This is a genomic window from uncultured Pseudophaeobacter sp., from assembly GCA_905479575.1.
GTDB lineage: Bacteria > Pseudomonadota > Alphaproteobacteria > Rhodobacterales > Rhodobacteraceae > Pseudophaeobacter.
Map to the genome: position 1 here is coordinate 53510 of CAJQNB010000069.1, position 54438 is coordinate 107947.

The 54438-nt window shown below is 61.4% G+C and carries 59 protein-coding genes (2 of these 59 only partly in view); 30 read left to right on the top strand and 29 right to left on the bottom strand.

Annotated features, from left to right (window positions below):
* Positions 1-236, top strand: the end of a protein-coding gene (locus tag QZ268_RS16905) for a YqgE/AlgH family protein (protein ID WP_295454895.1). It extends 322 nt beyond the left edge of the window; 236 of the gene's 558 nt are visible here — the last part of the coding sequence; its start codon lies beyond the left edge, outside the window; its stop codon occupies positions 234-236.
* 24 nt (positions 237-260) lie between these two features.
* On the opposite strand, the gene QZ268_RS16910 is transcribed toward QZ268_RS16905, so the two are convergent.
* On the bottom strand, positions 261-1259 hold the full coding sequence (locus QZ268_RS16910) for an L-threonylcarbamoyladenylate synthase (RefSeq protein ID WP_295454897.1): 999 nt from the start codon (positions 1257-1259) through the stop codon (positions 261-263).
* Positions 1260-1413: 154 nt separating this feature from the next.
* Here QZ268_RS16910 and QZ268_RS16915 point away from each other — a divergent pair, with 154 nt between their 5' ends.
* The 5 genes from QZ268_RS16915 (at position 1414) to QZ268_RS16935 (ending at position 5665) form a co-directional block, all read left to right on the top strand.
* Positions 1414-3117: an acyl-CoA dehydrogenase gene (locus QZ268_RS16915; RefSeq protein ID WP_295454898.1), complete on the top strand. Its 1704-nt coding sequence runs from the start codon at positions 1414-1416 to the stop codon at positions 3115-3117.
* Positions 3118-3119: 2 nt separating this feature from the next.
* Positions 3120-4166: an MBL fold metallo-hydrolase gene (locus QZ268_RS16920; protein ID WP_295454900.1), complete on the top strand. Its 1047-nt coding sequence runs from the start codon at positions 3120-3122 to the stop codon at positions 4164-4166.
* A gap of 45 nt (positions 4167-4211) precedes the next feature.
* Positions 4212-4661, top strand: a complete 450-nt coding sequence (locus QZ268_RS16925; RefSeq protein WP_295454901.1) for a DUF6173 family protein — start codon at positions 4212-4214, stop codon at positions 4659-4661.
* Between the two features lie 188 nt (positions 4662-4849).
* A complete protein-coding gene (locus QZ268_RS16930) occupies positions 4850-4984 on the top strand; it encodes an aa3-type cytochrome c oxidase subunit IV (RefSeq protein ID WP_295454903.1) in 135 nt (44 codons plus the stop codon).
* Between the two features lie 63 nt (positions 4985-5047).
* On the top strand, positions 5048-5665 hold the full coding sequence (locus QZ268_RS16935; RefSeq protein WP_295454994.1) for a hypothetical protein: 618 nt from the start codon (positions 5048-5050) through the stop codon (positions 5663-5665).
* 86 nt (positions 5666-5751) lie between these two features.
* On the opposite strand, the gene QZ268_RS16940 is transcribed toward QZ268_RS16935, so the two are convergent.
* From QZ268_RS16940 to QZ268_RS16950, 3 genes are read right to left on the bottom strand one after another with little or no spacing between them, the layout of a single operon-like run.
* Entirely contained in the window at positions 5752-6120 is a 369-nt protein-coding gene (locus QZ268_RS16940) for a hypothetical protein (protein WP_295454905.1), read from the bottom strand.
* A gap of 35 nt (positions 6121-6155) precedes the next feature.
* Complete coding sequence (locus QZ268_RS16945) at positions 6156-6485, bottom strand: AzlD domain-containing protein (protein WP_295454907.1); 330 nt, start codon at positions 6483-6485, stop codon at positions 6156-6158.
* Positions 6482-7234, bottom strand: a complete 753-nt coding sequence (locus tag QZ268_RS16950) for an AzlC family ABC transporter permease (protein WP_295454908.1) — start codon at positions 7232-7234, stop codon at positions 6482-6484. Before QZ268_RS16950 ends, QZ268_RS16945 begins: the two co-directional genes overlap by 4 nt.
* 49 nt (positions 7235-7283) lie before the next feature.
* Here QZ268_RS16950 and QZ268_RS16955 point away from each other — a divergent pair, with 49 nt between their 5' ends.
* The 4 genes from QZ268_RS16955 to glp all read left to right on the top strand — a co-directional run bounded on the left by QZ268_RS16955 (position 7284) and on the right by glp (position 10724).
* Positions 7284-8183, top strand: coding sequence for a formate dehydrogenase accessory sulfurtransferase FdhD (locus tag QZ268_RS16955; RefSeq protein WP_295454996.1), 900 nt, complete (start codon positions 7284-7286; stop codon positions 8181-8183).
* 133 nt (positions 8184-8316) lie between these two features.
* Positions 8317-8952, top strand: a complete 636-nt coding sequence (gene mobA / locus QZ268_RS16960; protein ID WP_295454910.1) for a molybdenum cofactor guanylyltransferase MobA — start codon at positions 8317-8319, stop codon at positions 8950-8952.
* Entirely contained in the window at positions 8949-9440 is a 492-nt protein-coding gene (gene mobB, locus QZ268_RS16965) for a molybdopterin-guanine dinucleotide biosynthesis protein B (RefSeq protein ID WP_295454911.1), read from the top strand. Before mobA ends, mobB begins: the two co-directional genes overlap by 4 nt.
* Before the next feature lie 27 nt (positions 9441-9467).
* Complete coding sequence (gene glp / locus QZ268_RS16970) at positions 9468-10724, top strand: gephyrin-like molybdotransferase Glp (protein ID WP_295454912.1); 1257 nt, start codon at positions 9468-9470, stop codon at positions 10722-10724.
* A gap of 244 nt (positions 10725-10968) precedes the next feature.
* Here the strand turns inward: glp and QZ268_RS16975 are convergent, their stop codons facing one another.
* From QZ268_RS16975 to QZ268_RS16985, 3 genes are all read right to left on the bottom strand, one after another.
* Complete coding sequence (locus tag QZ268_RS16975) at positions 10969-11988, bottom strand: hypothetical protein (protein WP_295454914.1); 1020 nt, start codon at positions 11986-11988, stop codon at positions 10969-10971.
* 118 nt (positions 11989-12106) lie between these two features.
* On the bottom strand, positions 12107-12577 hold the full coding sequence (gene greA / locus QZ268_RS16980; RefSeq protein ID WP_295454916.1) for a transcription elongation factor GreA: 471 nt from the start codon (positions 12575-12577) through the stop codon (positions 12107-12109).
* A 273-nt stretch (positions 12578-12850) separates the two neighbouring features.
* Positions 12851-13234: a VOC family protein gene (locus QZ268_RS16985; protein WP_295454918.1), complete on the bottom strand. Its 384-nt coding sequence runs from the start codon at positions 13232-13234 to the stop codon at positions 12851-12853.
* A 108-nt stretch (positions 13235-13342) separates the two neighbouring features.
* On the opposite strand from QZ268_RS16985, the gene soxR reads away from it, so the two are divergent.
* The 4 genes from soxR to QZ268_RS17005 all read left to right on the top strand — a co-directional run bounded on the left by soxR (position 13343) and on the right by QZ268_RS17005 (position 18369).
* Complete coding sequence (gene soxR / locus QZ268_RS16990; RefSeq protein ID WP_295454919.1) at positions 13343-13822, top strand: redox-sensitive transcriptional activator SoxR; 480 nt, start codon at positions 13343-13345, stop codon at positions 13820-13822.
* A gap of 173 nt (positions 13823-13995) precedes the next feature.
* Complete coding sequence (locus QZ268_RS16995; protein WP_295454921.1) at positions 13996-15645, top strand: electron transfer flavoprotein-ubiquinone oxidoreductase; 1650 nt, start codon at positions 13996-13998, stop codon at positions 15643-15645.
* A gap of 170 nt (positions 15646-15815) precedes the next feature.
* On the top strand, positions 15816-17558 hold the full coding sequence (locus QZ268_RS17000; RefSeq protein ID WP_295454923.1) for a tetratricopeptide repeat protein: 1743 nt from the start codon (positions 15816-15818) through the stop codon (positions 17556-17558).
* On the top strand, positions 17548-18369 hold the full coding sequence (locus tag QZ268_RS17005) for a 4-(cytidine 5'-diphospho)-2-C-methyl-D-erythritol kinase (protein ID WP_295454925.1): 822 nt from the start codon (positions 17548-17550) through the stop codon (positions 18367-18369). Before QZ268_RS17000 ends, QZ268_RS17005 begins: the two co-directional genes overlap by 11 nt.
* Positions 18370-18373: 4 nt before the next feature.
* On the opposite strand, the gene QZ268_RS17010 is transcribed toward QZ268_RS17005, so the two are convergent.
* Positions 18374-19120 carry a hypothetical protein gene (locus QZ268_RS17010; protein WP_295454926.1) on the bottom strand — a complete coding sequence of 249 codons (747 nt, stop codon included), beginning with the start codon at positions 19118-19120 and terminating at the stop codon, positions 18374-18376.
* A 99-nt stretch (positions 19121-19219) separates the two neighbouring features.
* The gene (locus QZ268_RS17015; protein ID WP_295454927.1) at positions 19220-20218 is read right to left on the bottom strand and encodes a polyprenyl synthetase family protein; all 999 of its coding nucleotides are present in this window, start codon (positions 20216-20218) and stop codon (positions 19220-19222) included.
* A 57-nt stretch (positions 20219-20275) separates the two neighbouring features.
* Between QZ268_RS17015 and QZ268_RS17020 the strand changes: the two genes are divergently transcribed.
* The 3 genes from QZ268_RS17020 to QZ268_RS17030 all read left to right on the top strand — a co-directional run bounded on the left by QZ268_RS17020 (position 20276) and on the right by QZ268_RS17030 (position 21699).
* A complete protein-coding gene (locus QZ268_RS17020; protein ID WP_295454929.1) occupies positions 20276-20497 on the top strand; it encodes a DUF2007 domain-containing protein in 222 nt (73 codons plus the stop codon).
* Complete coding sequence (locus tag QZ268_RS17025; RefSeq protein WP_295454931.1) at positions 20494-21300, top strand: methyltransferase domain-containing protein; 807 nt, start codon at positions 20494-20496, stop codon at positions 21298-21300. The genes QZ268_RS17020 and QZ268_RS17025 overlap by 4 nt, the downstream gene beginning before the upstream one ends.
* A gap of 219 nt (positions 21301-21519) precedes the next feature.
* Complete coding sequence (locus QZ268_RS17030) at positions 21520-21699, top strand: DUF465 domain-containing protein (protein WP_027241537.1); 180 nt, start codon at positions 21520-21522, stop codon at positions 21697-21699.
* 148 nt (positions 21700-21847) lie between these two features.
* Here the strand turns inward: QZ268_RS17030 and QZ268_RS17035 are convergent, their stop codons facing one another.
* Positions 21848-22702, bottom strand: a complete 855-nt coding sequence (locus QZ268_RS17035) for an EamA family transporter (protein WP_295454933.1) — start codon at positions 22700-22702, stop codon at positions 21848-21850.
* On the bottom strand, positions 22699-23646 hold the full coding sequence (locus QZ268_RS17040; RefSeq protein WP_295454935.1) for a transcriptional regulator GcvA: 948 nt from the start codon (positions 23644-23646) through the stop codon (positions 22699-22701). The genes QZ268_RS17035 and QZ268_RS17040 overlap by 4 nt, the downstream gene beginning before the upstream one ends.
* Positions 23647-23760: 114 nt before the next feature.
* On the opposite strand from QZ268_RS17040, the gene QZ268_RS17045 reads away from it, so the two are divergent.
* Entirely contained in the window at positions 23761-23931 is a 171-nt protein-coding gene (locus tag QZ268_RS17045) for a hypothetical protein (RefSeq protein WP_295454937.1), read from the top strand.
* Positions 23932-24026: 95 nt separating this feature from the next.
* On the opposite strand, the gene phbB is transcribed toward QZ268_RS17045, so the two are convergent.
* From phbB to QZ268_RS17075, 6 genes are all read right to left on the bottom strand, one after another.
* Positions 24027-24749, bottom strand: a complete 723-nt coding sequence (gene phbB / locus QZ268_RS17050) for an acetoacetyl-CoA reductase (RefSeq protein ID WP_295454938.1) — start codon at positions 24747-24749, stop codon at positions 24027-24029.
* Between the two features lie 190 nt (positions 24750-24939).
* On the bottom strand, positions 24940-26115 hold the full coding sequence (locus QZ268_RS17055) for an acetyl-CoA C-acetyltransferase (RefSeq protein WP_295454940.1): 1176 nt from the start codon (positions 26113-26115) through the stop codon (positions 24940-24942).
* 312 nt (positions 26116-26427) lie between these two features.
* Complete coding sequence (locus QZ268_RS17060; RefSeq protein ID WP_295454941.1) at positions 26428-27237, bottom strand: EAL domain-containing protein; 810 nt, start codon at positions 27235-27237, stop codon at positions 26428-26430.
* 240 nt (positions 27238-27477) lie between these two features.
* Positions 27478-28401, bottom strand: coding sequence for a sterol desaturase family protein (locus tag QZ268_RS17065; RefSeq protein ID WP_295454943.1), 924 nt, complete (start codon positions 28399-28401; stop codon positions 27478-27480).
* A 3-nt stretch (positions 28402-28404) separates the two neighbouring features.
* Positions 28405-28830, bottom strand: a complete 426-nt coding sequence (locus tag QZ268_RS17070) for a hypothetical protein (protein ID WP_295454945.1) — start codon at positions 28828-28830, stop codon at positions 28405-28407.
* Positions 28831-29070: 240 nt separating this feature from the next.
* The gene (locus tag QZ268_RS17075) at positions 29071-29643 is read right to left on the bottom strand and encodes a TlpA disulfide reductase family protein (protein ID WP_295454946.1); all 573 of its coding nucleotides are present in this window, start codon (positions 29641-29643) and stop codon (positions 29071-29073) included.
* 20 nt (positions 29644-29663) lie between these two features.
* Here QZ268_RS17075 and argH point away from each other — a divergent pair, with 20 nt between their 5' ends.
* The 5 genes from argH to QZ268_RS17100 all read left to right on the top strand — a co-directional run bounded on the left by argH (position 29664) and on the right by QZ268_RS17100 (position 35709).
* Positions 29664-31058 carry an argininosuccinate lyase gene (gene argH / locus QZ268_RS17080; RefSeq protein WP_295454948.1) on the top strand — a complete coding sequence of 465 codons (1395 nt, stop codon included), beginning with the start codon at positions 29664-29666 and terminating at the stop codon, positions 31056-31058.
* A 105-nt stretch (positions 31059-31163) separates the two neighbouring features.
* Positions 31164-31352: a hypothetical protein gene (locus QZ268_RS17085; protein WP_295454950.1), complete on the top strand. Its 189-nt coding sequence runs from the start codon at positions 31164-31166 to the stop codon at positions 31350-31352.
* Positions 31353-31426: 74 nt separating this feature from the next.
* The gene (locus QZ268_RS17090; protein ID WP_295454952.1) at positions 31427-31588 is read left to right on the top strand and encodes a hypothetical protein; all 162 of its coding nucleotides are present in this window, start codon (positions 31427-31429) and stop codon (positions 31586-31588) included.
* 101 nt (positions 31589-31689) lie between these two features.
* Positions 31690-32955, top strand: a complete 1266-nt coding sequence (lysA, locus tag QZ268_RS17095) for a diaminopimelate decarboxylase (protein ID WP_295454954.1) — start codon at positions 31690-31692, stop codon at positions 32953-32955.
* Positions 32956-33018: 63 nt separating this feature from the next.
* Positions 33019-35709, top strand: coding sequence for a TIGR02302 family protein (locus tag QZ268_RS17100; RefSeq protein WP_295454956.1), 2691 nt, complete (start codon positions 33019-33021; stop codon positions 35707-35709).
* A gap of 504 nt (positions 35710-36213) precedes the next feature.
* Here the strand turns inward: QZ268_RS17100 and QZ268_RS17105 are convergent.
* Positions 36214-37161, bottom strand: a complete 948-nt coding sequence (locus tag QZ268_RS17105; protein ID WP_295454958.1) for a zinc-ribbon domain-containing protein — start codon at positions 37159-37161, stop codon at positions 36214-36216.
* 200 nt (positions 37162-37361) lie between these two features.
* Here QZ268_RS17105 and QZ268_RS17110 point away from each other — a divergent pair, with 200 nt between their 5' ends.
* Genes QZ268_RS17110 through QZ268_RS17130 form a run of 5 tightly spaced genes read left to right on the top strand, consistent with a single transcriptional unit; the run spans position 37362 to position 40498 of the window.
* Positions 37362-38039, top strand: coding sequence for an ATP-binding cassette domain-containing protein (locus tag QZ268_RS17110; RefSeq protein WP_295454960.1), 678 nt, complete (start codon positions 37362-37364; stop codon positions 38037-38039).
* Entirely contained in the window at positions 38036-38935 is a 900-nt protein-coding gene (locus QZ268_RS17115; RefSeq protein WP_295454962.1) for a cell division protein FtsX, read from the top strand. Before QZ268_RS17110 ends, QZ268_RS17115 begins: the two co-directional genes overlap by 4 nt.
* The gene (locus tag QZ268_RS17120) at positions 38932-39672 is read left to right on the top strand and encodes a lysophospholipid acyltransferase family protein (RefSeq protein WP_295454964.1); all 741 of its coding nucleotides are present in this window, start codon (positions 38932-38934) and stop codon (positions 39670-39672) included. Before QZ268_RS17115 ends, QZ268_RS17120 begins: the two co-directional genes overlap by 4 nt.
* A complete protein-coding gene (locus tag QZ268_RS17125) occupies positions 39659-40264 on the top strand; it encodes a pyridoxamine 5'-phosphate oxidase family protein (RefSeq protein ID WP_295454965.1) in 606 nt (201 codons plus the stop codon). Before QZ268_RS17120 ends, QZ268_RS17125 begins: the two co-directional genes overlap by 14 nt.
* A 3-nt stretch (positions 40265-40267) precedes the next feature.
* Positions 40268-40498 carry a hypothetical protein gene (locus QZ268_RS17130; protein WP_295454967.1) on the top strand — a complete coding sequence of 77 codons (231 nt, stop codon included), beginning with the start codon at positions 40268-40270 and terminating at the stop codon, positions 40496-40498.
* Positions 40499-40564: 66 nt separating this feature from the next.
* Here QZ268_RS17130 and QZ268_RS17135 read toward each other — a convergent pair whose 3' ends face one another.
* The 11 genes from QZ268_RS17135 to mdh all read right to left on the bottom strand — a co-directional run bounded on the left by QZ268_RS17135 (position 40565) and on the right by mdh (position 52886).
* Positions 40565-40873, bottom strand: a complete 309-nt coding sequence (locus QZ268_RS17135) for an EthD family reductase (protein ID WP_295454968.1) — start codon at positions 40871-40873, stop codon at positions 40565-40567.
* A 294-nt stretch (positions 40874-41167) separates the two neighbouring features.
* Positions 41168-41512, bottom strand: a complete 345-nt coding sequence (locus tag QZ268_RS17140; protein ID WP_295454970.1) for a hypothetical protein — start codon at positions 41510-41512, stop codon at positions 41168-41170.
* Between the two features lie 57 nt (positions 41513-41569).
* Entirely contained in the window at positions 41570-42964 is a 1395-nt protein-coding gene (gene lpdA / locus QZ268_RS17145; protein WP_295454972.1) for a dihydrolipoyl dehydrogenase, read from the bottom strand.
* 93 nt (positions 42965-43057) lie between these two features.
* Positions 43058-43447 (bottom strand): MAPEG family protein, encoded by a 390-nt coding sequence (locus QZ268_RS17150; RefSeq protein WP_295454974.1) that lies wholly within the window; start codon positions 43445-43447, stop codon positions 43058-43060.
* A gap of 1 nt (position 43448) precedes the next feature.
* Positions 43449-44018, bottom strand: coding sequence for a hypothetical protein (locus QZ268_RS17155; RefSeq protein WP_295454975.1), 570 nt, complete (start codon positions 44016-44018; stop codon positions 43449-43451).
* Positions 44019-44075: 57 nt separating this feature from the next.
* The gene (gene odhB / locus QZ268_RS17160; RefSeq protein WP_295454977.1) at positions 44076-45638 is read right to left on the bottom strand and encodes a 2-oxoglutarate dehydrogenase complex dihydrolipoyllysine-residue succinyltransferase; all 1563 of its coding nucleotides are present in this window, start codon (positions 45636-45638) and stop codon (positions 44076-44078) included.
* A 3-nt stretch (positions 45639-45641) separates the two neighbouring features.
* Entirely contained in the window at positions 45642-48602 is a 2961-nt protein-coding gene (locus QZ268_RS17165) for a 2-oxoglutarate dehydrogenase E1 component (RefSeq protein ID WP_295454978.1), read from the bottom strand.
* Between the two features lie 31 nt (positions 48603-48633).
* Positions 48634-49416, bottom strand: a complete 783-nt coding sequence (locus QZ268_RS17170; protein ID WP_139837431.1) for an alpha/beta fold hydrolase — start codon at positions 49414-49416, stop codon at positions 48634-48636.
* A 126-nt stretch (positions 49417-49542) separates the two neighbouring features.
* Positions 49543-50427: a succinate--CoA ligase subunit alpha gene (gene sucD / locus QZ268_RS17175; protein ID WP_085819108.1), complete on the bottom strand. Its 885-nt coding sequence runs from the start codon at positions 50425-50427 to the stop codon at positions 49543-49545.
* A 60-nt stretch (positions 50428-50487) separates the two neighbouring features.
* Positions 50488-51681, bottom strand: a complete 1194-nt coding sequence (gene sucC, locus QZ268_RS17180; RefSeq protein ID WP_085819107.1) for an ADP-forming succinate--CoA ligase subunit beta — start codon at positions 51679-51681, stop codon at positions 50488-50490.
* Positions 51682-51923: 242 nt separating this feature from the next.
* Complete coding sequence (gene mdh, locus QZ268_RS17185; RefSeq protein WP_085819106.1) at positions 51924-52886, bottom strand: malate dehydrogenase; 963 nt, start codon at positions 52884-52886, stop codon at positions 51924-51926.
* A gap of 162 nt (positions 52887-53048) precedes the next feature.
* Between mdh and QZ268_RS17190 the strand changes: the two genes are divergently transcribed.
* Both QZ268_RS17190 and QZ268_RS17195 read left to right on the top strand, forming a co-directional pair.
* Positions 53049-53804 carry a sulfite exporter TauE/SafE family protein gene (locus QZ268_RS17190; protein WP_085819105.1) on the top strand — a complete coding sequence of 252 codons (756 nt, stop codon included), beginning with the start codon at positions 53049-53051 and terminating at the stop codon, positions 53802-53804.
* A 124-nt stretch (positions 53805-53928) separates the two neighbouring features.
* Positions 53929-54438, top strand: partial view of a CoA ester lyase gene (locus tag QZ268_RS17195; RefSeq protein ID WP_085819104.1) — the 5' portion only. 354 nt of this gene lie beyond the right edge of the window; only the first 510 of its 864 coding nucleotides appear in the window; its start codon is at positions 53929-53931; its stop codon lies off the right edge, out of view.

The window sequence follows — 54438 nt, forward strand, 5'->3', positions numbered from 1 at the left end:
ATGTTCTTGAGGATATTGCCCAGGGTAATGGGCCTGAGAAGCTGTTGATCATGCTGGGCTATGCCGGCTGGGGGCCGGGGCAGCTGGAGGCAGAGATCATTGCCAATGGCTGGCTCACCACCGAGAGCACGGATGCGCTGATTTTTGAGACCGCGGATGTGGATAAATGGGAGGCGGCGCTTGGCTCCCTGGGGATTGATCCGCTGTCGCTTTCGGCCAGTGCCGGGAGCGCCTGAACTGGAGCGGTTCTAGGGGTGCGTCTAGTTACCTGAAGCTGGCGAGGGTTCATCGCGCGGCGCTGCTGCGCGGCGCAACCGGTCATTGATGGCAGCGCCAAGGCCGGTCTCGGGGATGGGGGCCACGGCAATGGGCTGCCCCTGCGCATCCAGATGATGCAGATGGCCAAAGAGATTGGCGGCGGCCTCAACCAGATCGCCGCGCGTGGACAGGGAGAGGTCGCAGGCGCGGGCGCCGCTGTAGCGGCCAAATCCCAGGTAGCATTCGCCCGCGCGCGCAGAGGTCGCATTGAGCCGCACCCGCTCTTGTGGCGCGTAGTGGGACAGGAGCTGGCCGGGCGCTGTCAGGGGGTCGTGGAGGTCGCGTGTGGCCAGGGGCTGGCCCAGTACTGCTTCGATTTCCTCGGCTGCCAGACCGCCGGGGCGCAGCAGCACGGGGGCCTCCCCTGCAAGGCCAACAATGGTGGATTCGACACCAACACCGCAGGCCCCATCTGCAACCACAGCGGCGATACGACCGGCAAGGCCCGCCATGACATGCTGCGCCGTTGTGGGGCTGATCTGCCCCGAAGGGTTGGCCGAGGGAGCCGCTACGGGACCGTCGAGCGCGGCCAGCAGCTTTTGCGCCGTGGGATGGGCTGGCACCCGCACCGCCAGGGTGTCGAGCCCGGCCGTGACCAGCTCGGAGATGCCATGTCCGGGTGCCAGCGGCAGCACCAGCGTTAGCGGTCCGGGCCAGAAGGCGCGGGCCAGGGTCTCGGCCCAAGGATTCCATATAACGTGGCGTTTTGCAGCCTCAACCGAGGCCACATGGGCGATCAGCGGGTTGAAGCTGGGACGCCCCTTGGCGGCATAGATCGCCGCCACCGCATCGCCGCGCCGGGCATCGGCGCCCAGGCCATAGACCGTCTCGGTTGGGAAAGAGACCAGATCGCCCTGCCGCAGCAGCTGCGCTGCGCGACTGATCCCGCTGGCGGAGGCATCCAGCATTTGCGTTGCTTTTTGGTCGGTTTCTTGAGGCATTTTGGGTGACGCGGCGTTTTGGTTGATTGCAAGGGGGCGAAGGTTAGGTAATCGATCAGCTAAACTGATAGACAGCGCAACAGACATACCGGGCGGTTTGGGCAATGCCAAGCCTGCGCCCGCGATTATCCCCAAGGCCGACAAGAGGATGCCTATGACCTTCCGTGCCCCCGTTTCCGAGTATGAGTTTCTCCTGAACACCGTGATTGGCTTTGAGCAGATCGCCCAGACGGACCGATTCAGCGAGGCAAGCCGTGAACTGGTGACTGCGATCCTGACCGAAGCGGGCAAGCTGTGTGATGAGGTCATGGCGCCGCTGCAACGGGCGGGCGATGTGCAGCCTGCGGCGCTGGAAAACGGCGTGGTGCGGACCTCGCCCGGCTTTGGCAAGGGGTTCACGGCCATTGCCGAAGGCGGCTGGATTGGCATGAGCGCCGCGCCTGAGCAGGGCGGCATGGGGCTGCCGATGACCCTGACGGCGGCAGTGAATGAGATGATGTCGGGGGCCTGCCTGTCTTTGCAGCTGGCACCCCTGATGAGCCAGGGCCAGATCGAGGCGCTGGAGCATCACGCCAGTGACGCCCTGAAACAGATGTACCTGCCGAAACTGATCTCGGGGGAATGGACCGGCACCATGAACCTGACGGAACCGCAGGCGGGCTCTGACGTGGGGGCGCTCAGCTCTCGGGCCGAAGCCAATGGCGATGGATCCTATGCGGTGACCGGCCAGAAGATCTATATCTCCTGGGGCGACAATGATTTTGCCGAGAATGTCTGCCATCTGGTGCTGGCGCGATTGCCCGACGGGGTGCCTGGCACCAAGGGGATCTCGCTGTTTCTGGTGCCCAAGTTCCTGCCCAACGAGGATGGCACCCTGGGTGCTGCCAACACATTGGGTGTGGTCAGCCTGGAGCATAAGATGGGCCTGCATGGCAGCCCGACCTGCGTGATGCAGTTTGATGGCGCCAAGGGCTGGCTGGTTGGCCCCGAACATGGGGGTATGGCTGCGATGTTCACCATGATGAACAATGCCCGCCTGGGCGTCGGCGGCCAGGGCGTTGGCGTTAGCGAAGCGGCCTATCAGCAGGCGATGTCCTATGCGTTGGAGCGCAAACAGGGTAAGACGCCCTCGGGCTTTATCGCGGATCACGCCGATGTGCGCCGGATGCTGATGGAGATGAAAGCCGATACCTACGCTGCGCGGGCGATCCTGCTGGCCTGTGCTCATGCCACCGATATGCAGACCGCAACCGGGGCTGCGGATTGGAAGGCGCGGGCTGCCTTTCTGACTCCAATCGCCAAGGCCTTTGGCACCGAGACCGGCATTCGGGTGGCCGATCTGGGCATTCAGGTGCATGGGGGCATGGGCTTTATCGAGGAAAGCGGCGCGGCTCAGTTCCTGCGAGATGTGCGGGTGACCTCGATCTATGAGGGCACCAATGGCATCCAGGCGATGGATCTGGTGGCGCGCAAGATGATGGATGGCGGCGATATGGCCCATCGCATCATTGACGAGATCGAAGCCCAGGCCGAGGGCGCCCGGGCCACCCATCCCAATATGGGAGAGGCGGTCTGGCAGGCCTGCGAATCCCTGCGTGAAACCACTGAATGGCTGGTAGAGCAGGACGACCTGCAGGATCGCTTTGCCGGGGCGGTGCCCTATCTGCGCGCCTTTGCCCGGGTTCTGGGGGGGCATTACCACCTGTCTGCGGCCATTGCCGACAAGGGTGGCCCGCGCGAAAAACTGGCGCGGTTCTACATCAAACGCATGCTGCCGGAACATTCGGGTCTGCTGACCCATGTGCAGGAAGGTGCCGCCGGCACCATGGCGCTCACTCTTGAAGAATTGGCAGGCTGATCATGGCAAGTGTCCCCGAAGTAGGCCCCCGCACCCCCTGGACCGAACCGCCCGCGCTGGGCGAGGCGATTGAGGTCGCCGAAGGGGTTCTGTGGATGCGCCAGCCGCTGCCGATGAAGCTGGATCACGTCAACATCTATGCCCTGGACGAGGGCGACAGCTGGACGGTGGTGGACACCGGCTTTAACACCCGCAAAAGCCGCGAAATCTGGCAAAGCCTGATGGCAGGCCCCTTGAAGGGCAAGCCGATCAGCCGGATTGTCGGCACCCATCATCACCCCGATCACATCGGTCTGGCGGGCTGGTTTCAGTCCGAATATGGCGCCGAGCTGGTCACCAGCCGCACTGCCTGGCTGTTTGCCCGCATGCTGACGCTGGATGTGCAGGAAACCTGGCCCGCCGAAACCCTGGCCTATTACCGCTCTGCCGGGATGGACGGGGAGATTTATGACAAACGCATTGCCGACCGGCCCTTCAATTTCTCCGATATGGTCTACCCGATGCCGCTGGGCTTTACCCGGGTGCAACAGGGCGATGTCTTTCGCATGGGCGGGCGTGACTGGGATGTGCATATGGGCAATGGCCACGCGCCCGAACACGCCACCTTCTGGAGTCGCGATGACAATCTTGTGATCACTGGCGACCAGATCCTGGCCTCGATCAGCCCCAATATCGGGGTCTATGCCACCGAACCCATGGCCGATCCCCTGGGCGAATGGCTGGAGGCCTGCGAGCGGCTGGCACCGCTGTCGCGCCCGGATCATCTGGCGCTGGGGGGCCATAAGCTGCCCTTTACCCGGTTGCCGCTGCGCATGCGGCAGCTGATCGACAATCACCACGGCGCGCTTGACCGGCTGATGAACCATCTTGAAACGCCAAAGACCGCAGCCGATTGTTTTGCGCCGCTGTTCAAGCGTAAGATTGGCGAGGGTGAATATGGGCTTGCACTGGTAGAGGCGGTGGCCCATGTCAATCATCTGTACCGCACAGGTCGCGTCAGTCGCGTCAAAAGCGACAACGACGCCTGGATGTACCAGAGCATAGATTAGGCGCCGGGTGTTCCCCGGCAGAAGAGTGGCAGGGGAGTGAAGGCCATGGACAACAAGATTTCAACCAGCGCCGAGGCCGTCGAGGCCGCGGCATTGCCCTGCGTCCATGAGGTGCATGCGGACCCAGAGGCCAAAAATGGTCTCACCGAAGTGCCAGAACAGCTGCAAAAAACCGATGGTGCCAAGAGCCAGGCGCGCTGGGCCTATGAGCGGCTGATCCTATATATCCAGAACTTTGAGAAGCAGTTGGACAGCGAGCATGAGGTGGCCATGGGCTTTGTCGGCGGTGACGCCGGGGTGCTGCGGATCGAGGGCATGGGGTATTATGACCCTGACATCGTGACATTCTATGGCACCGATGGCGCAGGCGCCAAAACCCAACTGGTGCAGCATGTGAGCCAGATGAACGTGATGCTGCGCGCCCTGCCCAAACCCCGCGAGGAAGTCCCGGCCAATCGTATCGGATTTCGTCTGGCCAGCGACCTGGAGACCTAGGGGCGGCGATTCGGCGGTGCGCCTTGTCCGGGGGCTGCAGCGGGCAGAACAGCTGCGGATTGGGGCAAGGACGCGACGGATTGGTCGCAGGTTGGGGTTTTTGCCCCCCTGTGCGGCAATGACGTGGTGACAGGCAATTTGAAATCCAGTATCCAGCAAAAAAACATACGCGAATAGAAAGATCCATCATGGCTGAACACAAACACGGTACCATGGACTCTAAAGTTCAAGAAGAAACCTATGCAGGCTTCATCACCTTCACCACGCGTTTCACCATCTTCCTGGTGTTTCTGGCGTTGTTTCTCGCCGTATTTGCAACCTGATCCTTGCACATGACATCTGGTAAAGCGGTTGCGCGCCGGGCGCCTGGTCGTATTGGCCTGGCGATGGCTCTTTTGGCGGGCAGTATTGTGCTGGCGGGCTGTGAGGCCCAGAAAAAGCCCAATGCGGATGCGGCGACACTTGCAGCAGCATCCTATACCCACAGCGGGCCACCTGCGCTGACCTTGTTTACCATGGTCAACAACCGGACCGGCTCCGGTGGTCATACCTCCCTGATGATCAATGCCTCTGAGCGGGTGATCTTTGACCCTGCCGGATCCTTTTATGCAGATGTGGTGCCGGAACGGAATGACGTGCTGTTTGGCATCACTCCGCCTGTTGTGCTGGCCTATCGCGGTGCCCATGCCCGCAGCACCCACCATGTGGTGGTGCAGCGTCTTGAGGTCACGCCTGCGCAGGCGCAGCTGGCCTATGAGCTGGCGATCTCAAATGGTCGGGTGCCGGGGGCCTATTGCGCCAATTCCACCTCCTCCATCCTGCGCCAGATCCCTGGGCTGCAAGGTTTGAAAACCACATTCTACCCGGTGAAGCTGTCCGAGCAGTTCGGCGCGCTTCCCGGTGTTGTCACCAGCAAATACTATGAGGATGACGACGCGGATCTGCAAAAGGCCCTAGCTGAGGGCAATGTTGTCCTGAACTACGAGACCACGCAGAGCGAGTAATCCGTGCGGCGGACCAAGTAAAGATCAGAGCGGCTGAGCGGGGAAAAACCTGCTCAGCCGTTTTTTTTGAGCAGTTGAGGCGAGGGTCATTCTACGTTCGCCAAGATCGCCTCAATCATAGGTCTGGTGAATTCTGTCTCCGGAGAGTCCGTTTTGTCTTTCTTGCGATGATATTCACCAGCGTCAAAAGCTTCATAAATCTCATAGAACGGAGAGGGCACCATCCCGCCGTTGAGGTGTCCCACCAGAACAGACCAAAGATCGTTCATGATGGAACCGCAGCGGGTGTAGCAGAGTATACCGCGTTGGTATCTCCGGGCGACTTCCAAGCTGAGAGAGTTGTAAAACACCTCTTTTGAAAGATCTTCAGTCAGGGAGCGAACATGGTTTTCCGTGATCCTTTGACCAGGAGATTCAGAAGCCAGGGCGATCAAATCGTCAAGCTTATGATCCATGACTTTCCCTTTTGATCGACCGGGGTCTTGCAATTCTACCCAAGCAAAAACAGCAGCAAAAACCCACTGACACCGCTGAGCAGTGCCCAGAGCACATTGCGGGTGAAATAGCCCACCGCGAAGGTTAGGGCGGCGACAGCCAGATGCGGCAGGCTGGTCTCTCCGCCTGTCGGGGAGGGCCAGACAACCAGGGGCGTGACCAATGCCGGCAGAATGGCCACCGCCGTATAGCGCAGGTGCCGCATCAGCCAGGCAGGCATCGGGCGCCCGCCCATAAATCCGATAAAGGCAAACCGCAGGGCAAAGCTGCCGACCGCCATGCCGGTTATCACAATCCAAAGGCTGAGGCTGTCAAATCCGTTCATGATGAGGTCTCCTGGCTGGCGCTGCTGCTGGGGGTGCGGCGGGCGGCTTTGCGTTCAAGCCAGAGCTCAGTCTGGGCGCCGGCCATCATACCTGCCAGCCCGGCAACAATCAGCCCAAGGTTATGGGGCATCAAGGTTGCAGGCAGCGCAGCGACAATGGCGACAAAGCAGGCAACCATATGCGCAGGGGTGCGCAGCATTGGGCCGATCATTGCCAGAAAGGCCAGGGGTAGCACAAAATCCAACCCCCAGCTTGCCGGGATCTGCGCCCCCACCAAAGCGCCGACGACCGTGGCGATCATCCAGCTGGGGGCAATCACCGAGGTGGTGCCAAAGAAATAGGCCATGCGCTGCGGCGTGGTCATCTCTGGTTCGGTCTCAAATTTGACGATCGATAGGGCGTAGGATTGATCCACGGTCATATAGGCGGCACAGGCGCGCTGCCACATCGGCGCATCGCCAAGGTAGGGGGTCAGCGAGGCGGAATACATTCCCATCCGCAGATTCACCGCCAGGGCCGAGACCAGAACGATCAGCAGCGGCGTGTTCTCTTGCAGCAGTTGCAGGGCGGTGAACTGGGCGGCGCCCGCAAAAACCGCGAGCGAAAAGGCCAGGGCCTCAAGGACATTTAGTCCCGCTTCGGCAGCCAGAACTCCAAACAATAGGCCAAAAGGACTGGCCACAAGCAGAAAGGGCAGGCTGTCGCGCAGTCCTTTCCAAAACAGGGATTTCGTGGTGGTGATTGCCATGCGCCCGTCCTAAGTTCACTGACAACTTGGTAGGCAGCTTCAAAGGGCTCTGCAATTGGTAAAATCATCTGACCTCACGGAGATCTTATCCGAGTACCTGATTGCGCCCGATCCGGGGCGCCCAGGCCTGACCCGTGGCGTGACCGGCCATGACGAACACGGCGCTGCGGTGTCCCTGTCGGTGGTCGAGGAACGCCCGCTGACCATCTATCTGAATCGGCAGGAAATTGTCACCGCCATGACCATTGGCGACTACCCAGAGTATCTGGCGCTGGGCTTCCTGCGCAATCAGGGCATGCTGTCCCCGGGCGAGGATATCCTGCGCGTCGACTATGATGAAGAGCTGGAGGTGGTGGTGGTGCGCACCGCCCGCGAGACCAACTATGAGGAAAAATTGCAGAAAAAAACCCGCACCTCTGGCTGCGCGGTGGGCACCGTTTTTGGCGATATGATGGAGGGGCTGGAGGATGTGCAGCTGCCTGCCACACCGGTGAAAACCTCTTGGCTCTATGCCCTGGCGCATAAGATCAACCGCACCCCCTCGCTCTATCTTGAGGCCGGGGCAATCCATGGCACGGTGCTGTGTCACCAGGACCGTCCGCTGGTCTATATGGAGGATGTGGGGCGCCATAATGCGGTGGACAAGATCGCCGGCTGGATGCTGTCGGAAGGCGTCGATGCATCGGATAAGATCCTTTATACCACGGGCCGGATGACCTCCGAGATGGTGATCAAAACTGCGATGATGGGCATTCCGGTGCTGGCCTCGCGCTCGGGCTTTACCGCCTGGGGCGTCGAGATCGCCCAGCAGGTCGGCCTCACCCTGATTGGCCGCATGAAAGGCCAGCGGTTTGTCTGCCTGTCCGGCGACGGGCGACTAGAGCGCGACATGGACCCGCGCGATGCGCCGGTTGAGGCAAAGAAATATCGCAGGAAGGGTGCGGAGTGAACCGGTTGGAAATGTCTCTCCAGTTTTCTAGCCCGGCGCAGCCGGGCTGCGCCCAACCCGCCCCTCACGGGGTGGGCGCTTTGTACTCTCTTTTCTGTTGTCGCGTCCGTACGACGTCATAGGAGATCAATAAATGACCAAACCCCTCGGAGTAATCCTAGCCGGTGGTCTCGCCACCCGGATGGGCGGCGGCGACAAAGGCCTGTTGCAGATCGGTGGCCAAAGCCTGCTGGCGCGGGTCCGCGACCGGCTGGACTCACAGGTCTCAGGCTTGGCGCTGAACGCCAACGGCGATGCGGCGCGCTTTGCTGATCTGGGCCTGCCGGTGGTGGCTGACAGCATTGATGGCTTTGCCGGTCCCCTGGCCGGGGTGCTGGCCGGGCTCGACTGGGCCGCCGGGCAGGGGGCTGAGGCCATTGTCACCGCTGCTGCCGATACGCCGTTTTTCCCGACGGATCTGGTGGCGCGATTGGTGGCGGCTTCAGAGGGCCAGACACACCCGCTGGTGCTGGCGACAACGCCGCGCACCGGCGACGCGCTGAAATCGGGGGGCCGCAGCAAGGTCAATCGCCACCCGACCTTTGGCCTCTGGCCGGTGGCCCTGCGCGATGATCTACGGGCGGCGCTCAAGGATGGTCTGCGCAAGGTGGTGCTCTGGACCGACCAGCACGGAGGCCGCGAGGCGCTGTTTGACGCCACCCCCTTTGATCCCTTTTTCAACGTCAACACGCCTGCGGATCTCACCCGGGCTAAGGAGCTGATGCGATGAAACTCTACGGTATCACTGGCTGGAAGAACTGCGGCAAAACCGGGCTGATGGAGCGCCTGGTGACCGAGTTTACTGAGCGCGGCCTGACGGTCTCGACCATCAAACATGCCCATCACAGCACCGACGTGGACCAGCCGGGCACCGACAGCCACCGCCACCGTATGGCTGGTGCCGCCGAGGTGATCCTTGCCTCGACCCACCGCATTGCCATCATGCAAGAGCTGCGCGGCGCCGAAGAGCCATCGCTGGCCGCGCTGCTGGCACGGCTGACACCGGTGGATCTGGTGCTGGTCGAGGGCTATAAGCGCGAACCCCACCCCAAGATCGAGGCCCACCGCGCCGCCGCCGGTCAGCCCCTGCTCGCGCCCATGGATGCCAGCGTTCGCGCCCTGGCCAGCGATGTGCCACTGGCCTGCGAACAGCCGGTTTTTGATCTGGATGACACCACAGCGATTGCGGATTTTATCGCCGCAGAGCTGTCGCTTTAGCTCCTCTTTTGTAAAGGCAGGACGCCGATGACCCTGACCCCCCCTCCGCTGCGCAACGATTGCTTTTCCCTGCCCGCAGGCGTCGATTGGACCCCGGTAGACGAGGCCCTGGCGCTGCTGCGAAAGCGGTTGCAGCGGGTCGTCAGCAGCGAAGAGCTGCCCCTGACCACAGCCACAGGCCGCATCCTGGCCGCTGATGTTATTGCCAACCGCTCAAACCCGGCGCTGCCCAATACGGCAGTGGATGGCTATGGTTTTGCCGGGCCAATTGCTGAGGGTACGCATGTGCTGCCCCTGATGCCGGGGCGCGCCGCCGCCGGGCTGGCCTATGAGGGCGCGGTGCCCGCAGGTCAGGCCATCCGCATCCTCACCGGGGCGGCGCTGCCCGATGGTGTCGATACCGTTATCTTGGAGGAGGACGTATCGCTGGGCGCAGCGGAGATCGCCTTCCATGGCCCGCTGAAACGCGGCGCCAATACCCGCAAGGCAGGCGAGGATGTGACCTCGGGGGTGGTGATCTTGCCAGCCGGACGGGTGCTGACGCCCGCAGATCTGGCGCTTGCCGCCGCTGCTGGTATTTCCCAGGTCCAGGTCTACCTGCCCCTGCGGGTGGGGGTTCTGTCAACCGGGGATGAGCTCTGCGAAGTTGGCGAGGTAGCCGCCGCGGGGCAGATCTATGATGCCAACCGGCCAATGCTGCTGGCGCTGTTGCGGCAGATTGGTTTCGTGCCGGTGGATCTTGGGCGCGTGGTGGATGATCGCGACGCTCTGCGTGCCCGGCTGGATACGGCTGCGGCGCAGGTGGATGTGATCCTCACCAGCGGGGGCGCATCGGCGGGGGACGAAGATCACGTCTCGGCGCTGTTGCGCGAAAGCGGCGCCCTGCAGGAATGGCGCATCGCGCTGAAACCCGGGCGCCCTTTGGCTCTGGCCATGTGGCAGGGCGTGCCGATCTTTGGCCTGCCCGGCAATCCGGTTGCGGCCCTGGTCTGCACGCTGATCTTTGCCCGCCCCGCCATGGGGCAAATGGCCGGCGCCAACTGGCACCAGCCACAGGGATTTGATCTGCCCGCCGCGTTTGCCAAACACAAAAAACCGGGCCGGCGCGAATATCTGCGCGCCCGGGTCCGGCAGGGTCAGGTCGAGGTGTTCAAATCTGAAGGCTCCGGGCGCATTTCCGGCCTCAGCTGGGCCGAAGGCCTGGTTGAACTGGCAGATGGCGGTGCGCAGATCCAACCGGGTGACCTGGTCCGCTACATTCCCTATAGCGCCTTTAACCTGTAAATCTGGCCCTCTGTGGGAGGTCCGACAGTGGGCGGGGCGGTAGCCCATTGGGCGCCCTGATGTGTGGTGTTGTATAGCGGCTGGCGTGTCGGCTTGGGCAGGGCCTAGATTTCATCTTGCTCCAAATACCTCCGCCGGAGGCAGTGGCCCGTCAGGGCCGCCAAATTTAAAGCAGTCAAATTCCGGGCCTCCAGACAGGGCACTGTCGGCCTGCTCAGAGCTCCCGGTTGGTCAAAGGCGGCGGCTAGTCAAAGGTTCCGGCAACCCGCCCCAGCAGCATAAAGGCGCGGGCAGTACGGGTGTCGCCCAGGGCGGTGATTTCCCCATCAGTGGCATCGGTTTCGAACTCGGCAAACATCCGGTCAAACCGGCGCAGGAAGTGATGTGCTGCATCGCGAAAAATGGGATCCTGCTTCATCCGGGCCGAGGTCAGCGCCAGCGAGGTGCGATCGCGCACCCCGCCCAAGGCGGCGACGGCGCGGCCACGGGTGCCCTGAGCAAATTGTCGCCAGATCTCGGGGCGGGCCATATCGGGGCGCAGGTCATCCATATAGATGCCATCCTGGCTCAGCAGGGTCAGCACATCCTGGGCCGCCTGCACGACCTGTGCTGCCTTACGATCCTTCAGCGCCGCCCGCAGGGCGGTAAAGCCATCTTCATCTTCTGCGGTCTCGGGGAAGTTCAGCGCCCGGATGAACTGCTCTGCGGGCAGGGGCGGCGCCATGTCTTCCGCAGAGGTGCCGAGCGCCAGACTGCCCTGATCCTCGGTGGCCAGCTTGCTGGCCTCTGCCGGAATGGCGGGTCGGGCAGGGCCATGGCGGCTGCTTTGAAAGGTGGCCAGGGCGGTTTCCGTCTTGCGGGCGGCCTCGGCGATTTCTTCCAGTTTCTGGCTCACGGTTGGCTCGCCCGCCGCCTCGGTTTGCTGCACATGGGTCAGGTAGCTGTGGCGCAGACTGTCGATGGCCGCCTGCAGGCGCTGGTTTTCGCTGCGCATGACCCGCGCCGCGCGCAGCGCCGAGGTGCCAACCCAGATCATCACCAGCGGCATCACAATGGCCAAGGCCGTCAGCACGGTCGGCGTCCAGTGCGCGATCCCCTGATCCGCCGGGGCCAGCAGATAGAGAGCCAGAATCACCAAAAGCCAGAGTGCCGACAGCAAAATCGCCACCACTTCGGCGCCGCCCATTCCGGCCTCGGGTTGGCCCGCTTTGGGGCCGCGCCCCGCAAGGGGAGAGAGGCGTTTGGAGGCATCCTGGGCAGTCATAGGCAGGCTCGCAATCCGAAGGGAGGTCTGGGTTTATACAGGCTTTACACAAGGCTAACGGTTTCAGGGCCAGAGGCAAGGAGAACCACACCGGACCCTCCTGCGCCAGTGCTGTGCCCTAGCCGTAGTGGATGCTCAGAATTTCGTAGCTGCGCACGCCGCCGGGGGTGCGGACCTCAACGCTGTCGCCTTCTTCTTTGCCGATAAGCGCGCGCGCAATGGGGGATTTGATATTCAGCAAGCCCGCCTCGACATTGGCTTCATGCTCGCCAACGATCTGCCAGGTTTTTTCTTCGTCGGTGTCTTCATCCACCAGGGTGACCTTGGCGCCAAACTTGATCGAGCCAGAGAGTTTGGCCGGGTCAATCACATCAGCAAGGCTCAGAATCCCCTCCAGCTCTTTGATGCGGCCCTCGATAAAGGACTGTTTTTCGCGCGCCGAGTGGTATTCGGCATTTTCCGACAGATCGCCCAGCTCGCGGGCTTCGGCGATGGCCTTAATAATCGTTGGGCGCTCCACCGATTTCAGGTTCTTGAGCTCAGCTTCGAGTGCGGTGTGACCCGCAGAAGTCATTGGGATCTTTTCCATATCTTGGGTCCAGGTCGTTTGGCTAACGGGGTAGCTCTTGGGTCATTATGATGTCGGTTTGCCAAAGGCAGAGCCCCGCCACAGCACTGCAGCGGGGCCTGTCTTTTGTGTTGGCATTTACCTGACCCAATCTGGGCACAAATTTCAAGGGGGCGGAGCAATCTCTGCACCGGCAAATCGGCTCAATCAGCGAATTTTGCAGATTTTATAATGGGTTTGCGCGGAAAAATGCCATGATCCGGGAGATTGGGCAAATCAGCCTGCCACAGAAGATCAATCATCGTATTGCACCACTTCATATTCGATCCCGTCACTGTCGCGAAAGTAAAAGCGCAGACCGGGTTCGTAATCTGCGTGGTTGGTGGGGGTGAAACCGGCAGCCACCACCGCCGCTTCGGTGGCCTTGATGTCATCCACAACCACGGCCAGATGATTGAGCCCACCGCGGGTGGTGTAGCTATTGCCTGGCGCCTGTGGCCGGGTGGGCGGCTGATAAAGCGCCAGATAGCTGTCAGCGCCGCCAACGTGCAGGCTGACGCCGTTGTGGATCGAGGCCCCGGACCAGCGGGTATGCCAGCCAAAGACATCCGCCATCCAGGCAGCGGTAACCTGCGGGTCGGTGACGGTAATATTGGCGTGTTCCAGAATGGCGCTCATTTTCTTTCTCCTTTTTGAGTGGCGTTTACCTATGAGTCGCCTTACGGTAATTTCTAAACCTAACTTTAGCTCAAGCATTTTTTGAGCTTTTTTCAGGAGAACGACGAGATGGCAAAATCCGCAGGGGTGGCAATTGGCTACCTGTCCGAACGCACTGGCCTGGCGGTCTCGGCCATTCGCTACTACGAGGCGCAGGGGTTGCTGGAGCCCTGGCGCAACGCGGGCGGTCAGCGGCGGTTTCACCGGGCCGACATTCGCCGCCTCAGCTTCATCATGATTGCCCAGCAGTTTGGGTTTTCTCTGCCGGAGATTCGCGGTTTTCTAAAAACCCTGCCCGGCGGACGCACCCCGACGCCCGAAGATTGGGCGCGGATTTCAACCAGCTTCCGGGATCATCTGGATTCGCGAATCAAAACCCTGCAAAAGATGCGCGACAATCTGGATGGCTGCATTGGCTGTGGCTGCTTGTCTTTGCCCAAATGCAGGCTTTATAACCCGCAGGACCAAGCGGCCCAAAAGGGAAAGGGGCCGCGATATCTGATGGGAGACAGCCCCGAGACCGGCAAGACGCCGGAAAAAGGGGCCTGAGCGCCGGAAAATGCCTGTGCCCCTGCGGCAAAGCGTGGATCTGATGCAACTAACGCAGAGTTTGGATTGACCTGGTATGTTGCCAAACGCTAAGCAACCGCGAAAGAAAATTACTCCCAGCTCGCCCCCAGCGATGGGACCGGTAGCGAATACAATAGCCAAGGAGCAGCTCTATGGCCGAGATCGAACGCGAAACAATGGAATATGACGTAGTGATCGTTGGGGCAGGCCCCGCTGGTCTGTCTGCCGCGATCCGTTTGAAACAGCTGGATGCCGACCTTGAGGTCGTGGTTCTGGAAAAAGGCTCCGAGGTGGGGGCGCATATCCTGTCTGGTGCGGTGCTGGACCCTTGCGGTCTGGACGCGCTGATCCCTGACTGGAAGGAAAAAGGCGCGCCGCTGAATACTCCGGTAAAAGAAGACAACTTTTACATGCTGGGGGAAGCGGGCGAAATTCGGGTTCCCAACTTCCCGATGCCGCCGCTGATGAACAACCACGGCAATTACATCGTCTCGATGGGTAATGTCTGCCGTTGGATGGCCGAACAGGCCGAAGAGCTGGGTGTTGAGATCTTCCCCGGCATGTCCTGCTCTGAGCTGGTCTACGGCGACAAGGGTGAAGTCAAAGGCGTGGTTGCCGGTGTCTTTGGTCTGGAAGAGGACGGCTCTTACGGTCCCAACACCGAGCCAGGCATGGAGCTGCACGGCAAATATGTCTTCCTGTCGGAAGGGGTACGCGGCTCGCTGTCGAAAGAGGTCATCGCCAAATACGACCTGCAGGCCGGCAAGGACGTGCAGAAATACGGCGTCGGCATGAAAGAGATCTGGGAGATTGATCCCGCCAAGCACAAAGAAGGCACCGTCACCCATACCATGGGCTGGCCGCTGAACTCGAATGCTGGGGGCGGTTCCTTTATTTACCACCTGGAGAACAACCAGGTCTATGTCGGCTTTGTGGTGCATCTGAACTACAAGAACCCACATCTGTACCCCTACATGGAATTCCAGCGTTTCAAGCACCACCCCATGGTTGCCGATCTGCTGAAGGGCGGCAAACGTGTTGCCTACGGCGCCCGTGCCATTACTGAAGGCGGCTATCAGTCGATGCCCAAGCTGGTTGCACCCGGCGTGGCGCTGCTGGGCTGCTCGGCCGGTATGGTCAACGTGCCGCGCATCAAGGGCAACCATAACGCCATGCTGTCGGGGAAATCTGCCGCCGAGGCCGCCTACGCGGCAATCAAGGCCGATCGCTCCGGTGATGAGCTGCCCGATTACGAGGCCGCTGTACGCGATGGCGCCATTGGCAAAGACCTCAAGATGGTGCGCAACGTCAAACCGATGTGGTCCAAGTGGGGGCTGATGGCCTCGCTGATGCTGGGCGGTCTGGATATGTGGACCAACAACATTCTGGGCCTGTCCTTCTTTGGCACCATCAAACACGGCAAAAACGACGCCGAGGCGACCGAGGAAGCCTCCAAGCACCAGCCGATTGACTACCCCAAACCTGACGGGGTGCTGTCCTTTGACCGCTTGACCAATGTGTCCTTTGCCGCCACCAACCACGAGGAAAGCCAGCCCTGCCATCTGCGCCTGGCGGACCCCAACCTACCGATCTCGACCAACTTGCCCAAATTCGACGAACCGGCGCAGCGCTATTGCCCGGCCGGCGTTTACGAGGTGGTGGAAAAGGACGGCAAGCCGGAGTTTGTGGTCAACTTCCAGAACTGCGTGCACTGCAAGACCTGCGATATCAAAGACCCAAGCCAGAACATCACCTGGACCACACCCCAGGGCGGCGACGGTCCAAACTATCCAAATATGTAACGTTTGGGTGCATTCTCGGCACCCAGATAGGCAATCGAACGCCTTAAGAGCCGGTTGCATATAGAAATCACGTAAAATTGGGGCGGCCTTCGGGTCGCCCCATTGCGTGTCAGCTGGTCCCGCACTACGATTCGGTTTGAGCGAGCCGCACACGCAGAGGAGAACTCCAGGTGCCACTTTCACATTTTCGTAGCCTGACGGCGCTGGCCCTGGTTGCCTTTTCGACATCCGGATCTCTTGTAACAGCCCAAAGCGCAGCGGCAGAGGGTCTGGTCGGGGCCTATCTGGCCGGGCGGGCTGCCACCTTTGAAAGCGATTTTTCCACCGCGGCAGAGTATTACACCCGGGCGCTGGTGCGTGATCCCTCCAATCCGTTGTTGATGGAAAACGTGGTGTTTGCCCATCTGGCACTGGGGCAAATGAAACAGGCTCTCCCGGTGGCAGAGCGTCTGTGGCAGAACGAGGTGCGCAGTCAGGCTGCCAATATCGTCATGGTCGGCGGCTTTGCCCTGTCTGACGACTACCAGGCGATCCTGGATCGCAATCTGGAAATCCGCCAGATCCACCCCCTTGTCGACGGGCTGATTGAGGCCTGGGCGCAGATGGGCATCGGCTCTGTTGATAAGGCGATCGAGGTTTTTGATCGCGTCGCAGAGGAAGAGGCGCTGCGCCCCTTTGCAGACTATCACAAGGCGCTGGCCTTGGCGTCGGCGGGCAATTACGGCGGGGCCGAGGCGCTGTTCGCCGCTGATGATGGGCAGCTGACCCGGTTGTCGCGCCGCTCGGCGCTGGCACGGGTCGAAATCCAGTCGCAATTGGGCGAATTTGACCTGGCTCTTGCAACGTTGAATGACAGCTTTGGCGCGGGCAGTGATCCAGCCCTGGATGAAATCCGGGCTCGGTTGCAGGCAAAGGAAGCCCTGGGCTTTTCCATTGCCAGCACCGCCCGCGACGGCATTGCCGAGGTGTTCTTTACCCTGGCGGCAGTGATGAACGGCGAGGCCGCCAATGACTTTGTGCTGATGTATGCCCGTGTTGCCTCGGCCTTGAGCCCGCAACATGTGGATGCGGTGCTGCTCAGCGCAGAACTGCTGGACCAGCTGGGGCGCTATGAGCTGTCGATTGCCACCTACAAACAGGTGCCCAGCGATCACCCGGAATATTACGCCGCCGAAATGGGCCGCGCCGAAGCACTGCGCCGCGCCGCCAAACCGGATGCCGCCGCCGAAGTGCTGGAGCAATTGTTCAGGGATTTCCCTGACTTGCCGCAGATTTCGATCAGTCTTGGCGATCTGTTGCGCCAGCAAGAAGACTACGCCGGCGCCATTGCGGCCTATGATTCTGCGCTGTCCAATATGCCCGAAGAGGCCGGCAGCCGTTGGTTCCTGCACTATGCCCGCGGTATCTCTTATGAGCGGCTGAAAGACTGGCCAAAGGCCGAGGCAGATTTCCGCGCCTCGCTGGCGTTGCAGCCCGACAGCCCGCAGGTGCTGAACTATCTCGGCTATTCGATGATCGAAAAAGAAGACAGCCCGGAAAAGCTGGATGAGGCCCTGGGGATGATTGAACGCGCGGTCGCAGCGCAGCCGAATTCTGGCTATATCGTCGACAGTCTTGGCTGGGTGTTCTACCGCCTTGGCCGCTACACCGAGGCCGTGGCCCATATGGAGCGCGCGGTAGAGCTGATGCCGGTAGATCCGGTGGTCAGCGACCATTTGGGCGATGTCTATTGGGCCGTTGGGCGCCAGCGCGAGGCAGAGTTCCAGTGGAAACGCGCCCTGTCCTTCATCAAATCTGGTCGCGGCGATGGTGAGGCAGACCCGGATCGTATCCGCAAAAAACTAGAGCTGGGCCTTGAGGCGGTTCTGGAACTGGAAGGCTCTGCCCCGCTGCAGGTTGCCAATGGCGATTGAGGTCTTTGCGCCGGCCAAGATCAACCTGACCCTGCATGTCACCGGCCAACGGTCGGATGGCTATCACCTGCTGGATTCGCTGGTGGCCTTTGCCGATCTGGGCGATCGCCTGCGGCTGGAGGCTGGCCAGGATATGGCCATAGATCTGCGCGGCCCCTTTGCCGAGGGCGTCCCACGGGACGGGCGCAATCTGGTCTGGAAGGCGGCGCAGGGGCTGGGCTGGGCTGGTGCCATTCATTTGAACAAACAGCTGCCTCATGGGGCGGGGATTGGCGGTGGATCTTCGGATGCGGCCGCCGTGCTGAACGCTCTGGCCGCAGAGGGGCTGACAGTGCCGCCAGAGCTGCCGCTGTCCCTGGGGGCTGACCTGCCGGTCTGCATGGTTGCCAGGGGCGCACGGATGCAGGGCATTGGCGAGCAGATCATCCCGGTCTCCCTGCCGGACTTGCCGGCGCTCTTGGTCAATCCTGGTTGCCATGTGCCAACTGGCGCGGTGTTTTCGGGCCTCGCATGGCGTGACAACCCTGCCATGCCGGACGAGATCCCAAGTTTTGAGACGGCGAGAGACTGTGCCGTCTGGCTCAAGGATCAGCGCAATGATTTGGAAATTCCGGCGGCTTATGTGGCGCCGGAAATCGACCGGGTTCTTGCTGATCTGCGGTGCACCGGGAATGAAATGCTGTCGCGGATGTCGGGCTCTGGTGCCACCTGCTTTGCGCTTTACCCGACGCTAAAGGCCGCCCATATGGCCGCCTATGAGATCGGCGCCGAACACCCCGACTGGTGGATACAGGCGGTAACGCTGCGCTAGGGGGCTAGAGCTGCAGGTGAATGTGGTCGTCATGGCGCGCCGCCCGACATCCCTGAAACCGGATCTTTGCACTGTGTAGCCCCAGGCTTTGTTGCAGATGCGGCTCTACAAAGATCTTGCCGCTGCGCGGATCCCGCGCCAGGGTCTCAATCAGCAGACGATTGCGATCAGGCTCTAATCCATAGGTTTTCCACAGGGGCTGTAGCCAGGCCAGATCCCAGCGCAGGCTGAGCCATTGATCCGGGCAGCTGCTGGCGCCCTGTTCAAAGGCAAAATAACCAATTGGGCTGCGGGTTTGACCGGGCAGGTAACGCCCTGCAGCATCCACATAATAAAACGCCAGATCGACTTTTTCGCCGTCGTCATGGGACAGATGCGGCAGCAGTGGAAACCCGGTAAAAAAGGGAAAGCCCGCATCCAGTACCAGCGTCTGGGTGTCAGGATGGTCCGCCTCAACCTCCGCGGCGACGTCTTGCAACAGGGCTTTTAGCTCTGGCGTTACATAAGTCCGGTTGCTGGCGCAGTAAAACCAGGATTGTACCTGCAATGGCCCGCGCTCAAAACAGGACAGCGCGGTTCTGCCGGTCCTTGGCGCGACCCAGACCGCCAACACTGCCAGCCCCAGATACAGCCCTGCAAAGGCCAGGAGAGGCCTGCGAAACAGGCGCGACAGCCCCCAGGCAATGCCGCCGAGCTGGGTCAGAGCTGTGAGCAGGACAATGATGCAGCAGTGAAATACAAGGCGCAGCATGGGGCTATAATCCGTCCTGGGGCCGTTTGGTAAGACAAAGCACAGATAAAAACGCCCGCACAGTGGCGGGCGTGAGTGTTGGGTACTTTGGGGCCTGGTCTAGTGCAGGCGGGAGACCACATATTCGGCCAGATCATGCAGCATTTGCCGGATGGGGTGGTCGGGCAGCGGGGCGAGGGCCTGCGTTGCCGTCTCGGCCCAGAGCAGCGCATCCTGGCGGGTGGCCTCAAGCGTGGCGTATTTCGCCATCAAGGCCAGGGCCTGTTCCAGATCGCCCTCTTGCTGCTGGCCCTTTTCAATGGTGCGGGTCCAAAAGGCGCGTTCGTCATCGGTGGCCTGGGCCACGGCCTTGATTACTGGCAGGGTCAGCTTGCGCTCGCGGAAATCATCGCCGACGTTTTTGCCGGTTGCGGCGCTGTCGCCCTGGTAATCCAGCAGATCGTCGGCAATCTGAAAGGCAATGCCAAGCGCATCGCCGTAGTCAAACAGCGCCTTGACCTGCTCTGCCGGGGCCTCTGCGATGACGCCGCCAACTTCGGTGGCTGCCGAAAACAGGGCCGCTGTTTTGCCCCGGACCACCTGCAGATAGACTGCTTCATCGGTGGCCAGGTTTGAGGCGGCAGTCATTTGCAGCACCTCGCCTTCGGCAATGGTGGCCGAGGCATTGGCGAGAATATCCAGAACCCGCAGCGAGCCGGTTTCGACCATCAGCTGAAAACTGCGGGAGAACAGGTAGTCGCCAACCAGAACCGAGCTTTTGTTGTCCCACAGCAGATTGGCGGTGGGTCGGCCACGGCGTTGGCCGCTTTCATCCACCACATCGTCATGCAGCAGCGTTGCAGTGTGGATGAATTCTACCGTTGCTGCCAGTTTGATGTGATGGTCCCCCTCATAGCCACAGAGCTGGGCGGCAGCGAGGGTCAGCATGGGGCGCAGGCGTTTGCCACCAGCCCCTACCAGATGCGCCGTAACTTCGGGGATGCGCGGCGCATGTTTTGACGCCATGCGGGTCTGGATCAGTGTGTTCACCGCGTCCATTTCACCGCTCAAGGTGGCGGCGAGCAATTCATGCGGTTTTTGAGTCGTGACTTGATTCATTGCATTCCCGGCTTTCAGGCTCGACAAGATCGTAACCTTGCCCTTAGATCCATCCCCATGAAAGAACTTTTGCGCAGCACCGATCCGACTGTCCTGGCCTTTGCATCCGCCCTTCTTGAGGGTGAGGATATAGACTGCTTTCAGATGGACGTAAATATGAGCATCCTCGAAGGTGGCATTGGGATTTTTCCACGCCGTCTGATGGTGCGCGAAGACGACTATACACTGGCCAAACGCGCGATGCTGGACAACAAGATCCCGCTTGGCAATGACATATGACGCAGGGGGGCGGAGCAGGGCCAAACTCTGATGCGGGCTTTGCCGAGGAAAACCTGTCGCTGAACGATTTTCTGGGCGGCCGGGTGCAGCTGTGGCAACCTCGCGAAGGCTACCGAGCCGGGGTGGATCCGGTGCTTTTGGCCGCTGCGATGCCGGCACGGGCAGGGGAGCGGGTGCTGGAGCTGGGCTGTGGTGGTGGTCAGGCGCTGTTATGTCTTGGCGAACGGGTGCCGGGGCTAGAGCTCACAGGAGTGGAGCTGCAACCGGACTATGCTGCCCTGGCGCGCCGCAATGCAGCGCACAATGGTCAAACCGTTGAGGTGATCGAGGCCGACCTAGCGGCGCTGCCCAAAGATCTGCGCCAGCGCCAGTTTGATCATGTTTTGGCCAACCCGCCGTATTACCGTGCCGGTGCCCATAGCCCGGCCGAAGACATGGGGCGGCAGATTGCCTTGGGCGGTGATACGCCTTTGCAGGTCTGGGTTGAGACCGCAGCCCGTCGGCTGACCTATAAGGGCTATTTGCATATGATCCAGCGCGCCGACCGTTTGCCCGAGATCCTGACCGCCTGTCAGGGGCGTCTTGGCTCGATTGAGGTGCTGCCGCTGGCGCCGCGCCAGGGGCGTCCGGCAGAGCTGGTTTTGCTGCGCGCTCGCAAGGGAGGCCGGGCCGATTTTCGCCTGCACGCGCCGCTGATCCTGCACCAAGGGGCGCGACATCTGGCAGATGTAGAGAGTTATCAGCCTGAAGTGCGGGAAATTCTGCGCGAAGGCGCGGCGCTTTGCTGGCCCGCGACAAGATAGGCGCGACGCGGTTATATTGCAAGCTTTCAGGTGGCTTTTTTGGCGCTCTGGGCTCGATTTCACCCATAAAAATATGGCTTCTGGCGGGCTTTGGCCGATATGACAATTTCATGACAAAAACTATGCGTCTGCGGCGTGACAGGGGGCAAAACTTGTGGTCCACTCGTTTCAACCCCGCAGGTTCGGGGTTGTTAGTCTCGCTTTAAAAGGAGGAACGCCATGAGCCTCAGCTCGCATCTTACCGAACTGAAAAAGAAGCATGACCACCTGAGCATGGAAGTGGAGTACGCCCAACGATCCCCCAGTACCGACGGGTTGGAGATTGCCGGGATGAAGAAGCAAAAGCTGAAACTCAAAGAAGAGATTGAGCGTCTGTCAAGCGAAACAGAGACAGCATAAACGCCTATCGGTGCAGGGAAATGCCCCGGGAATTGCCGCCAGGCACCAGGGGATTTATGCCTCGCTGATATGAGCGATAGAATTTTCAGGGCTGCCAGATCTGGCAGCCCTTTTTATGGTGCGGTGGCCGTTGTGTCGGGGCGCAGGATCAGCCGCTTTTGGCGGCGATGGCAGCCCCAGCGGTAATCAGCGCGGCGGCCAGGGCCAAGGCCCAGCTGGGGTCCGCGACGCCGGCCAGAACCAGTACCAGGGTCGACAGCAAAGGCGCTGCATAAGAGCTGGTGCCGAGCATCTGAATGTCGCCCTGCTTGACGCCAATGTCCCAAACATAAAACGCCAGCCCCACGGGTCCTAATCCCAACAACAGGGTCGAGGCCCAGCCAAGTGTACCCTGTGGCCAGACGGTTTCTTCCACTGCAAAATGCAGCGCCCAGGATGCGATGGCAGTGGCGGTGCAAAACACCGAGACTGAACTGGTGGGGGCGGATCCCACCAGCCGCGACAGCACCGAATAGCTTGACCAGGTCAGCGCGCAGAGGAAGGCGAGGATATAGCCGGGCAGGTACTCTGCCTGAAAACCACCGGACCCACCGGTAATAATCGCCGCCGCCCCGGCAAAGCCCAGCAGTGCCCCGATCAGATGCCCTGGCCGTAGGCGCTCGCCGGGCAGAAGGCCGGAAAACAGCACGATCAGCAGCGGCCAAAGATAGGCAATCAGGCCTGCCTCGGCGGCGGGGGCCAGGCGCAGGGCCGAAAAATACAGGGCGTGATAGCCAAATAACCCAATCGAACCAAAGGCGTAGACCTTCCAGGAGATGTCTCGCAATTGGCCCAGACCACCCGTGCGCAAGGTCCAGATCAGCCCCAGGATGCCGCCAATGGTAAAACAGATCGCATTCAACAGTAGCGGTGGGGTTGGGGCAGAGCCGACTGTCAGCAGCGCCAGTAGCGCCCAGAGCAGAACGGCCACAAACCCAACTGCGGTGGCTGTGGAGCGGGTCATAGTGCGGCGATCTCCTCAACCGGGATAATGGTAAAATCATCGGATATATGCGCGGTTTTTTCGATCTCCGCCAGAAACCAATCGCGAAAAGCTGCGATTTGGGGGCGTTTTTCTGCGCCGGGCAAGCAGAGAAAACGAAACCGGGCCTGGCTTTCGATTGCCAGCTTGAAGGGGGCGACCAGGCGGCCCTCTTGCAGGTCAGAGATAATCATCGGTCGTCGCCCCAGCGCCACCCCCATGCCTGCGACGGCGGCGTTGATGGCATGGTCGGCATTGGAGAAATGGGTGCCATGCAGGGGGGTGTAATCAATCCCGGCGGCGCGGAACCAGGTGGGCCAGTCGCAGGGGGGCTGCAAAAAGTCGATGGAATCATCAAAAATCAGCGGTGCCTGCCGCAGGCTTTCTACGGTGGTAAATTGTTTGGCCAGTTCTGGCGACATCACTGGCGTCAGCCATTCTTTGCGCACCGGTACCGAATACAACCCATCATCTCCGCCATAGCCAAACCTGATCGCCACATCGACGTCATCGCGCGCCAGATCCATATTGCGCAGGGTGGCCGAAAACCTGAGGTCAATTTCAGGATGGGCGCGGGCAAAATCATAGAGGCGCGGCGCCAGCCATTTGGCCGTCAGCGCCGGGCCTGCGGTGACGGTCAGGCTGCTGTTGTCCTGCAACCGCTTGGTTGCCATCCAGGCGGTCGACAGGGTTTGGAAGCCTTCGGCAGCCCCTGGCGCCAGGGTACGCCCGGCTTCGGTCAGCTCTACCGCCCGGTTGAGGCGGCGGAACAAGGGCACGCCCAGGTGCTCTTCCAGGGATTTGATCTGAAACGACAGGGCGGCCGGCGTGACATTCAGTTCAGCCGCAGCCTGGGCAAAGGACATGTGGCGGGCAGCGGCATCAAAGGCGCGCAGGGCGGTGAGAGGGGGGAGACGATCTGACATGCTCACATAAGTAATACTTAACTGAAGCCTTGGAAAGTCTCGTTTGTGCCTTTTGCCATAAAAGCCCATGTTGGCTTTAGATAGACAATCCTAATCCGAACGGAGGCCGAGGCGATGGAATATTCAGCAAATAGCAACGTCAAGCAAGCGATGGAACGTGCACATGCAGAGCGCAGCCAGGCCCTGTTTTCCGGGTTGGCAAGACTGTTCCGGTTGCGCAAATCCGGGGCGACAAAAACCACTGGTCCAAAGGTGACCGGAATTGGGTTTTCCCGCTGGGCATAGTGCACATGTCCTTACGGGATTAAAAAGGGCCGGTCTGAAAAGACCGGCCCTTATCTGTTCTCTCATGTCGCCTCTGCCGCTGGTGCGGCGCAGGATCAGACGAAGAATTGACCGCCATTGGCCGAGATGGTGGAGCCATTGATAAAGCCCGAATCATCTGAAGCCAGGAAGGCAACGCAACGGGCGATCTCTTCGGGTTCGCCAAGGCGGCCGGTTGGGATCTGGGCGATGATCGAATCACGGACCTTTTCGGGCACGGCCATGACCATTTCTGTGGCGATATAACCAGGGCAGATTGCATTGGCAGTGATGCCTGCACGCGCGCCTTCCTGGGCCAGGGATTTGACGATACCCAGATCGCCGGCCTTGGTTGCGGCATAGTTCGCCTGGGCAAACTGGCCTTTTTGACCATTGATCGACGAAATCACGATGACGCGGCCAAATTTACGCTCGCGCATGCCGGGCCAGATCGGGTGAACGGTGTTGAACACGCCGGTGAGGTTGGTGTCGATCACCTCTTGCCACTGCTGCGGCGTCATTTTGTGGAAGGGCGCATCGCGGGTGATGCCTGCATTGGCCACCACGATGTCGATGGGGCCAAGGTCGGCCTCAACCTGGGCGATACCCGCTTGGCTTTCCTCATAGGAGCCAACGTTCCACTTGTAGGTCTTGATCCCGGTCTCTTCGGTGAACTTTGCCGCCGCTTCGTCGTTGCCCGCGTAGGTCGCGGCGACAGTGCAGCCCTGGTCCTTTAGGGCCTGCGAAATTGCTGCGCCAATGCCGCGTGAGCCGCCGGTGACGAGTGCAGTACGTGCCATTCAGTTTTCCTCCAATTCGATATTCGCTCGGTAATCTTGCTACCTATTGATAGTGCAATGCGCAACAATATTGCGCAATGAATTTTTGCCGCAATGCCGCGAAAATTGTCGCAGGTGCAGCAATACCTCCCTGTTGTAATAAAAAGGGCGCCAAACTGGCGCCCTGATCTATGTTAAACTGTGGTCCCGATTATGGGCGCTCCAGGCACATGGCGACGCCCATGCCGCCACCGATGCAGAGCGTGGCGAGGCCTTTTTTGGCGCCGCGCCGCTGCATTTCAAACAGCAGCGTGTTTAGCACCCGGCAGCCCGAGGCACCGATTGGGTGGCCGATGGCGATGGCGCCGCCGTTGACGTTGACGATTGCCGGATCCCAGCCCATGTCCTTGTTGACGGCGCAGGCCTGTGCGGCAAAGGCTTCGTTGGCTTCAACCAGATCCAGGTCGCTGACCGACCAGCCGGCCTTGTCCAGGGCTTTGCGCGAGGCGTAGATCGGCCCAACACCCATGATCGAAGGGTCGACACCGGCAGTGGCATAAGAGGCAATCCGCGCCAGCGGCGTGATACCGCGCTTTTCGGCGTCATCGGCGCTCATCAGCAGGGTTGCGGCGGCACCGTCATTCAAACCAGAGGCATTGGCCGCAGTGACTGATCCATCCTTGGTAAAGGCGGGGCGCAATTTTTGCATCGCTTCCATGGAGGCGCCATGGCGGATGTATTCGTCTTGATCCACCACGGTTTCGCCCTTGCGGGTCTTGATGGTGAAAGCCGCGATTTCATCGGCAAATTTACCAGCTTTTTGCGCCGCTTCGGCCTTGTTCTGGCTGGCGACAGCAAATTCGTCCTGCATTTCGCGGGAGATCTGCCATTTGTCGGCGACGTTTTCCGCTGTCTGACCCATGTGGTAGCCGTTGAAGGCATCCCACAGGCCATCGCGAATCATGGTGTCGATGTATTTCATGTCACCCATCTTATGACCGGCGCGCAGGGCGGCGGCATGGGGTGACAGGGTCATGTTTTCCTGGCCGCCGGCACAGACAATCGCGGCATCCCCAAGCTGGATATGCTGCGCGCCAAGCGCAACAGCACGCAGGCCGGAGCCACAGACCTGGTTGATGCCCCAGGCAGCACTTTCCTGTGGAAGGCCGGCATTGATATGGGCTTGGCGGGCTGGGTTTTGCCCCTGTGCGGCGGTCAGAACCTGCCCCAGGATGGTCTCGGAAACCTCGGATTTGTCAACGCCTGCGCGCTCTACCACGGCTTCCAGTACCGCACGACCCAGATCATGGGCGGGCGTATTGGCGAAAGCTCCGCCAAAACTGCCGACAGCGGTACGCGCGGCGGATGCAATTACAACATTGGTCATTATTTCTGGTCCTCTGCCATCAAACTCTCTCGTGAAGACATGCAATTATTCTGCGGTTCGTAAACTTACCGCAAAATCACAAATCCCCACCTCCCTCTCCGGGACAGATATAGCGTCTTGCTGCAGGTGCAGCAAATGACAGGGTGTCTCAGGGGTTGGGTTCGAGTCAACTGGCATAAGTCAAAAACGCAAAGAACCGCCCGGGGTGCGACCCGAGGCGGCTCAAATTTTTCTGCGGCGCAGCGATTTTTCCGCCCGGGGGCAAGACCTTAAGGAAACGGCACATGGTGGAGGGGCGCGGTCAACTATGTGTTAGGCGCGATTGCGCTGTTTCATCTTCTCCAGCCAGGGGGGCGAAACGGTTGGGGCCCCATAGAGGAAGCCCTGCAGGCAGTCGACGCCAATTGAAACCAGAAATTCGGCCTCGGCTTGGGTTTCTACGGATTCTGCCACAATCAACATATCGAACTGTTTGGCGATGCCCACCAGGGCGCGCACAACCGCCTGATTGTCGGGACAGTTGCAAATGTTGCGAATAAACTGCCCGTCGATCTTAACCGCATCAAAGTAGAAGTCGCGAAAGTGGCCAATGGCTGTGGTGCCCGCTCCAAAGTTGTCGAGCGCAAAGGCGATGCCATGCTTTTGCATACGATCCATAAAGTCGATGACCAGTTCCGGGGCCGCCATGGCAGAGGCCTCGGTGATTTCCAGAACCAGGCGTTCGCCAATGGTTGGGTCCTTTTTCAGAAACCTTTCCAGAACTTTAGCCCAGCGACTGTAGCCGATGGAACGTGCGGACATGTTGATAGAGAGACGAATTTGCGGTGATTGAGACAGGGCCCGTAGCCCGTGTTGCAGGGCAAGGCAATCCAGCTCACGACCGATTTCCTTATCATAGACCACATGCATAAAGTCACGCGCAGGAATAACCCGGTCGGTGGCGTCCAGAACCCGGATATAACCTTCGTAAAAGGCGATGTCATGGGGCGGCATCGCCTGCATGACAGGCTGATAGGCCAGCATGGTCTGATCGTGCTTGACCGCATCTGCAACCATATCCAGCGTCGAGTGATCCCGCGAGACCACTGCAGCGGAAAGCGGATCTTCAGCTCCTTCGGACATATTCGCCCGTCTCAGTTTTCGCTTATTGACCACGCTTTGCCTCCTACTGCTGCCGTTTTCTGGGAAAACTATGCGTCAGCAGGGACTGTCGGGCAAAAGGGTAAATTGAGGCTTAAATCTAAAACTTTAGCCAATCAAATTTGCGGAACTATCGGCGCCTCGCACCTCTGCACGGGTTGGTTTGAATAGGCGGGTTGGTGACGCGCTGCCATCGCGGCACATCTCTGCCAAAGGGGCTGTTCAAAATCCGGGCGTGCCGCTGTCCTGGGGCTGGCGGGCCAGGTGTTTGGCTTTGATGGTCTCAGAGGTGTCGCGACTGCCATCGTGGCTATAGCCCGGCGGCGCCAGCGCATAGAGCAGCCTTTGCTTCAGGCTCAACCCCGGTTGTGTCATATCCCGGTAGATTGCCACCCATTCGTGAAAGGCCACCCGCAGGGGATTAAAGGTGGCGATATTGTAGACCAGCCCATAATCCACCGGATCGCTGTCCTGTTCCGGTACAAAGGTGCCAAAGATCTTGTCCCAGATGATAAACACCCCGGCGTAGTTGCAATCCAGATAGCGCGGATTGCGGCCATGGTGGGCGCGGTGGTGGCTGGGGGTGTTCATCACCGCCTCAAACCAGCGGGGCAGTTTGCCGATGGCTTCGGTGTGGATCCAGAACTGATAGACGAGGTTGATGCCACCGACAAAGAGCACCAGCGCCGGGTGAAACCCCAACAGCACCAGCGGCGCCCGCACCACCATCATAAAGGTAAAGGTGCCGGTCCAGGTCTGGCGCAGCGCCGTGGTCAGATTGTAATGCTGGCTGGAGTGGTGATTGACGTGGCTGGCCCAGACCCAGCGGATCCGGTGGCCAAAGCGGTGCACCCAATAATAGCGCAGATCATCCAGAACAAAGCAGAGGACGATCACCCCGATCGAGCTGCCAAGGTCCAGCGGCGTAATCTCCCACAAGACCATAAAGAATCCCCAGGCGATAAAGCCAAGTACAATTCCCGAGGCCACACTGCCGGCCCCCATAATCAGCGAGGTCACTGCATCGCGGGTCTCGTAGCGGCCCCCGCGCCCCTTGAGCGCGATCCATAGGAATTCGCCGAGGATGGCGGCGATGAAGATCGGCACCGCCAGTTGGGTCACATCAGGAAAGGAAAGCGGATCCATCGGTTACACCTCTGTTGCGGTGGCTAATGCGGCGGGGTGGTGGGCAATCAGGCGCTGCCAGTGCTCGGCCTCGGAACCGTTCAGATGCAGCTGCACCCCTGGCGCTGAGAAATCAGCCAGGCGGAGGTATAGCCCTTGCCTGGCGGTCTTCATTTCGACATTTTCCAGGCAGCGGGCCACGGTATCAGCGCCAAAGGACCAAACCAGGCCAAGCGGCGCGCTACCGTCCTCGGGTTGGATAAGAGCGGCATGGCCGTCCTCGGCCAGGGTCAACTGGGCAATGGGGCTGTCGGGGAACTGGCGCAGCCAGGCCTGCCGCGCCTGATCGGCGCTGAGCAGCCGCAGGTCTGAACGCCCGGTCAGATGCAACAAGACGGCGATCGCCGCGACACCCCCGACAACGAGGATCAACAAAAGCTCCAGCGGCATTGTCCCCTCCCTGATGATGCCCCGTGGCTCTCAGAATGGCGTTGCAAAGGCGCGGCTGTCAAAGGTGGCGTGGGGGAAAGCCCATTTGGGCAGAATGGTTGCTGCTACAGGTGTTTTATTCATCTGGCGGTAAAGCGGATTGTCGAACTGGGCGCTGCAGATGAATAGGCCTAAATGGAGCCGGCCCTGCAAGCGAACCTGCAAGGCTGACCCCATGTGGGAACGAGAGAGAGTACGAGATTAACTGCCGGTCTCGCTGTCAATCATCGCCGCAATGATCGCCTTGGCGCTGTCAGAGTTCCACTCGGCATCGCCCAGCAGCCGCGCGACTTCCTCGCCTTCGCGGTTCAAAAGCACGGTAATGGGCAGGCCGATCACCGCCATCTCGCGGGCCAGCGCCTGTTTGGGGTCCTGATGGCGCGGCAGATTGGTAATGCCGTTTTCGTCAAAGAACTTGACGATACCGGCTGGCGAGTTGCGCCCGGCTGCGATGGTCAGGACTTCAAAGTCCTCGCCGCCAAACTCTTGTTGCAGCTCGGCGATCTGCGGCATTTCCTTGCGACAGGGGGCACACCAGGTGGCCCAGAAGTTCAGCAGCACCACTTTGCCCTGATAGTCCTGCAGGCTGGCTTTGCCGCCGTCATCCTCCAGGAAAAACTCCGTCTGGGAGACCGCACGGGGCTGCGCATGCACCACCAGGCGTTTCAGGCTGTCGGCGCGCAGGGCCTCTAGTTCGGCCACATCTGCGGCCAATGCCGCATTTGCACCCAGGCCCAGGGCGATATAAAGGGAAAGATGACGTAACAGACGCATATTATCTCCGGGATTCCACCATGACAGATCAAGCCTCGAACCAGATGTGGGGCGGCCGCTTTGCCGCTGGCCCAGACGCGATCATGGAGGCGATCAACGCCTCGATCACTTTTGACAAGCGGATGGCTGCCCAGGACATTGCTGGCTCCAGGGCCCATGCAGCGATGTTGGCCGCAACAGGCGTTATAAGCGATAACGACGCCGAAGCAATTCGGGAAGGCCTGCTCACGGTCTTGTCAGAGATCGAGACCGGAACCTTTCAGTTCTCCACCGCGCTGGAAGACATTCACATGAACGTCGAGGCGCGCCTGAAAGAGGTGATCGGCGAACCCGCAGGGCGTTTGCACACGGGCCGGTCGCGCAACGATCAGGTTGCGACGGATTTCAAACTCTGGGTCCGTGATCAGCTGGACGCGGCCGAGACAGGCCTGCTGGCCTTGATCCGCGCGCTGTTGACCCAGGCCGAGGCAGGCGCTGACTGGGTGATGCCGGGCTTTACCCACCTGCAGGTGGCGCAGCCGGTGACCTGGGGCCATCACATGATGGCCTATGTGGAAATGTTTGGCCGCGACCTGTCCCGGGTCCGCGATGCCCGCAAACGCATGAACGAATCTCCCCTGGGGGCCGCAGCCCTGGCTGGCACCTCCTTTCCCATTGACCGCGAGATGACCGCTGCGGCGCTGGGCTTTGACCGGCCTGCGGCGAATTCGCTGGATGCGGTGTCGGATCGTGATTTTGCGCTGGAGTTCCTCTCCTGTGCCTCGATCAGCGCCATTCACCTGTCGCGCTTTGCTGAAGAGCTGGTGATCTGGTCCTCGGCGCAGTTCCGCTTTGTCACCCTGTCGGATCGCTTCTCAACCGGGTCGTCGATCATGCCACAAAAGAAAAACCCCGACGCGGCAGAGCTGATCCGCGCCAAGGTGGGGCGGATCTTTGGTGCCAACACCGCGCTGATGATGGTGATGAAAGGTCTGCCGCTGGCCTATTCCAAGGACATGCAGGAAGACAAAGAGCAGGTCTTTGATGCCGCCGACAACTGGATGCTGGCTCTGGCAGCGATGGAAGGCATGGTCAAAGACATGAGCGCCAACCGCGCCGAGCTGGCCGCGGCTGCCGGCTCTGGGTTCTCGACTGCGACCGATCTGGCGGATTGGCTGGTGCGGGTGCTGGGGCTGCCGTTCCGCGACGCCCATCACGTGACCGGCTCGCTGGTGGCCCTGGCCGAAGGCCGCGGCTGTGACCTGCCAGATCTGACACTAGAAGACATGCAGGGCGTCCATGGTGAGATCACGCAGGATGTCTTTACTGTTCTTGGCGTTGAGAACTCGGTAAACTCGCGCATGTCCTATGGCGGCACCGCGCCGGCGCAGGTGCGTGCCCAGGTGGCCCGCTGGACGGCGCTTTTGCAGGCCTGAAGCGGCTCTAAAGCTTGTAAACATGAGCGTGGGCAGCCTTGAACTGCGGCCCGCGCCCCCCATCTAAGCCCGATAGCAACCGGGCCGGTTTCTGGAGGCGTGACAATGAAGACTTGGATGCTCAACTTGATTGGGATCACCGTCCTGACGGCAGGATTAAGCGCCTGTGGCGTCGATGGGGAGCCGGTGCGCCCCGCTCTGAATGCGGGCATTGGGGTTTCCAACTCTGGCGTCCATGCCGGTGGCTCGGTTGGGCTGCAAAAGGGTCCGGTGAGTGTTCTTTTTGGTTTCTAGGTGTTTGCAAGACCTTGGGCTTAGTGCCCGTCATCGTGCAGACGGTCCCCCGGAATGGGCAGGAGTATTTAACAGTGATCCGTATTTTTCTGGTTCTTGGCGTCCTCGGCCTGTCTGCCTGTGATTTGCCGCAGTCCTACGCCCAGGCGCCCAAGCCCGATAAGGCAGAACAGCCGCCTGCCTCCGGGGTGCGGGTTTCGGGATATGCCCGCGTCGGTGTTTCACACCACTTCTGACTTTTCACAGCTTCCGACCCGGGGCCTGGGCGATTGCCAAAGCGCAGGTTTTACAGGGAATCATTTGCCAGCCCTGCCGGTTTTGGTCTAATCGCCAAGGCATGGATCACTTTCTCTACCGCGACGGCGCGCTTTACGCCGAAGACGTGCCGGTTGCCGAGATTGCGGCTGCCGTGGGCACTCCGTTTTATGTCTATTCCACCGCCACCCTGCAGCGCCATTTCCGCCTGTTCGACGAGGCGCTGGCGGGCATGGATCATCTGGTTTGCTACGCGATGAAGGCGGCCAGCAATCAGGCTATCCTCAAGACCCTGGCCCAGGTTGGCGCCGGCATGGATGTGGTCAGCCAGGGCGAATATCTGCGGGCCAAGGCGGCCGGGGTTCCGGGCGACAAGATCGTGTTCTCCGGCGTTGGCAAAACCGCAGAGGAAATCCGCTGTGCCCTGTCCGGCGGCATTCGCCAGTTCAACGTCGAATCCGAGCCCGAGATGGCCGTGATCAACGCGGTGGCGCTGGAGCTGGGGCAGGTGGCGCCGATCACCATTCGGGTGAACCCGGATGTGGATGCCAAGACCCATGCCAAGATCGCCACCGGAAAATCCGAGAACAAATTTGGCATCCCCATTTCCCGCGCCCGCGAGGTCTATGCCCATGCGGCGACGCTGCCGGGGCTCAAGGTCATTGGCATTGACTGCCATATTGGCTCGCAGCTGACCGATCTGGAGCCCTTCCGCAAAGCCTATGAAAAAATCGCCGACCTGACCGAAAGCCTGCGCGGCGATGGTCACGACATTCGCCGTCTTGATCTCGGCGGTGGGCTGGGCATTCCCTATACCCGCTCGAATGAGGCGCCGCCGCTGCCGGTGGAATATGGCCAGCTGATCAAGGACACGCTGGGCCATCTGGGCTGCGAGATCGAGATCGAGCCCGGCCGCCTGATCGCGGGTAATGCAGGGCTGATGGTCAGCAAGGTGATCTATGTGAAATCCGGCGAGGATCGCGAGTTTCTGATCGTGGATGGCGCGATGAATGACCTGATCCGCCCCGCCATGTATGAGGCGCACCATGATATCGTTGCGGTACATGAGCCCGCACCGGGGATCGAAAACCGCCCCTATGATATCGTGGGGCCGGTCTGCGAAACTGGCGATACCTTTGCCAAACAACGCGACATGCCACCCCTGACGGCTGGGGATCTCATCGCCTTTCGCAGTGCCGGGGCCTATGGCGCGGTGATGGCCAGCGAATACAACTCGCGGCCCCTGATTCCCGAAGTTCTGGTGCACGAGGATCAATTTGCGGTTATTCGCCGACGTCCGGACTTTGACGAAATGATAAACCGCGATACCATCCCGGAGTGGCTGTAACAGGTCCGGCAGAACCTGCCGGGTTAGCGGCCACATGCACCGCCCAAAGGAGGCAGAGCAGTGATGGCGCGACCTGGTAAGCAAACGGGTAATCGAACTGGCAAGACTGACCCACGCTTGCATCCCCTGCGATGGCCGCTGCGGCTGACGCAGGCGGGGCTGGTCTGTGAACGCGCCCTGCGGGCCTTTTGGTCGCTGTTTTCCGTTCTGGCGGTGACAGCTGCAGCGCTGATGCTGGGGCTGCATGAACTGATGTCGCCGCTTTTGTTCTGGGGCACTGCCGTTGTGGCGCTGGCCGCGATGCTGGCCAGCCTGGTCTTTGGGCTGTGGCGCTTTCGCTATCCCCGCCGGACAGAGGTGCTGGCGCGGTTGGATGCCAGCCTGCCGGGCCGTCCGGTCAGTGCCTTGCTGGATGCCCAGGCGATTGGGGTTGCGGATGCCGGAGCAACGGCCCTGTGGCAGGCGCATCAGGCACGCATGGCGCGGGCTGCGGCAATGGCGCGTGCGCCGGCTCCAAACCTGCGGATCGCGGCGGCGGATCCTTTTGCGCTGCGCTATGTGGCGCTGGTCTCGCTGCTTATTGCGCTGGTTTTTGGCTCCTTCTGGCGGGTTGGCACGCTTTCGGCCCTGGCGCCGGGGGGCGCTGAGGCGGCAATGGCTGGCCCCTCCTGGGAGGGCTGGATCGAACCGCCGCTTTATACCGGCCTGCCGGTTCTCTATCTTAATGACCAGCAAGGCGAACGGTTGCAGTTGGCAGAGGGCAGCCGCATCACCCTGCGGTTTTACGGCGAAGTCGGGGCTTTGACCCTGGTGCAGAGCCTGTCGGTTCAAGACGCGCCTGATGCGCAGGATGACGCGCAGGATCCGGGGCTTGAACATGACATCGCGGTTGAGCGCTCCGGCAATCTGGAGATCCAGGGACGTGGCGGGCAGCGCTGGGAGGTTGCGGTGGTGCCGGATCAACCCCCGAGCATTTCCATAACCGGCCTGCCCGAGCTGATGGAGGACGGCGCCCTGTCGCTGCCCTTCCTGGCGCAGGATGATTACGGGATCGAGGGCGGCACGGTGCGTATCTCGCTGGACCACCTCGCCCTGTCGCGCCGTCACGGATTGCTGCCGGATCCCGAGACACGCGCCGACATAGAGCTGGACTTGCCGATGCCGGTGAGCGGATCGCGACAGGCGTTTGAAGGCCTGTTGATCGAGGATTTTTCCACCCATCCCTGGGCCAATCTGCCAGTGGTGTTCAGCGTCTCGGTCCGCGATGCGGCGGGGCAGTCCTCGGTCTCGTCAGGGCTGGGGGCACCGCTGGTGGCGCCACGGTTTTTTGATCCCCTGGCGGCAGCCGTGGCGGAACAGCGCCGGGATTTGATCTGGTCGCGCGGCAACAGCTTGCGCATCACCCAGCTGCTGCGGGCGCTGTCGCACCGCCCCGAGGATCTGTTCCGCGAGGCGGGCAGCTATCTGCAAATGCGCGGTATTCTGCGCGGGCTTGAGGTGGCTTTGCACCAGGGCAGCGCGACCGAGATGCCAATAAGCGAGGGCCAGCGGGATGAAACCGCAGCGGCACTTTGGGCCCTGGCGCAGAGCCTGGAAGAGGGCGATATCGGCGATGCCCTGGAGCGGATGCAGCGGGCCAAGGAGCGCCTAAGCCAAGCGATGCGAGAAGGGGCAAGCGACGAGGAAATCGCCCGCCTGATGCAGAAACTGCGCGAGGCCACCCAGGATTACATGCGCCAGCTGCAGCGTCAGGCGCAGCGCGACAATCCGTCGGGAGACAGCGGTGAGGCGCAGGAAAATGCCATGACGCTGAGCCAGCAGGATCTGCAGGCGATGATGGACCGCATTCAGGAATTGATGGAACAGGGGCGCATGGCTGAAGCGGAACAGGCGCTGGAAGAGTTCCAGCGGATGATGGAAAACATGCGGATCAGCCAGAGCCAGCAGGGGCAGAACGGCTCTGACGGTCAGCAGGCGATGGAAGATCTTGGCGAGACCCTGCAAGAGCAACAGGGGCTTTCCGATCAGGCCTTTCGCGATTTGCAGGAACAGTTCAACCCCAATGCCCAGGCCGGCGAAAGCCAAGGCAATGAAGGCCGCAGCGGCGGCCAGGGCCGGGGGCAGCAGCACCAGGGCGGCACCGGCGGTGAGGGCCAGTCCGGCGAAGACGGCAGTCAGGGTCAGGGCGGTCAATCTCCAGGCCAGTCTCCGGGCCAATCCGCTGACGGATCATCCCAGGGCGGTGCCGAGGGGGGATCAGCCGGTGCGGGTAGCCTGGCCGAACAACAGCAGGCCCTGCGAGAGGCCCTGCGGCGGCAACAACAGGGGCTGCCCCTGGGGCAGGGCGCAGAGGGCGAAGCCACCAAAGAGGCGCTGGATCGCGCCGGTGAGGCGATGGATGGCGCCGAAGAAGCCCTGCGTCAGGGTGATTTGGCGGAAGCAATTGATCGCCAATCCGAGGCCATGGAGGCCCTGCGCGAAGGCATGCGTGCTCTGGGGGAGGCAATCGCGCAGAACCAACAACCCGGACAGCAACAGGGCCAGGGGGACAGCGCATCCTCTGGGCAAGCCGACCCCTTGGGGCGGGATCGCAATGCCGGCGGGCTGGCAGGGGAGCAAAACTCGGAGTTTGGTGATGGCCGGGCGCATCGCCGCGCTTGGGATCTGCTGGAAGAACTCCGCCGCCGGGTGGGTGAACAAGACCGGGCAGAAGACGAGCGGCGCTATTTTGAACGTCTGTTGGATCAATTCTAAACCCGCGGCAGGGTGATGTGCCCTGTATTTCCCTGTCTGGGCAAGCAATGCCCCTCTCTGGCGCAAGCGCAAGGGGGGGCTCCCGCCCAGGACTTGGGGATTTGAAAATCCCGCGTCCTCGTTGGGCCGGGCGCCTACCGCTCTAAGAGAGCGGTAGGCGCGGCTCCAGGCTGCACTGTCGAGGGAAGATCCATGCGGCGGCCTATTTGGCTGTGGCAGCAGATCGGCCCCGGTGAACGTGGGCACACTGGAATATGGGCACACTGACTGAGACGTCGCCTGCTAACAGGCCAGAAAAACAAGTTGGGAAAACTGGCCAGAAAAACAGGCCCCAAAAACAGGCAGGTGAAACAGGTCGAGAATATCGGCCGGGACAGTTGCCGCAAAACCCTTGGTGGGTTGCACGGCGCGCCTGCGACTTACCAGCTTATCTGCCAGCATATCCGCCAGTGATCAGGAATGTGATCAGCGAGTCCTCTTCCTGTGGCCAGCCAGCGGGGGCGCTTACAGCTGAGGTTTCTGCAAGGCTGTGACCTGTGTGGCCAGCCAAAGCCGGAGCTGATCCACCCAGGTCACATAGCTGCTCAGGTAGGGGTCGGCCTGGGGCAGAATTTCCGCGATTTGCGGCGCATTGCTGTAGACCATCACCAGCGCCAGAACAGCCAGCACAGCCAGGGCAAAGCCACGGGTAAACCCGGATTTCCGGGGGGCCGGTGCCATGTGCTCGGACTCTGGCGGCGGTGGGCTGTCTGCTGCGCGCAGGGTTGAGTTGATCTCTTCGATGTCTGGCAACACGCCGCGCTTTAGTCCGCTGGCCTCGGCGGCTAACTGGCGCGGATCTTCGCCGCGAATGCGGGCCATGCGGTCTTTGGCCTGGCGCGAGCGCTGGGCCTCTTCGTTTTCAGGCAGATCATCAAGCCCCAGGTTGGGCTGTGTCTCCAATGTCTGGCTTTGGTCCGCAGCGCGTAGGCTGGCTTCCCGCTCTGCTTCCTCGCGCAGGATCTCGCTGAGAGCGGGATCCAGCCCACGGGCGGGCGACTGGGGGGGCTGAGGCGGCGACTGGGGGGCAGGCTCGGCGTGATCCTCGGCGGCGGCGTCCTGCGCCTGCTGCGGGAAATCCTCTGTTGGCGAGACGTCAGCGGCATCCTGAGCCGTACTGTCGGAGGTCGCAGAAGGGTCGAGCTGAGGCTCGGATGCAAAGGTGACCTCGGTATCCTGGTCGGCGCGGTCGGGGTGTTCAGTGGCTGTCCGCGCCGGAGCGGCATCTGCTGCCGGTTCAGGGGCGGGTGGCTCTGCAAAATCCGGGTCTGCAGTGGCATCGGGGGCAATGCCCGCGGCCTGTTGAAACCAGGTATCGCCGCAGTTGGAGCACTGCACATCACGACCTTCATCGGGAATGACGTCATCCGGTACTTCGTACTGGGCACCACAATTCGGGCAGGTCAGACGCATAAGATCTCCTTGACCCCGGCGGTCTCCGGGGAGCTGTCGGCAGTATTTCTAAATGACAATAGGCAGTTCGGCGCTTTGGTGAAAGGGTGAATTGTGCTTTGTCGGCGCCGTCAGGGGGGGCATTGGGCGCTTTGAACCATGGCCCATTGAAACTGACGGGCTGCTGGGGCAAAACTGCTGAGCGCATACAGGGGACAGTCGTGATAGAGCTGGAAAACGTTGGCTACAACTACGGAGGCGGGGAGTTGCTGAGCGATGTCTCGGTAAAGCTGGCTCCGGGGTCTTTTCATTTCCTGACCGGGCCGTCGGGCGCAGGCAAGACCACGCTGTTGAAACTCTGCTATGGGGCGCTGACGCCGACCTTGGGGCGGGTGCGAGCCTTTAACATGGATGTACAGGGGCTGGACCGGGATCAGATGGCGCATTTGCGGCGTCGTGTCGGGGTAGTGCATCAGGACTGCCGGTTTCTGGACCACCTTGCGGTGATCGAAAACATTGCCCTGCCGCTGATTGTTGCCGGCAAGGATCTGTCCCAGGAAGAGGCCAACCTGCGCGAATTGCTGACCTGGGTTGGCCTGTCCCAGCGCGCCGATGCGCTTCCGCCGGAACTGTCGGGCGGTGAGCGACAGCGGGCGGCGCTTGCACGGTCGGTGATCCTGTCGCCGGATGTGATTATCGCGGATGAGCCCACCGGCAACGTCGACTGGGAGATGTCACAGCGGCTTTTGCAGTTGCTGGTCGAACTCAACCGGATGGGCAAAACCATTCTGGTGGCGACCCATGATATGGCTCTGATCCGGGCTGCCAAGAAACAGGTGCAGGCGCGGGTGCTGCGGATCTCGGCCAAACAGCTGATCCAAGCGGGGGCAGACCTATGAGCGAAGGACGGTTGCGTAAACTCATCATGGGCGATGCTCAGGCGGACCGGGTGGTGCCGCCCAGCGGGTTTACCGCCCAGCTGACCCTGTTTGTCTCAGGCGCGATGGCGTTTCTGGCGGTGTTTGCCCTGGCGCTGTCGCTGGCCTCGGGACGGCTGGCCAATCGCTGGGCGGATGAGCTGGCCCGCGCCGCCACCCTGCGGATCAATGCCCCTGCCGAGCAGAGTCTGGCCCAGACCGAAGCGGCACTGACAATTTTGCGCCAAACCCCTGGGGTGGCCTCGGCCCGTGCCTTTAGCGCCGAAGAACAGGCTGAGCTGCTGTCCCCCTGGTTTGGATCCTCTCTGGCCATCGACAGCCTGCCGGTGCCGCAACTGATCGAGGTGATCGAAGGCGATCCCGGCTATGACGGCACCGGGCTGCGCCTGCGCCTGCAGGCCGAGGTGCCGGGGGCGGTGCTGGATGACCATACCCGCTGGCGCGCGCCGTTGGTGGATGCCGCCCGCGCCCTGCGCCGTTTGGGAGCGGTCTCCATTTTGCTGATTGCCGGCGCCACGGCGGCGATGATCACGCTGGCGGCCAATGCCGCGCTTGCCGCCAATGCGCAGGTGATCGAAGTGCTGCGGCTGGTCGGGGCGCTGGACAGCTATATTGCCCATGCCTTTGTGCGCCGCTTTACCCTGCGCGCCCTTGGCGGGGCTGCGGTTGGCGTTGGCCTGGGTATGATCGGGGTCTGGCTGATGCCAAGTGCCTCGAATGAGGGTGGGTTTTTGACCGGGCTTGGGTTTCAGGGCTGGGCCTGGGTGCTGCCACTGTTGATCCCGCCTTTGGGGGCCTTGGTCGCCTTTGCCGCCACCACCCGCGCCGCCAATAAACGTTTGGGAGATTTGACGTGACATTTGCAATTCAGTGGCTGCGGTCCTTTCTCTTTGTGTTTCAGATCTATTTCATGATGCCAATCTTTGGCCTGATGTTTGCGCCCTGGGCGATCTTTAGCAAACGCGGCGCCCGGGCCTGCTGCAAAAGCTATTCGCGCTGGGTGTTCTGGACGGCACGTTTCATGGTGGGCATTCGCTGTGAAGTGCGCGGCACGCCGCCATCGGGTGAGGTGCTGATTGCCGCAAAACACCAGTCGTTTCTGGACATCATGATGATCTTTACCGCGCTGCCCACAGCCAAGTTCATCATGAAAAAAGAGATCCTGCGCACCCCCGTAATTGGCCAATATGCCAAGCTGCTGGATTGTGTCGCGGTGGATCGCGGCAAGCGCGGCGCGGCCATCGACAAGATGGTGCAGGACGTCAGGGCAGGCCACCAGGAGGCAGGCCAGTTGATCATCTATTCACAAGGCACCCGCGTCGCGCCGGGCGTCAAGGCGGATTACAAGGTTGGCACCGGGGTGCTGTATGAGCAGCTGGGCCAGCCCTGTGTGCCAGTGGCCACCAATGTTGGTGTGCTTTGGCCGCGCACCGGCATCCTGCGCAAACCCGGCGTGGCGGTGGTGGAATTCCTTGACCAGATCGAGCCAGGCCTGGACCGCAAGGAGTTCATGGACACTCTGGAGACGCGGGTAGAAGAGAAATCGGACGCATTGATGCGGGAATTGGGATTTGATCCAGATGCAGTATCTTAAAACGATTGACGACCTGGAGGCGCTTTATGGCACGCCGGGGGGGCCTTCGTTGCGCAAGGTGGCGCGCCGGATGACGCCGCTCTATCGCCAATGGATCATGGCCTCCAAGCTGTGCATGTTGACCACCGTGGGGCCGGAGGGCACCGATGACAGCCCGCGCGGCGACGATGGCCCGGTGGTGCAGGAGCTGGATCCCGGCACCCTGGCACTGCCCGATTGGCGCGGCAATAACCGGTTGGATTCCCTGCGCAATATCGTTCGCGACGGGCGTGTTTCGCTGATGTTTCTAGTGCCGGGATCCAACAATGTCATGCGGGTCAATGGCACCGCTCAGGTGACGGCGGATGCGGATCTGCGCGCCCGGTTCGAAAAGAAGGGCAAGCAACCCGCCACGGTGATCGTCATCGCCATTGATGAGATCTACAGCCAATGCGCCCGTGCCCTGCTGCGCGCAGGCACCTGGACAGGTCTAGACGAAAGCCAGGGCCTGCCCTCGATGGGCGAAATCCTGGCCGAGCAGACCGATGGCGAAGAGGGTGGCAAGGACTATGACCAAGCCTGGGGTGCACGGGCAGCCCAGACCATGTGGTAGCCGATGGAGCAGGTGCTGGCTGAGCCCGATGTAACGGCGTTTATGGTCTGGTTGGGGGGATACCTGTCAGTCTTTGTGCTGCTTCTGTGGTGGTCGCGTCAGTTCCGCGAATGTTTTCTCGACTGGATCACCCTGAAGGACCCTTTTGGGCTGCGGTTCTGGGGGCAAAACATTCTGTTTGCAGCGTTCACCCTGGCCTATTTTGCCGTGGCTGTCCTGTTCCTCGGAGGCTGAGCCCCATTGGGCAGAGGCCGCGCCTTGGAGCAGCCTCTGCGCTTGTGTTGTTCCGGGGCGACCGGGTCAGGCGATGACCTCACCAATCAATACCTGCGGCTGGATATTGGTGAAATTTGCCACATCTGCCATCACCGGGCCTGAGACCTTCATCGCGGCGCCCATGGCCTCCCGATCGGCAAAGACGATTGTGGCCACGGCATGAAACCCGGCGGGCTGATCCGGGCCACCGGCGAGCCCCTTGGTGATCAGAACCCGGTCGATATGTGGCCCCATATGTTCCTGAACCAGCGGCATATGCGTATCGGCATAATAGGCGTGGTCAAAGGTACTGCCGTCGCTGACCGGATAGATAACTTGTAGTGACACAGCCATGTGCCGTCCTCCCTTGGATTTCTATGACATCAGTAGACAACTGATACGGCGGCTTTCCTAGTGATAGTTTTTGCGACGCTGCGCTGCGTTCAGATCTAGGGGCCTTAAGGGGCCTTAGCCTGTTGGGGAGGTTAGGAAGAGAATGCTGTTGGAACTCTGCCCCGAGTTTGGATGGGCGCTAAAGAAAACGCCCCACCTTTTGGGGGATTGGATCTTCCCTACAAACCAGCCCTGCTCAAACACGTCTGGATCGGAGGATGACAGCCGAGGGTCGACTGCTAGGTCTGGAAATTCCTAAGAAACGATTTTTCTGGTCAGCTCCAGAAGTTGTTTGGCATCGGCCTCGGACAGAGCAAAGGGGTGATATGTTGCCACAGTACAGTAGCTGGCCTCGATACTGATGAAGCTACCAGAGGCCTGATCAATCCACTGGGACGAGGATGGGCTACGTTTGCGAAGCACCAGATTGGCTTCTGCCTTTGCTACGACGTTTTCTCCGCGATGATTTGGCAGACAATAGTCGCTGAACAGAGCGGCGAGACGCTCGGCGCGGCTGGGCAGAGGCCAGAGGACCGCGGCGAGGGTAAAGCCTGCTAACAGGCCCAAGGCAACAATGGGGAAAAGAATATGTTTCTTCAAAATGCACAGCCTATAGGAAACGCCCCGACAAAAAATGCCGGGGCGCGAAAGGCGAAGTTAGCTGTGGATGGCGCCATTGCCGCAGGCCAGGGCGGCTTCGCGCACGGCTTCCGAATAGGTCGGATGGGCGTGGCAGGTCAGGGCGACGTCTTCGGCGGAGGCGCCAAATTCCATCGCGACGCAGAGCTCGTGGATCAAGTCGCCAGCGCCGGGGCCAATGATGGCAGCGCCCAGGATACGGTCGGTTTCCTTGTCGGTGATGATTTTGACAAAACCGCCTTCGGCCTGGTGCACCGCCTTGGCGCGGGCATTGGCCATGAAGTTGAACTTACCAACCTTGATCTTGCGACCCTCAGCCTTGAGCGCATCCTCAGTCGCGCCAACGGTGGCGACCTCGGGGGTGGTGTAGACCACACCGGGGATAACGCCGTAGTTCACGTGACCATGTTTGCCACCAATGACATCGGCCACGGCCATGCCTTCATCTTCGGCTTTATGGGCCAGCATTGGGCCCTCGATCACGTCGCCAATGGCATAGATGCCAGGCACATTGGTGCGCCACTGGGAGTCGGTGGCGATCTGGCCGCGCTCGGTCAGTTTGACACCCAGTGCCTCCAGACCCAGCCCATCTGCATAGGCTTTGCGCCCGGTTGCAACCAGCACCACATCGGCATCGAGGACCTCCTCGGTCTCGGGGGATTTCTTCAGGGCATATTTTACCTTGGCTTTAGTTTTGGAGGCCTCAACCCCCTGCACCGCAGCACCCATGATAAAGGTCAGACCCTGTTTTTCCAGGATACGCTTGAAGCCGCGCTGCACGTCTTTGTCCATGCCGGGGCAGACCGCGTCCATATATTCAACAACGGTGACTTCTGATCCGAGACGGGCGTAGACCGAGCCAAGTTCCAACCCGATGACGCCGGCGCCGATGACGACCATTTTCTTTGGCACTTTGGGCAGATCCAGCGCGCCGGTGGAGGTGACAACGATCTTTTCGTCGACCTCGACGCCGGGCAGGCTCGAGGGCACAGAGCCAGTGGCCACAACGATGTTCTTGGCCTCATGGGTGTCATCGCCGACCTTGACCTGACCAGCAGCGGGGATTGAAGCCCAGCCTTTGAGCCAGTCGATTTTGTTCTTTTTCATCAGGAATTCGATACCGCCAGTGTTCTGGCCCACGACGTCTTCCTTGTAGGATTTCATCTGGTTCCAGTCGACGGAGGGAGATTTGCCTTTGAGCCCCATGCTGCCAAAGTTGTGTTCGGCTTCGTGCAGCATATGGGTAGCATGCAGCAGCGCCTTGGAGGGGATGCAGCCAATGTTGAGGCAGGTGCCGCCGAGGGTCTCGCGGCCCTCTACGATGGCGGTTTTGAGGCCCAGCTGGGCGCAGCGGATGGCGCTGACATAGCCGCCGGGGCCTGCACCGATGATGATGACGTCGTAGCTTGCCATTATTGAGGGTCCTTTTGCGGTTTGTGTTGGGGAGGGGGCTCTGCCCCCGGCCCGAGTGGGCCTCCCCCGAGGTATTTGTGGTAAGATGAAAGCCTAGATGAGGGCGGCGATCAACATGGTTGTGGTGGCCAGAAGGCCAATGAACCAGATCACCGAGCGCCAGGGGGAGAGCCCCAGGGCATAGGCGGGGACATAGGCGATCCGCGCGGCCAGATAGATCCAGGCGCTGGTTTGGGTGACTGCGGTGGACTGATCGCCAAGGGTGATAACGATGCAGGCGATGGTAAAGAGCGCGAGGCCTTCATAGTGGTTTTCCATCGCCCGTTTGAAACGGCCTGCGGTGCCGGTCAGCGTGACGGGTTCATCGCGGGGGCCAAGAGCGACGCGGCGGCTGACCTGTTGGTTGGCGGTAAAGGAAAAGGCGCAGAATTGCAGGACCTGCAGCAGCGCGGCGAGTGTGAGGGTGGTGAGTTCTGTGGTCATTTTACCAAGGCCTAACGTGCTGTCTGTGCAAGCGTTGAGCATCCGAAAACGCCAAGACTTCGCCTGTTTCCTCTAGCATGGAGCATCTAGAGATGACATCGCGCAGCAGTCCTCCCACCGTGTAGCGAAACTTATCATATCGCAACTGATCAACGCTTTGCTCTAGCTCGTCTGTAAACGTGATCGGAAGCTTTTCACAAGCTTCGAAAATTTTATCCGTTTCAAAACTGGCATCCCATGCATGCGCAAACTTATTTCTGATTTCGTTTAATGCGATCAGAGATACAGCCTCAGTCTTTCCAACTAGACCGAGCCCCTGAGCAAGCGCGGTTTTGCTCGTGAAGTTTTTTAGGGCACCGTCCAAATCTCGTTTTTGTTTGCTATTCATGTCAGACGTGTCGAGGCGAATTTTGAGGAGTTTACCCAACAACCTGTCCAGGGCGCACATAGTGATCAGGACGACTGCTCGGGGAGATTCATCGCGAAGGCCCTGTGTGAAAGTATTGAGCTCAGCTGCATCACTGAGCACGCGCTCAAACCCTGGAATGTACGATTGTTTAGGTTCTCTCATGGCTAAAACACCCAATCCAATGCCCCACTCCAAAGTCAGAGTGGGGCAATTGTTTTTTTACAGATCCATCAGCAGGCGGCGGGGATCTTCCAGGGCTTCCTTGACGCGCACCAGGAAGGTCACGGCGCCTTTGCCGTCGACGATGCGGTGGTCGTAGCTCAGCGCCAGATACATCATCGGGCGGATCACCACTTCACCGTTGATCGCCATGGGACGGTCCTGAATCTTGTGCATGCCGAGGATGCCGGACTGTGGCGGGTTCAGGATCGGCGAGGACATCAGCGAGCCATAGACGCCGCCGTTGGACAGCGTGAAGGTACCGCCCTGCATGTCAGCCATAGACAGTTTGCCGTCGCGCGCCAGTTTGCCCTTGGCCGAGATGGCCTTTTCGATTTCCGCAAAGGACATCGCATCGGCGTCGCGGATTACGGGAACCACCAGGCCAGTCGGGGTGCCGGCGGCCACGCCCATGTTGACGTAGTTCTTGTAGACGATGTCGGTGCCGTCGATTTCAGCGTTTACTTCGGGCACTTCTTTCAGGGCGTGGCAGCAGGCCTTGGTGAAGAAGGACATGAAGCCGAGCTTGACGCCGTGTTTCTTGAGGAACTCGTCCTTGTATTCGTTGCGCAGGTCCATGACCGCGCCCATGTCCACCTCGTTATAGGTGGTGAGCATGGCGGCGGTGTTCTGGCTGTCCTTGAGGCGGCGCGCGATGGTCTGGCGCAGGCGGGTCATCTTGACCCGTTCCTCGCGGCTGGCGTCCTCGGCGCTGACGGGGGCGCGTGGCGATGATTGCGCGGGCTGCTCCGAGCTGGCGGCTGCCGCGGATGTGGCAGCGGCGGTGGCGCGGGCCACGTCCTCTTTCATGACGCGGCCATCGCGGCCCGACCCCTGCACCTGATCGGGCGAAAGGCCCTTTTCGGCCATCGCCTTCTTGGCGGAGGGGGCGTTTTCGACATCCTTGCCGGAGCCCGAGCCGGAGTCAGAGCCCGAGGACTGGGCGGCGGCGGGCGCGTCATCGGATTTCGCGGCGGGGGCTGCGCCTTCGCCCGAGGTCATGACGGCGAGTTTGCCGCCGGCCTGAACCGTGTCGCCTTCGGCGGCGAGGATTTCGCCGATCGTGCCGGCGGCAGGGGCGGGCACCTCGACCGAGACCTTGTCGGTTTCCAGCTCGCAGAGCATCTCGTCCTGGGCGACGGTGTCGCCGACCTGCTTGAACCAGGTCGAGACGGTGGCCTCGGAGACGGATTCGCCGAGAGTGGGCACCATCACGTCGATGCTTGCGCCCGAGGGCGCGCTGTCGCCGGAGCCGGACGCGGCGGCGGCGCTGTCGCCGTCATCCCCGGCCTTGGATTTCTCCTTGGGCGCGGGCGCCGCGCCTTCGCCTTCGGAGATGGTGGCGAGCAGGGCATCGACGCCCACGGTCTCGCCTTCGGCGGCGACGATCTCGCCCAGGGTGCCGGCGGCGGGGGCGGGAACCTCGACCGTGACCTTGTCGGTTTCCAGCTCGCACAGCATTTCATCCTGTGCCACGGAATCGCCGGGCTTCTTGAACCAGGTGGCGACGGTGGCCTCGGACACGGATTCGCCGAGCGTGGGGACGCGAACTTCAGTGGTCATGCGTTATTTCCCTTCGATGGTCAGCGCGGCATCGACCAGCGCCTCTTGTTGTGTCTTGTGTTGAGAAGCCAGGCCCGTGGCGGGCGAGGCGGCGGCCGGACGGCCGGCATAGGTGGGGCGCGTGTGCTTGGCGTCGATACGTTGCAGCACCCATTCGATGTTGGGTTCGATGAAGGACCAGGCGCCCTGGTTCTTGGGCTCTTCCTGACACCAGACCATGTCGGCCTGCTTGAAGCGCTCCAGTTCCTTGACCATCGACATGGCGGGGAACGGGTAATATTGCTCGACCCGCATCAGGTAGACATCGTCGATACCGCGGCTGTCGCGTTCCTCAAGCAGGTCGAAATAGACCTTGCCCGAACACATCACCACGCGGCGGATCTTGTCATCGGGTTTCAGCTTCGTGTCGGAATTGCCGTATTGCGCATCGTCCCAGAGCACGCGGTGGAAGCTGGAGCCGCTGGTGAAATCCTCGGTCCTGGAAATTGCCAATTTGTGACGCAGGAGCGATTTGGGCGTCATCATGATCAGCGGCTTGCGATAGGTGCGGTGCAGCTGGCGGCGCAGGATATGGAAGTAATTGGCCGGGGTGGTGCAATTGGCCACGATCCAGTTGTCGCCACCGCACATGGTCAGGAAGCGTTCGAGACGGGCCGAGGAGTGTTCCGGCCCCTGGCCCTCGTAGCCATGCGGCAGCAGGCAGACGAGGCCCGACATCCGCAGCCACTTGGATTCACCGGAGCTGATGAACTGGTCGAACATGATCTGCGCGCCGTTGGCGAAATCGCCGAACTGGGCCTCCCAGAGGGTCAGGGCGTTGGGCTCGGCGAGGCTGTAGCCATATTCGAACCCGAGCACCGCGTATTCCGACAGCATCGAGTCGATCACCTCGTAGCGGGCCTGCCCCTCGCGGATATGGTTGAGGGGAAAATACCGCTCTTCGGTGTCCTGATTGATCAGGGCCGAATGGCGCTGGCTGAAGGTGCCGCGGGTGCTGTCCTGACCGGAGAGGCGGACCGGGTAGCCTTCGAGCTGAAGGGAGCCGAAGGCGAGCGCCTCGGCGGTGGCCCAATCGAAGCCCTCGCCGGAGTCGAACATCTTCTTCTTGGTCTCGAGCAGGCGGCCAACCGTCTTGTGCAGCGGGAAGCCATCGGGCGCGGTGGTGAGCGCGCTGCCGATTTCCTGGAAGGTTTCCGGCGCGATGGCGGTTTCGCCGCGCTGGTAATCCTCGTCCTTGCGGTCGAGATGGGACCATTTGCCATCCAGCCAGTCGGCCTTGTTGGGACGGTACTCCTTGCCGGCCTCGAACTCGTCGGCCAGATAGGACTGGAAGGCGGCCTTCATGTCCTCGATCTCGCCTTCGGGGATCAGGCCATCGGCGACGAGGCGTTCGGTGTAAAGGCTGAGCGTGGTCTTGTGCTTCTTGATCTCGTTATACATCACCGGGTTGGTGAACATGGGCTCGTCGCCCTCGTTATGGCCGAAGCGGCGATAACAGATCATGTCGATCACCACGTCCTTCTGGAACTTCTGGCGGAATTCCGTGGCGACCTTGGCGGCGTGGACCACGGCCTCGGGGTCGTCGCCATTGACGTGGAAGATGGGTGCCTCGACCATCAGCGCGATATCGGTGGGATAGGGCGATGAGCGCGAGAAATGCGGCGCGGTCGTGAAGCCGATCTGGTTGTTCACGACGATATGCATGGTGCCGCCGGTCTTGTGCCCCTTGAGGCCCGAGAGACCGAAACATTCGGCCACGACGCCCTGGCCGGCAAAGGCCGCGTCGCCATGCAGCAGGATGGGCAGGACGCTGGTGCGTTCGCTGTCGCTCAGCTGGTCCTGCTTGGCGCGCACCTTGCCCAGGACCACGGGGTTCACCGCCTCGAGATGCGAGGGGTTGGCGGTCAGCGTCAGGTGGACCTTGTTGCCGTCGAATTCGCGGTCGGAGGATGCGCCGAGATGGTATTTCACGTCGCCTGATCCGTCCACGTCCTCGGGCTTGAAGCTGCCGCCCTGGAATTCGTTGAAGATCGCGCGATAGGGTTTGCCCATCACGTTGGCCAGCACGCTGAGGCGGCCGCGGTGGGGCATGCCGATGACGATTTCCCGGACCCCGAGGCTGCCGCCGCGCTTGATGATCTGTTCCATCGCGGGAATCAGGCTTTCGCCGCCATCAAGGCCGAAACGCTTGGTGCCCATGTATTTGACATGCAGGTATTTCTCGAAGCCCTCGGCCTCGACCAGCTTGTTGAGGATCGCCTTGCGCCCCTCGCGGGTGAAGGTGATTTCCTTGTCGTAGCCTTCGATCCGCTCCTTCAGCCAGGCGGCCTGTTCGGGATCGGAAATATGCATGTATTGCAGCGCGAAGGTGCCGCAATAGGTGCGTTTGACGATGTCGAGGATCTGGCGGATCGAGGCGACCTGAAGGCCCAGAACATTGTCGATGAAGATCGGGCGGTCCATGTCGGTTTCGGTGAAACCGTAGGATTTCGGGTCAAGCTCGGGGCGGTGGCCATGATCGCGCAGGCCAAGCGGATCCAGTTCGGCGATGAGGTGGCCGCGGATGCGGTAGGCGCGGATCAGCATCAGCGCACGCACGGAATCGAGCACTGCGCGCTTGACAGACTCATCCGAGACCTCGACGCCGGTTTCGGCGGCCTTCTGGCGGATCTTCTCGTCGGCCCTGGCGGTTTCGATCTCGGCTGGCCATTCGCCGGTAAGGGCGCTGGTCAGGTCGTCATTGGGCACCGGCGGCCAGTCGGCGCGCGCCCATGAGGGGCCAGCGGCCTCCTTGCGCACATCGCTGTCGCCATCGCCGAGCTGCGAAAAGAACGCCTGCCAGGCTTCGTCAACGGCGTTGGGGTCGTTGGCGTAGCGCGCATAGAGCTGTTCGAGATATTCGGCATTGTGCCCCTGCATGAAGGAGGAGGCATGGAACTGGTCGTTGGGGCTTTGGTCTGTCATGGTCGTTCTCCGCGCGAAAGGGCGCATTCAGTCATTTGGACAGTTCGGATTTCACCAGCTTTTCAACCGTGCTCTGAAGGCCTTTGAAGCTGTGGCCTGCGCCCTTGACGGGCACGAAACCGGCCGGGAGGCCGCGGGCGCGGGTGGCATCGATATAGGCCTGCGAAAGCTGCGGGAAAGTGTTGTTGTCGGACGTGCCGACGGCGGCGATGATCCGGGTGCCGGGGGCGATCCCGGAGATCAGGCGGTGGGGCGAAACGCTGTTGCGCCAGGCCGATTTGCCGCGGGCGTTGCGCCATTCTTCGAGGTTGCAGGGACAGGAGACGAGGATCACGCTGTCGAGGAGGCCGGGATATGCGCCGGCGATCGCGCCAAGCTGTGCCGCGCCGCCGGAATGGCCGACCGCGATCACGCGCCTGTTGCCGGTCTGTTGGGCAAGCGCCTGGATGGTCTTGGCGACAAGGGCGTTGTTGGCGCTGGTGTAGTGGTCGCGTCGGCCATTGTGGGAGCCGGGCGATTTGCCGCCGCGCGCATCCGTATAGCCGGGGCGCAACATGGCGAAGACGCTGGCGCCCTTGTTCTGCGCGGCGATCCGCCTGGCGATATCGTAGTGGTAATCGGCCGGGCCGCCCTTGCTGACATCGCCGTGCAGGATGACCACCAGCGCGCGGTTGCCGCCGCCGAACAGCTTGCCGTCAAGCGGGCCGGGGGACTGTGCCTGCGCGCCCGAGGCGAGAAGGCCGAAGAACAAGGCGACGGACACCGCAGCGGCGCGCATGGCGCGGGTGTGGGCCGTTCTGGGTTGATCCGTCATCGCGTGTCCTTTCCGACCGGTCTGATGAAGCAGCAGGAGAGAAACCCGGATGGTCGCTCAGGTGCCCGTCATGATGCTTCGCCGGGGCGAAAGGGTGGGCGGTGATGCCGCCCACCCCGGTGATGTTCAGCCCTTGATCGCGGCCAGCACGGCCTCGCCCAGGGTGGCGGGGCTGTCGGCGACGGTGATCCCGGCGGATTTCATCGCCTCGATCTTGTCGTCGGCGCCGCCCTTGCCGCCGGCGACGATGGCGCCCGCGTGGCCCATGCGGCGGCCCGGAGGGGCGGTGCGCCCGGCGATGAAGCCTGCGGTGGGTTTCCAGCGGCCCTTCTTGCGTTCGGAGGCGAGGAACTCGGCGGCGTCTTCCTCAGCGGAGCCGCCGATTTCGCCGATCATGATGATCGCCTCGGTCTCGTCATCGGCGAGGAACCATTCCAGCACGTCGATATGTTCAGTCCCCTTGATCGGGTCGCCGCCGATGCCGACGCAGGTGGACTGGCCAAGGCCCACATCGGTGGTCTGCTTGACCGCCTCGTAGGTGAGCGTGCCCGAGCGCGACACGACGCCGACCTTGCCACGCTTGTGGATATGGCCGGGCATGATGCCGATCTTGCAGGCGTCGGGGGTGATGACGCCGGGGCAGTTGGGGCCGATCAGCGTGGATTTCGAGGTTTCCAGCGCGCGCTTGACGCGCATCATGTCCAGGACCGGGATGCCTTCGGTGATGCAGACGATCACGTCCATTTCGGCGTCGATCGCCTCGAGGATCGAGTCGGCGGCGAAGGGCGGCGGGACGTAGATGACCGACGCGTTCGCGTCCGTCTGGTGCTTGGCCTCGTGGACCGAGTTGAAGACCGGCAGGTCAAGATGCGTCTGGCCGCCCTTGCCGGGGGTGACGCCGCCGACCATCTTTGTGCCATAGGCGATGGCCTGTTCGGTGTGGAAAGTGCCCTGCGAGCCGGTGAGGCCCTGACAGATCACCTTGGTGTTTTCGTCGATGAGGACTGCCATCTTGGCGTTCTCCTTTGGAAATTCCGGGAAAGGCGCGCAGCGGATGCGCGCCCTGGGGGGTCAGCCTTTGACCGCCTTCACGATCTTTTCGGCACCGTCTTTCAGGTCGTCGGCGGCGATGACGTCGAGGCCGGAATTCGAGATGATTTCCTTGCCCTTCTCGACATTCGTGCCTTCGAGACGCACCACAAGCGGCACTTTCAGCCCGACTTCCTTGACGGCGGCGATCACGCCCTCGGCGATCACATCGCAGCGCATGATGCCACCGAAGATGTTGACCAGGATGCCTTTGACCTGCGGGTCCGAGGTGATGATCTTGAACGCCTCGGTCACCTTCTCCTTGGTGGCGCCACCGCCCACGTCAAGGAAGTTGGCCGGTTCCGCGCCGTAGAGCTTGATGATGTCCATCGTGGCCATCGCAAGGCCTGCGCCATTCACCATGCAGCCGATCTCGCCATCGAGGGCGATGTAGTTGAGATCGTATTTGGAGGCTTCGAGTTCCTTGGGGTCTTCCTCGGTCGTGTCGCGCAGTTCGGCGATGTCCGAGTGACGATAGATCGCGTTGGAGTCAAAGCTCATCTTCGCGTCGAGGCATTTCAGGTCGCCCTTGTCGGTCAGGATCAGCGGGTTGATCTCCAGCATCTCCATGTCCTTTTCGAGGAACAGCGTATAGAGGATGCCCATCAGCTTGACGCATTGCTTGACCTGCGCGCCCTCGAGACCCAGCATGAAGGCGATCCGGCGGCCGTGGAACGGCTGGTAGCCGGTGGCGGGATCAACCGAGAAGCTGAGGATCTTGTCGGGGGTGCTTTCGGCGACTTCCTCGATATCCATGCCGCCCTCGGTCGAGGCGACGAAAGAGATGCGCGATGTCTGGCGGTCGACCAGGAGCGCGAGGTAGAATTCCTTTTCGATGCCGGACCCGTCTTCGATATAGATCCGGTTCACCTGCTTGCCGGCCGGGCCGGTCTGCTTGGTGACGAGGGTGCGGCCGAGCATGCGCTTGGTTTCCTCGGCGGCTTCCTCGACCGACTTGGCGAGGCGGACACCGCCGGCTTCGCCTGCGCCGGGCTCCTTGAAGCTGCCCTTGCCGCGGCCACCTGCGTGGATCTGCGCCTTGACCACCCAGAGGGGGCCGTCGAGTTCGCCCGCGGCGGTCTTGGCCTCTTCCGCGCGCAGCACGACGCGGCCATCCGAGACCGGGGCGCCGTAGGAGCGAAGGAGGGCCTTCGCCTGATACTCATGGATGTTCATGAAAAAGTCCCGTTTTGCTACGATCAGGACAGATATACCCACATGCTTGACGCCGGTTTAAACCGTTTTCTTACATGGGGTGGATATTTCGGGCAATTTTCCGGGTTTTGTGATCACACAAATTATTGCTGTGATCACAAAGAAAATATCTTGGATTCCGCATGTTTGAAAAGAATCAATGCGGCGAATGAAAACGGCGCCCCCGGAGGGGCGCCGCGAAAGGCTGCCGACTTGCTCTGCTGTTACGCCAGCGAGCTGTCGATTTCCTTGCAGGCCTTGACCAGGCCTTTGACCGCATCGACGGATTTGTCGAACATGGCCTGTTCGTCCTTGGTCATCTTGATGTCGAGAATGCGCTCGATGCCGCCTGCGCCGATCACTGTGGGCACGCCGACATAGAAGCCGTTCAGCCCGAAGGCGCCATCGACATAGGCCGCGCAGGGCAGCACGCGCTTCTGGTCCTTGAGATAGGCTTCGGCCATCTCGATCGCCGACGTGGCGGGCGCGTAGAAGGCCGAGCCGGTCTTGAGCAGGCCGACGATCTCGGCACCGCCGTCGCGGGTGCGCTGCACGATCGCGTCCAGTTTGTCCTGCGTGGTCCAGCCCATCTGCACGAGGTCGGGCAGCGGCACGCCGGCCACCGTCGAATAGCGGGTCAGCGGCACCATCGTGTCGCCATGACCGCCCAGAACGAAGGCGGTGACGTCTTTCATCGAGACGTCGAATTCAAGGCTGAGGAAGTGGCGGAAGCGGGCGCTGTCCAGCACACCGGCCATGCCGCAGACTTTTTCATGGGGCAGGCCCGAGAATTCGCGCAGCGCCCAGACCATCGCATCGAGCGGGTTGGTGATGCAGATCACGAATGCGTCCGGGGCGTTGTCGCGGATGCCTTCGCCCACGGATTTCATGACCTTGAGGTTGATGCCCAGAAGGTCGTCGCGGCTCATGCCCGGCTTGCGGGGCACGCCGGCGGTGACGATGCACACGTCGGCGCCAGCGATGTCGGCGTAGTCCTGGGTGCCTTTCAGGCGGGCATCGAACCCTTCGGAGGGGCCGGATTCAGCGATGTCGAGCGATTTGCCTTCGGGTGTGCCTTCGGCGATATCGAACAGGACGACATCGCCCAGTTCCTTCAGCGCGGCAAGGTGGGCAAGGGTGCCACCGATCTGTCCTGCGCCGATGAGGGCAATCTTGGGTCTGGCCATTGGATTCTGTCTCCGGTCGGTTGGAATTTTCGCGCTTGGGGTAGTCCCAATTTGCGCCCTGCGCAAGACCGGCGCGCGATGCAGGCCTTACGGGCTGTTTCTGGCCGGGGCAGGCAAAACGCGCTAACAGTGCCGGGAAACAGGGGTTTACGGGCAAAAATCATGCTGGCAATCGAATTGGGCCTTTTCGCGGTTGCGGTGCCTGCGGTGCTGATGGCCGGGATTTCCAAGGGCGGATTCGGTTCGGGCGCGGCCTTTGCGGGTGCGTCGATTCTGGCGCTGGTGGTGCCGCCGGGGCAGGCGCTGGGCATCATGCTGCCGCTGTTGATGCTGATCGACGTCTCGACGCTCAGGCCGTATTGGCGGCGCTGGAGCTGGCGCGACGCGCGCCGGCTGATGCTGGGCGGTGTGCCGGGGGTGGCGCTGGGCGCGGTGCTTTACAAGGTGGCGGATGCCGATCTGTTGCGGTTGCTGATCGGTGCGATCTGTTTCCTGTTCGTGGGCTGGCAGATCGCGCTGCGCGCCGGGCTGATGCGGGTGGCGGCACGGCCGCTGCCTGGCTGGGCGGGGGTGCTGGCCGGCGTGGTGGCCGGGTTCACGAGCTTCGTCAGCCATGCGGGCGGCCCGCCGGCCGCCGCCTATCTGTTGTCGCAGCGACTGGACAAGACGACGTTCCAGGCGACGACGGTGCTGACCTTCTGGGTCTACAATATCGTGAAATTCGTGCCCTACGCGTTCCTGGGCATCTTTACCGCCGAGACCTTGCTGATCGACCTCGTGCTGGCGCCGGTCGCGGTGTTTGGCGCTTGGCTGGGGGTGCGCGCGCATCGGATCGTGTCGGAACGGGCGTTCTTTGCGGTGACCTATGTCTTGCTGACATTGACCGGCGGCAAGCTGATCTGGGATGCGCTGACCTAGGTGTGTGGTGGCCGAGAAGGTGGCATTTTCTGCGTTGCGGCGACAAAGCACTTGAATTTTTCGCGCGAAAAGTGGCATTCCGGCGCAAGTTTATTTCGGCAGTGACTCGGGAGACAGGCTTCAGATGGATACCGCGACGCGACCCTACCGCTCGGTTCTTTACATTCCCGGTTCAAAGGAACGGGCGCTGGAAAAGGCGCGTGAGCTGCCCGCGGATGCGATCATCTTCGATCTGGAGGACGCGGTTGCGCCCGAGGCCAAGGCCGAGGCCCGCGAGACGCTGGCGCGCGCGCTGGCCGAGGGCGGTTACGGCAAACGGTCGCGGATCGTGCGGATCAATGCGCTGACCACCGAATGGGGTCTTGAGGATGTGCGCGTGCTGGGCGAGGCGGGGGCGGATGCGATCCTGCTGCCCAAGGTCAACACGCCTTCGGACGTGGACAACCTGGCCGACATGCTGGGGCCGCAGGTGCCGATCTGGGTGATGATGGAAACGCCCGCCAGCGTGTTCAACGCCCGCGAGATCGCCGCCCATGCGCAGGTCACGGGGCTGGTCACCGGCACCAACGACCTGACCAAGGATCTTGGCTGCCGTTATCGCGCCGACCGCCTGCCGCTGATGAGCGCCTTGCAG

Coding starts and splice junctions, on each gene's coding strand:
- QZ268_RS16910 (WP_295454897.1), bottom strand. CDS start 1,259: ATGCCTCAAGAAACCGACCAAAAAGCAACGCAAATGCTGGATGCCTCC.
- QZ268_RS16915 (WP_295454898.1), top strand. CDS start 1,414: ATGACCTTCCGTGCCCCCGTTTCCGAGTATGAGTTTCTCCTGAACACC.
- QZ268_RS16920 (WP_295454900.1), top strand. CDS start 3,120: ATGGCAAGTGTCCCCGAAGTAGGCCCCCGCACCCCCTGGACCGAACCG.
- QZ268_RS16925 (WP_295454901.1), top strand. CDS start 4,212: ATGGACAACAAGATTTCAACCAGCGCCGAGGCCGTCGAGGCCGCGGCA.
- QZ268_RS16930 (WP_295454903.1), top strand. CDS start 4,850: ATGGCTGAACACAAACACGGTACCATGGACTCTAAAGTTCAAGAAGAA.
- QZ268_RS16935 (WP_295454994.1), top strand. CDS start 5,048: ATGGCTCTTTTGGCGGGCAGTATTGTGCTGGCGGGCTGTGAGGCCCAG.
- QZ268_RS16940 (WP_295454905.1), bottom strand. CDS start 6,120: ATGGATCATAAGCTTGACGATTTGATCGCCCTGGCTTCTGAATCTCCT.
- QZ268_RS16945 (WP_295454907.1), bottom strand. CDS start 6,485: ATGAACGGATTTGACAGCCTCAGCCTTTGGATTGTGATAACCGGCATG.
- QZ268_RS16950 (WP_295454908.1), bottom strand. CDS start 7,234: ATGGCAATCACCACCACGAAATCCCTGTTTTGGAAAGGACTGCGCGAC.
- mobA (WP_295454910.1), top strand. CDS start 8,317: ATGACCAAACCCCTCGGAGTAATCCTAGCCGGTGGTCTCGCCACCCGG.
- mobB (WP_295454911.1), top strand. CDS start 8,949: ATGAAACTCTACGGTATCACTGGCTGGAAGAACTGCGGCAAAACCGGG.
- glp (WP_295454912.1), top strand. CDS start 9,468: ATGACCCTGACCCCCCCTCCGCTGCGCAACGATTGCTTTTCCCTGCCC.
- QZ268_RS16975 (WP_295454914.1), bottom strand. CDS start 11,988: ATGACTGCCCAGGATGCCTCCAAACGCCTCTCTCCCCTTGCGGGGCGC.
- greA (WP_295454916.1), bottom strand. CDS start 12,577: ATGGAAAAGATCCCAATGACTTCTGCGGGTCACACCGCACTCGAAGCT.
- QZ268_RS16985 (WP_295454918.1), bottom strand. CDS start 13,234: ATGAGCGCCATTCTGGAACACGCCAATATTACCGTCACCGACCCGCAG.
- soxR (WP_295454919.1), top strand. CDS start 13,343: ATGGCAAAATCCGCAGGGGTGGCAATTGGCTACCTGTCCGAACGCACT.
- QZ268_RS16995 (WP_295454921.1), top strand. CDS start 13,996: ATGGCCGAGATCGAACGCGAAACAATGGAATATGACGTAGTGATCGTT.
- QZ268_RS17005 (WP_295454925.1), top strand. CDS start 17,548: ATGGCGATTGAGGTCTTTGCGCCGGCCAAGATCAACCTGACCCTGCAT.
- QZ268_RS17010 (WP_295454926.1), bottom strand. CDS start 19,120: ATGCTGCGCCTTGTATTTCACTGCTGCATCATTGTCCTGCTCACAGCT.
- QZ268_RS17015 (WP_295454927.1), bottom strand. CDS start 20,218: ATGAATCAAGTCACGACTCAAAAACCGCATGAATTGCTCGCCGCCACC.
- QZ268_RS17020 (WP_295454929.1), top strand. CDS start 20,276: ATGAAAGAACTTTTGCGCAGCACCGATCCGACTGTCCTGGCCTTTGCA.
- QZ268_RS17025 (WP_295454931.1), top strand. CDS start 20,494: ATGACGCAGGGGGGCGGAGCAGGGCCAAACTCTGATGCGGGCTTTGCC.
- QZ268_RS17030 (WP_027241537.1), top strand. CDS start 21,520: ATGAGCCTCAGCTCGCATCTTACCGAACTGAAAAAGAAGCATGACCAC.
- QZ268_RS17035 (WP_295454933.1), bottom strand. CDS start 22,702: ATGACCCGCTCCACAGCCACCGCAGTTGGGTTTGTGGCCGTTCTGCTC.
- QZ268_RS17040 (WP_295454935.1), bottom strand. CDS start 23,646: ATGTCAGATCGTCTCCCCCCTCTCACCGCCCTGCGCGCCTTTGATGCC.
- QZ268_RS17045 (WP_295454937.1), top strand. CDS start 23,761: ATGGAATATTCAGCAAATAGCAACGTCAAGCAAGCGATGGAACGTGCA.
- phbB (WP_295454938.1), bottom strand. CDS start 24,749: ATGGCACGTACTGCACTCGTCACCGGCGGCTCACGCGGCATTGGCGCA.
- QZ268_RS17055 (WP_295454940.1), bottom strand. CDS start 26,115: ATGACCAATGTTGTAATTGCATCCGCCGCGCGTACCGCTGTCGGCAGT.
- QZ268_RS17060 (WP_295454941.1), bottom strand. CDS start 27,237: ATGTCCGAAGGAGCTGAAGATCCGCTTTCCGCTGCAGTGGTCTCGCGG.
- QZ268_RS17065 (WP_295454943.1), bottom strand. CDS start 28,401: ATGGATCCGCTTTCCTTTCCTGATGTGACCCAACTGGCGGTGCCGATC.
- QZ268_RS17070 (WP_295454945.1), bottom strand. CDS start 28,830: ATGCCGCTGGAGCTTTTGTTGATCCTCGTTGTCGGGGGTGTCGCGGCG.
- QZ268_RS17075 (WP_295454946.1), bottom strand. CDS start 29,643: ATGCGTCTGTTACGTCATCTTTCCCTTTATATCGCCCTGGGCCTGGGT.
- argH (WP_295454948.1), top strand. CDS start 29,664: ATGACAGATCAAGCCTCGAACCAGATGTGGGGCGGCCGCTTTGCCGCT.
- QZ268_RS17085 (WP_295454950.1), top strand. CDS start 31,164: ATGAAGACTTGGATGCTCAACTTGATTGGGATCACCGTCCTGACGGCA.
- lysA (WP_295454954.1), top strand. CDS start 31,690: ATGGATCACTTTCTCTACCGCGACGGCGCGCTTTACGCCGAAGACGTG.
- QZ268_RS17100 (WP_295454956.1), top strand. CDS start 33,019: ATGGCGCGACCTGGTAAGCAAACGGGTAATCGAACTGGCAAGACTGAC.
- QZ268_RS17105 (WP_295454958.1), bottom strand. CDS start 37,161: ATGCGTCTGACCTGCCCGAATTGTGGTGCCCAGTACGAAGTACCGGAT.
- QZ268_RS17115 (WP_295454962.1), top strand. CDS start 38,036: ATGAGCGAAGGACGGTTGCGTAAACTCATCATGGGCGATGCTCAGGCG.
- QZ268_RS17125 (WP_295454965.1), top strand. CDS start 39,659: ATGCAGTATCTTAAAACGATTGACGACCTGGAGGCGCTTTATGGCACG.
- QZ268_RS17130 (WP_295454967.1), top strand. CDS start 40,268: ATGGAGCAGGTGCTGGCTGAGCCCGATGTAACGGCGTTTATGGTCTGG.
- QZ268_RS17135 (WP_295454968.1), bottom strand. CDS start 40,873: ATGGCTGTGTCACTACAAGTTATCTATCCGGTCAGCGACGGCAGTACC.
- lpdA (WP_295454972.1), bottom strand. CDS start 42,964: ATGGCAAGCTACGACGTCATCATCATCGGTGCAGGCCCCGGCGGCTAT.
- QZ268_RS17150 (WP_295454974.1), bottom strand. CDS start 43,447: ATGACCACAGAACTCACCACCCTCACACTCGCCGCGCTGCTGCAGGTC.
- QZ268_RS17155 (WP_295454975.1), bottom strand. CDS start 44,018: ATGAGAGAACCTAAACAATCGTACATTCCAGGGTTTGAGCGCGTGCTC.
- odhB (WP_295454977.1), bottom strand. CDS start 45,638: ATGACCACTGAAGTTCGCGTCCCCACGCTCGGCGAATCCGTGTCCGAG.
- QZ268_RS17165 (WP_295454978.1), bottom strand. CDS start 48,602: ATGACAGACCAAAGCCCCAACGACCAGTTCCATGCCTCCTCCTTCATG.
- QZ268_RS17170 (WP_139837431.1), bottom strand. CDS start 49,416: ATGACGGATCAACCCAGAACGGCCCACACCCGCGCCATGCGCGCCGCT.
- sucD (WP_085819108.1), bottom strand. CDS start 50,427: ATGGCAGTCCTCATCGACGAAAACACCAAGGTGATCTGTCAGGGCCTC.
- sucC (WP_085819107.1), bottom strand. CDS start 51,681: ATGAACATCCATGAGTATCAGGCGAAGGCCCTCCTTCGCTCCTACGGC.
- mdh (WP_085819106.1), bottom strand. CDS start 52,886: ATGGCCAGACCCAAGATTGCCCTCATCGGCGCAGGACAGATCGGTGGC.
- QZ268_RS17190 (WP_085819105.1), top strand. CDS start 53,049: ATGCTGGCAATCGAATTGGGCCTTTTCGCGGTTGCGGTGCCTGCGGTG.